Genomic DNA, 57,671 nt, shown 5'->3' with positions numbered 1-57,671 from the left:
ATGTGATCTAATGCTTGTTGGCGTATAGCACGTTCCGTTTTTGCCGTAATGGCTAATCTCCCCTTTCCGTCACCAGTGCCATCACCTTCTCCGTTTATGTCTAATTCTTCTCTTATATAACCTTTGTTCTTTAGGTCTTCAATAAAATCGTCTATGGTATACTCTGGTGTGGTAAGTTTATATTCTTTATCTAACTGTTTTAACCAATCTATAGCTTCATCAAAATCTCCTGAAGTGTAGGTGATCAATTCCTTGAAGATCTCAAAGAGCTTATCAAAAGGTGATTGATTGGGAGCTTCATAGGTTTTAAAGATAAAACCAGACTTTTTTAACTTTTCTTTCATTGCAGCATAAAAATAAGGCTTTTTAACCTGTCAACAATACAGCACTTTTATATTCTAACATTTTATTAACTTTACTTAAAACAAACCAAAAATGTCAGAAGAAATAGATGAAAGTTTAGATAAACCAAGAAGAAAGATCAACTGGACAACTGATAAGATAATGAGCACTTCAGCATTATTTATCAGTGTTATTTCATTGACAGCACTAATTTATCAATCTTACCTAGCTAGAGAAGAAAATAAGCTCATTCAAACTCAACAAAGTGCTTCAGTTTTACCACATTTAAACCAATGGGTGAGTAACTATAACAATTCATTTAAGTTTGTTATCGGAAATAAAGGTGTTGGTCCTGCATTTATTGATGATGTAGAGATCTTGTTGGACTCAACCCATAAATTCAATAATACAAAGGATTTGTTTCAACATATATTTAAAAATACAAAAGGTCTTGATACCATACCTTATACCCAAAGCACCCTAATAAAAGGATTTGTTTTACCAGCAAATGACCAAATCAATCTTTTAGAGATTAACGCTTCAGAAAATATTGGAATTGTCAGGAAGGCTCTAAACCAAAAACAAATTCTCTATAAAATAAAGTATAAAGATGTTTATGGAGCTAAGTGGCTACTATCCAACTACAATCAAAATGACAATAGCGCAACAATCCCCATTCTATTAGCAGAATAATTTTTTACATTAACATCTCTTTTAGAAATCGCGTTTATCTTTTCATTAACTTTAAGGCTTTAGTTAACTAACCTTAAACAAATGAAGAAATTATCGACGCTTGTTATGCTCTTCTGCATAGCACTACTCTCTGCACAAGAATTTTCAATGGACATGGTCAAGAATATGGCACCACGCAATATTGGGCCTGGTGGCATGTCTGGTCGTGTTACAGCAATTGATGTTGTACTCAACAATCCTGATGTAATGTACGTTGGCACAGCCTCAGGTGGCCTTTGGAAATCAACTTCTGGAGGCATTAAATGGGAACCCATTTTTGATGAAGAATTGACAGCTTCCATAGGTGCTGTAGAAATTCAACAATCCAATCCAAGTGTTATTTGGGTCGGTACAGGAGAAGGGAATCCTCGTAACTCACTTAATGGTGGTTTTGGTGTTTACAAATCGCTCGATGGTGGAAAAAGTTGGATGGCAATGGGTCTTGAAAACACAAGACACATTCATAGAATTATAGTAGATCCTACCAATCCAGATGTGGTTTATGTTGGTGCCATTGGTTCACCTTGGGGAGAACACCCAGAGCGTGGAGTGTTTAAAACTACTGATGGAGGAAAAACCTGGAACAAAATCCTTTTTGCCAATAACAAAACAGGAGTTGCGGATTTAGTGATGGATCCTACAAATCCGAATAAGCTCATTGCTGCTATGTGGGAACATAAGCGCGACCCTTGGTTTTTTAATTCAGGTGGTAAAGGCTCAGGACTGCACATCACGCACGATGGTGGTGAAACTTGGAAAAAAATCACAGAAGATGATGGGTTTCCAAAAGGAGAGTTGGGTAGAATTGGAGTGGCTATTGCTCCAAACAAGCCGAATATCATTTATGCATTAGTGGAGGCCAAAAAGAATGCACTTTATAAAAGTGAAGATGGTGGTTTTAAGTGGAAAAAAATCAACGATAAAAATGATATTGGAAACCGTCCGTTTTATTATTCGGAAATTTATGTAGATCCTCAAAATGAAAATAGAGTCTATTCGGTGTTTACTTATGTAAATGTTTCTGAAGATGGCGGCAAGAATTTTGAACAACTTATGCCTGCTTACGGAGTGAGTAATGGTATTCATCCAGACCATCACGCGTGGTGGATTCACCCAGATGACGGCAGTTTTATGATTGACGGGAATGATGGTGGTATGAACATAACCAAAGATGGTGGAAAAACATGGCGTTTTATTGGTAACCTACCTGTAGCCCAGTTCTACCATATTAATGTAGACAATGAATTTCCGTATAATGTTTATGGAGGTATGCAAGATAACGGTTCCTGGAGAGGACCAGCTTATGTTTGGCGCGCACAAGGTATAAGAAATAGCTATTGGCAAGAAATTAGTTTTGGAGATGGTTTTGACGTGGTACCAGATAGAGACGATAGTCGTTATGGTTGGTCTATGAGTCAGCAAGGTTTTGTAAGTCGTTACGATTGGAAAACCGGTAATAATTATGGTGTACGACCAACACATCCAGATCCGGATGTGCAATTGCGTTTTAATTGGAATTCAGCTATAAATATTGATCCTTTTGACAATAGTACTATTTACTTCGGAAGTCAGTTTGTACACAAATCCACGGATAAAGGTGAAACTTGGGAAGTGATTTCCCCAGATTTAACTACCAACGATCCTGAAAAACAAAAACAATCAGAAAGTGGTGGCCTCACAATGGATGCTACTGGTGCAGAAAACCATACTACAATTTTAGTGATAGAACCTTCACCTGTTGAAAAAGATATGCTTTGGGTTGGCACAGACGATGGTCGTGTGCATTACACCCAAGATGGAGGTGACAACTGGACAGACGTTTCAAACATTAAGGGACTACCCGAAGGCAGTTGGATTGCACAAATAAAAGCTTCTAATAAAAATAAAGGTGAGGCCCTTTTAATCGCGAATGATTATAGACGATTCAACTACACACCTTATGCGTACAGAACTAAAAACTACGGTAAAACTTGGGAGCGCATCGTTGATGAAAATGATGTTGAAAGTTACACTTTAGCCATAGTTGAAGACTTAGAAGAACCCAACTTAATGTTCTTAGGTACTGATGATGGTTTATATGTCTCCTTAACTGCTGGAGAAAAATGGACGAAGTGGACAGAAGGTTTCCCAACAACTTCGGTTAAGGATTTGGTGATTCACCCAAGAGAACATGATTTGGTTATTGGAACTTTTGGACGTGCTGCTTGGGTTTTGGATGATATTAGACCGTTAAGGGAAATGGCGAAGAATTCATCTATAATGAATTCAAACATTGAGCTATTTGATCCACCAACAGCTTACCAGGCTGCATACCAACAACCAACAGGAAGTCGTTTTGGTGCTGATGCCATGTATCATGGTGAAAATCGTGGTGGTGGAGCACGTTTCTCGTATTTATTCAACAAAAAAGAGCAACCAAAGAAAACTGATGATGACAAAGAAAAAGATGATGACATGGAAGAGGAAGAAGATGACATGGATTCAACTTCAGACAAGGAAAAAACCGTAAAATGGGACTCACTTCAACTTAAAATTTATGATGGAGATCGATTAATCAGAACGTTAAAACAAAAAGCACCAAAGGAAAACGGTATCCATAAATGGACATGGTATATGGATGAAGCTGGTGTAAGCAGACCATCTAGACGTATCAGAAAACAGACCAGAGAATCTGGAGGTGTCAGTGTAAAACCAGGGACATATAGAGCTGTATTGCATTATGGAGATCAAACTTCTGAAACTAGTATCAAAGTAGAATCAGACCCGAGGTTAAATGTGTCTCAAAAGAACATTGATGAAGTCTATGCTACGGCTAAACAACTTGAGCAAGTACAAGAAACAGTTGCAAATGCCGTTGAGCAGTTAGTAGAAAGTAAAGACATTGCTGAAAAGTATAAAAAAGAACTATCTCAATTAGATAAGGAGACGTATAAAGAACAGATAGAAGCTTCAAAAAATACTGTAAAAGCCATAGACAGTCTAATTGATAAATATTTAGGTAAAATAGATAAGCGCCAAGGGATAACCAGAAATCCTGAAGTAACACCTTTACAGCGATTGAGAACAGCTCAAAGTTATGTGTACAATAGTCAAAATGGTATAACCTCTACTGAGACGACCTTAATAAAACATGCTAAAGACGCTATAGATGAGCTATTAGGTGAAACCAACAGTTTCTTTAATAAAGAATGGAAAGAATACCAAAACCAAATGAAACAAATTCAAATGGATCCATTTAAAGAGACCAAGGTGTTTAGTATCGACTAACAATCAAAAAACAATAAATTATGAAAACAAAATTCTTAACATTATGTATTGTGCTTTCCATGTTTTCTTGCAAAAAAGACAAAAAAGAACAACAGACAGCGCAGCGTGACATTCAAAATTATACCATAAATCAATTTATGGATAACGAAGCTGTGGGAGGTGGAAGCTTTTCACCAGATAATAGTAACCTATTAATTTCCAGTAACCGTTCTGGCATCTATAACGTTTATACCATACCTACAAAAGGGGTTGAGATGACTCCGATTACACAATCAGATAGTACATCTTACTTCGCCAATGCCTATTTTCCTGATGATAATAGAATGTTATTAAGTGCTGATGGTAATGGTGATGAAATTGACCATTTGTATGTTAGAGAAACCGATGGTAGCATTAAGAACATTACACCTATAGAAGGTGCAAAAGCCAATTTTTACGGTTGGTCTAAAGACGACAAGTATCTGTACTATGGCTCTAATAAAAGAGACCCTAAGTATTTTGATGTTTACAAAATGTCTATTGATGACTATTCATCAGAAATGCTATACCAAAACAACGATGGGATGGATTTTAGTGGTATGTCTGAAGATGAAAACTATTTCGCTTTGTCAAAAACCGTAAATACCAACGATAGTGATTTATTTATTTACAATGCTAAAACCAAGGAAACTACCAAGATAAATGATAACATGAGCGGTAATTCGGCTCAAGATTTTTCGAAGGATAACAGCAAATTCTATTACACCACTGATGATGGTTCTGAGTTTTCATACTTAATGTCTTATGACTTAAACACCAAGGAAAAGAAAAAAGAAATTGAGAAATCTTGGGATATTATGGGCAGTGGTTTTACTTCAGAAGGAACTTATATGGTCGTTTACGTTAACGAAGATGGTAAAAATGCTATTGAAGTATTGGATACCAAAACCATGGAACCAATAGACTTACCAGATTTTGAAGGAAAAAGTATTACAAGCGTAAGCTTTAGTGACGACGAAAAATGGATGCGTATGTATGTTGGTGGATCAAATGCGCCTTCTGATTTATACACCTATAATCTCGATACTCAAGAACAATATAAACTCACGAATGTACTTAACGAAGAGATCAATCCAGAAGATTTGGTAACAGCAAAAGTGATTCGCTACAAATCTTTTGATGGTGTTGAGATTCCAGCGATTTATTACTTACCACATCAGGCCTCTGAGGATAATAAAGTACCTGCTATGGTATGGGTACATGGTGGTCCTGGTGGACAAACACGCCAAAACTTTAGTTCATTAATTCAGTACATGGTCAACCAAGGTTATGCGGTTCTTGCCGTTAATAATCGTGGTAGTAGTGGCTATGGAAAAACGTTCTATCAAATGGATGACAAAAACCATGGTGAGAAGGATTTACAAGACTGTGTTGAAGGTAAAAACTGGTTAGCGACGCAGCCAGAAATAGATGGTGATAAAATTGGTATTATTGGCGGCTCTTATGGTGGTTATATGACCATGGCAGCATTAACCTATACACCAGAAGAATTTGATGTGGGTGTCAACCTTTTTGGAGTAACTAATTGGATGCGAACTTTAAAAAGTATTCCACCATATTGGGAATCTTTTAGAGAAGCGCTTTATGATGAATTGGGTGACCCGTTTTCAGCAGATTCTGTACGACTCAAAAAGATTTCACCATTATTCCATACTGATAAAGTTACCAAACCACTAATTGTGCTTCAAGGTTCAAAGGATCCAAGAGTATTACAAGTTGAGTCTGATGAAATTGTAGCTGGCGTTAGAAAAAACGGTGTTCCTGTTGAGTATGTATTGTTTGAAGATGAAGGTCATGGGTTTATAAAAAAGGAAAATCAAATTGAAGCCTATAGTAAAATTATAGAGTTTTTAGATGTACATCTTAAAAAGGAAAATGAACCTATTGATGGTGAAACCTCATCTAAAAAAATTGAATCTGAGACGGAATAGCAGCTACAGAATAATTTTAGTAATTAAAACCGAATGCTAAAAAGCGAAGTTTTTGAGGTGACTCTGGCAAATAAATACAGTGTTATTCTGCCAGAGGAACCTATTATAGACTTTATAGAGAATAATCATAACCGTGTAAAGGTTATAGCATCTTTCGAAAATCATCAAATTGAATTTTATGCCGCATTGAAGAAAGAGAAAACCGAGTTGTTTCGTATTTATTTCAGTAAGGCAAAACAGAAAGAACTTGGGGTTTTTCCGAATGATTATTTTAAGCTTCAAATACTTGAAGACACTTCAAAATATGGAGTTGAAATGTCCGAAGAATTAGAAGCTGTACTCTTAAGTGACTATGACGCATTTCAAATTTTTGAACATCTGACACCAGGTAAGCAGCGTACTATTATCTATGCCATTTCTAGATATAAAGCATCACAAACGCGTATTGATAAATCCATTCTGCTCACTGAAAACCTTAAAAGAGGCATAAAAGACCCCAAATTGTGGCTAAAAATCAATTAGCTCTTAATCTCGTTGCCTCTTATGTTAAATCGTACAGATTTTAATTATATTAGTGAAAATTTTAACTCAATTCAGTTTGAATTTGCAATACCATTGATATATATTTAACTTTATGGACATAAATAACAAACCAATGAAACATATAAAATTATTAGCACTAGCCTTATCAATTGTATTTGCTACGGCTTGTAAAGACAACAAAAAGGAAACTGAAACAGAAATGGAAACTGAGGTTGAAGAAACCATGGAGAATGAAAAGGTAATGAGTAAAGAGCTCTCCTTTAAGCTAACTCCAAAGAGCGATAGCAATGTTTCTGGTAAGGTTGAATTTAAACAAAAAGGAAATAAAGTTACTATGTCTGCTAAAATGAGTGGATTAACACCAGGAACTCACGCCATACATATCCATGCTGAGGCTGATTGTTCTTCACCAGATGGAACATCGACTGGAGGTCACTGGAACCCGACTGCCCAACCTCATGGAAAATGGGGAGATGAAGCTGGGTACCACAAAGGAGATATTGGAAATTTTGAAGTGGGAGAAGATGGGATAGGTAATGTTCTATTTTCAACAGACCAATGGTGTATTGGCTGTGGAGACGAGACAAAAGATATTTTAGGTAAAGCCATTATTGTGCATCAAGGTACAGACGACTTTACATCTCAACCTTCTGGTGCTGCTGGTAGCAGAGTTAGTTGTGGTGGAATTATTGAATAATCAACATTAACAAATACATTTTTATAACTAGAGCTATTGCATCACTATCCTTCCCCTAGTCTGCAAAAATTCTAAAATAACCCCTTATGAAGGATTTAGAAACACTAGTACAACAATTTCAAAACAAGGATCAGGTGGCGTTTAAAGAACTCTATGGTATGTATAGCAATAGCATACATGGTGTAGTTTACAATATCGTAAAAGATTCTAGTATTGCTGATGAGCTTATGCAAGATGTCTTTATAAAGGCATGGCATAAAGCAGATACTTACTCATCAAAAAAGGGAAGATTTTTTACTTGGATTTTAAATATAGCACGCAACGCAGCTATTGACAAAACAAGATCTAAAGCATTTAAGCAATCCAAACAAAACCTCAACTCGGATTATTTCGTAGATATAATAACAAGCAATGACAATTTAGATAGGAGCACTGATGCTATCGGAATTAAAAAGTTTGTGACCAACCTCGGCCAAAAATGTAAAGAAGTTATTGAGCTCCTCTATTTTAAAGGATTCACTCAAAAAGAAGCTTCTGAAGAATTGCAAATGCCTATTGGCACGGTAAAAACAAGAAATAGAAACTGTATACAGCAGTTACGAGACATGGTATTATAAATTATGGATATAAACGCATACATAGAATCAGGTATTTTAGAGCTATACGTAGCTGGTCAACTTTCTGAAAAAGAAAATCAGGAGGTCTATGAGTTGATGCAACAACATCCTGAAATATTGCAAGAAGTTTTAGAGATTGAAGCTGCTGTTGTAAAATTAACTGCTGCAGTATCACCTCATGCTATAGATTTTGAATCTTTCAAAGGAAAGTTAGGCAATACAGAAACGAAAGTCGTTGATCTTAAACCTCAAAAACCTAATTGGATTTCCTACACAGGTTGGGCTGCCTCAATTTTATTGGCTGGAGGCTTATTGTGGACATTGAATAATAAATCTGAACTAGAAGAACAGTTACAAACTGCTGAAACCGAAAGGAATTATCTCGAAATACAAATAGAAGATGCCAGAGAGAACCTGGCAGCAACTAAGAATCTATTAGATGCTATTAGAGATAAGGATATAATTTCAGTACCACTTGGTGGACAAGGAGACTTTGCAAATTCTTATGCTAAAGTCTATTGGAATAAAGCGGATAATACCATTTACTTAGATGCCGAAGGTTTACCTAACGCACCAGAAGGTAAAGTATGGCAAGTCTGGTCTTTAACACTTAATCCTTTAACACCAACAAGCTTAGGTACTATCGATGACTTCAATACCGATGATAATAAAATCTTTGCTATAGCTAATGCTAACGAAAGTCAGGCATTTGGTATTACCCTAGAGCCAGAAGGAGGTAGCGAAAGCCCTACGATGGAACAATTATACACGCTTGGTGTTGTAGCTTCTACCCCATAATATGTAACTTTAATTGTTCTTTTTAGCTTTGTAAGCTTTCAAATAGCGTTCTGCACGTGGGTTGTGCGGATCCATTTCAAGTGCTTTTTTATAATTGTTATAAGCCTGTAAGCTATCACCACTGCGCAAATAAGCGTCTGCAAGGCTATCGTACACATTAGAACTATTTGGGTGTATAACAGTGTTTAGCTTAAAAACCGCAATAGCTTCGTCATATCTGTTTTTTCTTAAATGGTTGTAACCAATGCTATTAAAGTCGCGCTCTCTTATATAGGAACTGGTAGAGTCTTGTTTTTTTATTTCTAAGTAACCAGCCAATGCTTTATCATAGTTTCCATCTACTAAATGCTGACTTGGTGTTTTATAGTCTTCCGCAACCTTTAAATAGTCATACGTGACTTTGTCTTCATTATCTTCTGGTATCACGGACAGATAACGTTCTTTAGTTTTAGGATGCTGTACAAATCGAAATTTCTTATACATATCTGGTACAAAAAATTCATTCTCGCTTAATGTTACGGGTTTTATTTCACCGCCTTTCCAATTGAGAAGAAGTTTGTCACCTTCATAATACACTAAGATTAATTCATCAGGATTGTAAAGATATTTACCTGAAGTTTGCTTTTTGAATTCCTCTGAATATTCTACTGATTTTGAACAACTAACAGTAATTATTGTAAGTAATAGAATAAAGATTATGCTTTTAGTTTTCATTTTGATTAGATGATTGGTTTGTTGAAAATAAAAAAGTCTCACTAAAAGTGAGACGATTTTAATTACATTTTGTTACGAAAAAAGTAAGTACTTAGCTCTTCACATCCATAAGCTCAACATCAAAAACCAAAGTAGCGTCTGGTGGAATTACACCTCCTGCACCTGCTGAGCCATAACCTAAATCACTTGGAATAACCAAACGTGCCTTATCACCTACATTTAGTAAACAGATACCTTCGTCCCAACCTGGAATCACTTGCCCTACTCCAACCTGAAAATCTAACGGTGAGTTTCTTTTGTATGAGGAATCAAAAACAGTTCCGTCTGCCAACTGACCTTTGTAGTGTACAGATACCATATCTCCTTTATTGGCTTTTTTACCATCCCCTTTTTGGATGACTTTATAACGTAAACCCGAATCCGTTTCGTCAAAACCAGCAGCTAATTTATCGAGTTCAGCTCTTGCAGCTTCGCGCTCGGCAGCTACGCGCTTTTCACGAGCACCTTCAAACGTTCTAAATGCTTCAACAGCATTAAAATCTTCAGCAGCTTTGCCTTCTCTAATAATTTCCAAGCTTTCAATGGTATCGCCTTGCGCTATTGCATCAACCACATCCTGTCCTTCTATAACATTTCCAAAAACGGTATGTTTACCATCTAACCAAGGTGTTTCTACGTGTGTAATGAAGAATTGACTTCCGTTAGTGCCAGGACCAGCATTTGCCATGGATAATTTCCCTGGTGCATCGTGTTTTAAATCTGGATGGATCTCATCGTCAAACTTATAACCTGGATTTCCTGTACCAGTACCTTGAGGACATCCTCCTTGAATCATAAAATCTGGTATCACTCTATGGAATTTTAAACCATCATAATAAGGTGTGCCTTGAGGCTTAGCCGAATTTTCTAAATTTCCTTCTGCCAGTGCCACAAAGTTACCTACTGTACCTGGTGTTTTTTCAAACTCTAAATTAACCAATATCTCACCTTTTGAGGTGTTGAATTTTGCGTATAAACCGTCTTGCATTGTGTTTTCTTTTGTTTAAGGGTGCAAAGATACAAAGTAAAGTTGGAAGCTCGAAGCTCGAAACAGTAAGTTGAAAAACCAGCAATATAAAATTTAAGTGTCATTGCGAGCGAGGTACGAGCGCGGCAATCTTTTAAATTAGACGATTAAATTTCTTAGTTTTGGCAAAATTTAATTTATGGGCTTTTCTTTTTCTAAACTATTTAATAAAACAGAGTCAACACAAAACACCGATGATACTATTGAGGCTATTATTGCGTCTATAGAGTATCAACCTTATGCGGTGTCTGATAACAATGTGCTTTTTGCTGGTCTTAATGAATTGGGTGGCTACTTCTTTTTTCAAACCATCATTGTTGGCCAGTTAAAGGTGAAGGTTAAAAATGGTGCTCAGCTGATCTTTAGTGGCGAGAATTTTGAATTACGATTAGACTCTGACTCCATTGAATTTGAATCTGACCCAACCGACGTAAAAGGACGATATATTACCAAAATAGACTTTCAGATTGAGGAAGCTGATATTAAGACTTTAGAAAAAGCTAAATTGAAGAACATCTTATTAAAGGTTAAAAATAAGGAGATTACTTTTGGTAAGTATGAAGGTTTTGATGAGGAGGAATGAGGTTTTACTTGGTTTTTACTATGGTACTTTGTTGGCAGCTGGTTTTATTTCGTTCATTAATTTATAAAATTCTGTTCCGCTAAATTCAGTCCATTTTTTTGAGTACAATCGTTTCTCATTTCGAATTAACCTAATTTCTGGTTCAGAGCTTTTAAAGTATAATGCAATATCATATAATTTTATCACCCAACTTTTGAAATGGTCATCTGGTTGTTCTAATTTCAAGTTATTATTAAAAATGAGTCCGTTCGATTTAAAAATTTCCGCAAACACCTTATTCCAATATGAATAAGTTCTATTTTGAGTTAATTCAAAGTCTACGATGTCAGATATAATTCTTTCAAGTCCACTATATTCATCAGTTCCATTAATTCCGATTAGGTTTCCTGTAGTGCGAGTTGCATTTAGATTATACCAACCCATTCGAGTTTCTTCATAATCAAAAGTCCAATCTGGAAAAGTCGTTACTCTCATTCTTTTAAAGTTCGGGGTTTTGTTAATTTGCTGCCAACGGTTTTGGGTATGGTTTAGTTAAGAAATGGTTCGTGAATATCATTCCTCCATAACCATAAATTTAGCAAAAAGGCTTGAAATTCCGATTAGGAATTTCAGCCGTAATGAACTATAGCTGTCGTTAGGAGTATTTTCTTTTTAGTTTTTCAACAATTTGCGACCTTGAATTACTAGAAGGGGCAATTTTTCTAAAATTATTATTAAAAGCTTCAAGACCGTAAGTCAGTATGTTCGCTCGTGGTGTTGTCCTAATTATATCTCCATTAAACATATTCTCTTTAATGAATTCAACCGCTTTTACTGATTTTTCAGCAGTTGAAACTAAATCTTTCATCGACAATTCGGACTTTTCAATTTCTTGTAATAATCTTGATTCCATTTCAGAGTGTGGTTCTTCATTAGGGAAATAGTAGGTTAATAAAGCTTGAAGTGAATTTAGGTTTAAATCATTGCCCACAAATTTGCCAGCTTTTTCAGATTCAGATATGGTTTTGTATTTATATTCGTCTGCTTCATTCTTAATATCTTGAAATTGATGGTCGGCATCTTCGAGTTTGGCGCTCATTAAGAATAATTTTCTCTGTAGCTTTCCTGGTATTTGATTTTTACTTTTATATCCCAGTTTGTGTTCTATTTCTGCCCAAGCGTGCATTAAAACTGTTCTAATTTGAACCTCAATTTTTATATTATTAAGATTTTTATAATTAGGCGTCACACACCAAGAATTTCTTATTTTGATTATTAAATGCTTTGAACGATATCCAAATTGGTTTAATTCCAAGGAATCAGTTTTATCCTCTAAATTTTGGACATCGTAATGTTCTTTTAAAATATCTCTTACTTTATCTATATCTTCTAAATGATAGACAATTATTCTTACACCACAAAAGTCTTCATTTTCTTCAAAAGGATTTTCATATTTTTTTCTACTTATTTTCTCGAAAAAAGAAGAGAAATCTTTAACTCTGGTGCTAATAACTAAATACGGTATTTCTTTTTCTGCTAAAAACTGCTGTAACGCATCTTTTGTATTGCTTAAAGCTCTCTTAAATAAAGGTTGTTTTTTTTCGTAAGTTCTGTATATAGCGTTTTTATCTAATTCCATATTTTTTCAAATTATACCTAACACGTTATATAGTAATACATATTTGAGCTATCCCTCACTAATTTCAGGATAACAAAACATTATTAATTATAAATCTTTTCTAATTCGCCACCTCACTCATAAACTTAATACGGTATAAGCGCAGTTCCTCATCTTCGTAGTCGCCATCAAATTCTTCAATGGCATCAGAGATTTTATCACTTTCAGATTCCATAAAGTAGTCATGGATTTCTTCCTGTTGGTCTTCGTCTAGGATTTCATCAATCCAGTAGTTAATGTTGAGTTTGGTACCAGAATAGACAATCGCTTCCATTTCCTTAATAAAATCTGGCATTTCCATACCTTTTGAGGACGCAATATCATCTAATCGCAGTTTTCTATCCACATTCTGGATAATATAGAGTTTTAGCGCAGAGTTAGACCCTGTAGATTTCACCACCATATCATCTGGTCGCATTATGTCGTTGTCTTCAACATAATCGGCAATCAGTGCTACAAAATCTTTTCCGTATTTTTTGGCTTTACTTTCGCCTACTCCATGCACGTTAGACAATTCGTCTATAGTTATCGGATACTTTAGAGCCATATCCTCTAAGGAAGGATCTTGGAAAATTACAAATGGTGGCACACCTAATTTTTTGGCATTGCGCTTTCGTAAATCCTTAAGCATCTTCATGAGCTTTTCATCAGCTACAGCTCCTCCTCCCTTGGTGTTTGTAACAATGCCATCATTAGAACCTTCGTCATAGACGTGGTCCTCTGCCATCAAAAATGATTCTGGATTCTCAATAAATGATTTACCAGATTCGCTCAATCGCAACACACCATAAGTTTCGATATCCTTTTTAAGGTAGCCTGCCACAATCACCTGACGAATTAAGGCCATCCAATATCTAGCATCTTTATGCTTTCCGATACCAAAAAATGGTTGTGTATCTGTTTTATGCGAACCTATAAGCGCATTGGATTGACCAATAATCACCTGTACTAAATCCTTGGCTTTATACTTTTCATTGGTTTTCTGTACCGTATCCAAAAGAATCTTAACATCATCTTGAGCCTCAACTTGCTTTTTAGGATTACGGACGTTATCATCCATATCGCCTCCTTCACCAGTTTCATTATCGAATTCCTCACCAAAATAGTGTAAGATAAATTTTCGTCTAGACATAGAAGTTTCGGCAAATGCCACGACTTCCTGTAACAATGCATGACCGATTTCTTGTTCTGCCACAGGTTTACCGGACATAAATTTTTCGAGCTTCTCAATATCTTTATATGCATAGTATGCCAAACAGTGCCCTTCTCCTCCATCGCGACCAGCGCGACCTGTTTCTTGGTAATAACTTTCTATACTTTTAGGAATATCGTGATGGATCACAAAACGCACATCGGGCTTATCGATTCCCATTCCGAATGCTATGGTTGCTACAACGACATCAGTATCTTCCATCAAAAACATGTCTTGATGCTTCACTCTAGTTTTGGCATCGAGTCCTGCATGATAAGGCACGGCTTTAATTCCGTTGACCTGTAACACCTGTGCCAATTCTTCAACACGTTTTCTACTCAAACAATATACAATACCAGATTTGCCTTCATTTTGTTTAATGAATCGGATAATATCCGCATCAACATTTTTGGTTTTCGGACGTACTTCATAAAATAGGTTGGGTCTGTTAAACGATGCCTTAAAGGTTACGGCATCTGGCATCCCTAAACTCTTTAGAATGTCTTCCTGAACTTTTGGAGTGGCCGTAGCGGTTAATCCAACAATAGGAATATCATCACCTATTCGCTTAATGATAGTTTTCAAATTTCTATACTCTGGTCTAAAATCGTGTCCCCATTCACTAATACAATGGGCTTCATCCACGGCCATAAAAGAAATTTTCTGTGTTTTTAAGAAGTCCACATATTCTTCCTTGGTCAACGACTCTGGTGCCACATACAACAATTTTGTAATGCCGTTGGTGATATCATCCTTAACACGTTTTACTTCGGTTTTGTTCAAAGATGAATTTAAAACGTGCGCAACACCTTCGTGTTCTGACACCGCTCTAATAGCATCCACTTGGTTTTTCATCAACGCGATAAGCGGAGACACAACAATTGCGGTACCTTCCTTTATTAAAGCCGGTAATTGGTAGCATAACGATTTGCCTCCACCAGTGGGCATAATAACAAAAGTATTGTTCCCGTTTACAACATTTTTTATAACCTCTTCTTGAAGACCTTTAAACCCAGAAAAACCAAAGTATTTTTTTAGTGCGGAGTGTAAGTCAATTTCTGCAATACTCATTAATCCCTATAACTATTTTATATACATTTGCAATAACTTTAAAGATAGTAATTTCTTTAAATTTAAAAAACCCAATACAAAATTAGTTTTGAACACTGCATCATCCATTTTAAGCATTGCTAAAAGCACAATAGATACTGAAAGCAAAGCGATTGCAAACTTGTCGGATTTACTTACAGAAGATTTCGCCCATGCGGTTGAATTGATATATAACTCAAAGGGTCGTGTTATCATTACTGGTATTGGCAAAAGCGCCATAATTGCCAATAAGATTGTAGCCACTTTAAATTCCACTGGAACACCTGCCATTTTTATGCATGCAGCGGATGCCATTCATGGTGATTTAGGGTTGATACTTAAAGATGATGTGGTTATTTGCATATCTAAAAGTGGCAACACTCCCGAAATTAAAGTCTTGGTACCACTTATTAAGAATGCCAAAAACAAAATGATTGCTATTACAGGCAATAAAGATTCTTTTCTGGGTCAACAAGCCGATTTTGTTTTGAATGTGTATGTGGAGCAAGAAGCTTGTCCAAATAATTTAGCACCAACCACAAGTACCACAGCACAACTGGTTATGGGAGATGCGTTGGCAGTAAGTTTGTTGGATTTGAGAGGCTTCTCTAGCAAGGATTTTGCTAAATACCATCCTGGTGGTGCGCTTGGCAAACGTCTCTATTTAAGAGTTAATGACTTGTCGTCCCAAAACATGAAACCTCAAGTTGGGCTCGAAGCCAGTTTAAAAGAGGTGATTGTTGAAATCACAGAAAAGATGCTTGGTGTTACGGCTGTTATAGATAATGACGACATTGTTGGTATTATCACTGATGGAGATTTAAGACGAATGCTTAGCAAAAGTGACGATATTGCTGGTCTAAAAGCAAAGGATATAATGAGCAATAGCCCAAGACGTATCAACGAAGATGCTATGGCTGTTGATGCTAAGGAGGTTATGGAAGAATTTGGTATTTCTCAATTACTTGTGGAGAGTAATGGCAGATATGCTGGTGTTGTTCATCTTCATGATTTAATAAAAGAAGGCATTATATAATGGCGAAGAAGAATATTGACGAAATGTCTTTTCTAGATCATCTTGAAGATTTAAGATGGCATTTAATAAGAGCGACGCTTGGTATAGTAATCGCAGCGACTTTAGCATTTATCTGCAAGAAATTTATTTTTGATGTCATTATTTTTGGACCAACAAGAATGGATTTCCTCACCTATAATGGACTTTGCCAAGTCTCAAAGTTTTTCGGAATGACAGACACCACGTTTTGTGCTGATAAATTTCCTTTTATTATTCAGAATAGAACGGTTGCAGGACAGTTTTCTGCGCATATCTGGACATCCATTTACGCAGGATTTATTGTAGCTTTTCCTTATGTACTATATCAACTATGGAGCTTTATAAGTCCTGGTTTAAAGGATAACGAACGTAAGAGTTCGAGAGGGTTTCTGGTAGTGGCTTCGCTACTATTCTTTACAGGAGTTTTATTTGGCTATTATATAGTGACTCCGTTATCCATTAACTTTTTGGCCAACTACCAGATTAGTGAACAAATTTCCAACGAGTTTGATGTTAGCTCTGTTATTGCTATAGTACGCTCTTCGGCATTAGCTTCAGGATTTGTATTTGAGTTACCTATTATCATATACTTTTTAACCAAAATAGGTTTGGTGACTCCGCAATTCTTAAAAAAATACAGAAAATATGCCCTTGTTATTGTTTTAATATTATCGGCAATTATTACACCTCCAGATATTGCGAGTCAGGTAATTGTAGCCATACCAATTTTAGTATTATATCAAGTGAGTATATATATTTCGGCAGTCGTGGTTAGAAACCAAAATAGAAAACAATCAAAAGTTAAGACCAAATAAATATGTCTGATATCGTTAAAGAATTCAATGATTACCGTTCTAGAATGAACGATAAAATCTTAGCGGACAACAATAAAATTGTAAAACGCATTTTTAATCTCGACACCAATGCATTTGCAGAAGGTGCTCTCGATAAAAAAACCAAAGAGCTTTTAGGCTTGGTAGCATCAACTGTTTTGCGATGTGATGATTGCGTAAAATATCATCTAGAATCTTCGCACAAAGAAGGCTTAACCAAAGCTGAAATAAGCGAAGCGCTGGGTATTGCCACATTGATTGGTGGTACAATCGTTATTCCGCATTTAAGACGTGCGCATGAGTATTGGGAAGCATTGGAAGAACATCACTCACAAGGTTAAACTTTTAATAAAACTGGGACAACACTTATCTGAGTCTATATCATTTTATTATTTTTAGCGTTATAAGCAAGTATTTATGAAGTTACGTGCAGAACATTTAATGAAGTCCTACAGCGGACGAAAAGTAGTAAAAGATGTTTCCCTTGAAGTCAACCAAGGAGAGATTGTCGGTTTACTTGGTCCTAATGGCGCTGGTAAAACAACCTCGTTTTACATGATTGTGGGCATTATTAAACCCAATGGCGGAAATATCTACTTGGATAACACCAATATCACCAAATACCCAATGTACAAACGTGCCCAAAACGGTATTGGATATTTAGCACAAGAGGCTTCTGTTTTTAGAAAACTCAGTATTGAAGATAATATTCTAAGTGTACTTCAGTTGACCAAATTAAGTAAGAAAGAACAGCACGCAAAAATGGAATCCCTAATCGAGGAGTTTGGTTTGGGCATATTAGAACCAATAGAGGTGACTTGCTTTCTGGTGGCGAACGACGACGTACCGAAATTGCTCGTGCTCTAGCGACCGACCCAAATTTTATTCTGTTGGATGAGCCTTTTGCAGGTGTAGACCCTGTAGCAGTAGAGGATATTCAACGTATTATCGCAAAACTGACCAAGAAGAATATAGGTATTCTTATTACCGACCATAACGTACAGGAGACCTTGGCTATTACCGACAGAACGTATCTAATGTTTGAAGGTGGTATCCTAAAAGCTGGTGAGCCAGAAGAATTGGCAAATGATGAAATGGTTCGTAAGGTTTATTTAGGTCAGAACTTTGAGCTTCGTAAGAAGAAGTTGGAGTTTTAAATGCTAAGTCTTTTTTGGCAACATCAATTTAATAGCTTTTACAACCAACAAACAAACTATTCCTACTCCGAGACCTATAATAAAATCCCTCAAAATTCCTGGAATACCTTCTAAAACATGATGTAAAAATTCCACATTGTGAACAAAAATTCCTCCCGAAACTAACAACAAGGCTAAAGTACCGATTACGGATAAAGATTTTACCACCCATGGCAATGCCTTTATCAATCCTGTACCAAGATTAAATACAAAGCCAGATTTGGATTTGCTCTTTTTAATCAGTTTGAGGCCCATATCGTCCATTCTGACAATGAAGGCAACGATACCATAAACACCTACCGTAGCAATAAGCGCAACAATTGTAACTACAATAATCTGAGTCGTTAATACTTCTTCTACCACTGTACCTAAAGCTATAATTACAATTTCAACAGAAAGTATAAAGTCAGTAATAATAGCAGATTTTATTTTTGATTTTTCAAGCTTTATAAGTTCCTCTGGAGATACGTCCTTTGTAGCCGCTATTACTTTATCTTCATTTTTGTGAAAAAAGAATTCGTAAATTTTTTCAGCACCTTCATAAGCAAGATATAGGCCTCCTAATAATAAAACAACAACGACCAACTTAGGAACAAAAGCACTCATTAAAAATGCCAGTGGCAAAATGATAATTTTATTTATTAATGATCCTTTTGAAATAGCCAAAAGCACAGGTAATTCTCTAGATGGGCTAAAGCCTGAAGCCTTTTCGGCATTCACCGCTAAATCATCACCTAAAATACCTGCGGTTTTACGAGTTGACACTTTGGTCATAGTAGCAACATCGTCCATAAGTGTCGCAATATCATCTAGTAAAGCAAAGAAGCCTGATGCCATGTCTATAAAATTTTATTAGTGAATGTTCTTTTTGTCTATAATAGACAGAACAATATAAAGTGCAACTACAACTGGTATTGCTGCAAATTGCAAAATGATAAGCGCCACGATGCTTATAATTAAAAAGATATAGCGTGTGGCATTGTTCTTAAAACTCCAATCCTTAAATTTTAGTGCGAATAATTTGATGCTAGAGTTAAGCAAGTAACAGCTTAAAAGCGTTAGACCTATCAAAAACCATTTATTGATGATAATACTATTCATTACATCACTATTCTGGTATTCTAAAATCAAGGGTAAGGATAAAATCAAGAGCGTATTGGCAGGTACAGGTAAGCCTTTAAAGTAAGTCTGCTGGTCTTCATCAAGATTAAATCTTGCTAATCGATATGCTGATGCTAATGGAATCAACAAACCAATAAGCGGTAAAACCGATAGTTTAAAACCTTGCCAATGGAAAATAGAATTCCAGCTATCACTATAAGCAGCGTAGTCTGGCGCATCAACTGTTATAGAAATTAATTTAAACATTATAATTCCTGGCACTACGCCACTGGTAACCAAGTCTGCCAAGGAATCGAGCTGAATTCCAAGAGGACTCTGTACATTGAGCTTACGCGCTAAAAGACCATCAAAAAAATCGAAAAATATACCTAAAAACACAAATATTGCAGCAGCAACAAAATTGCCATAAACGGCAAAAATAACGGCTATACATCCGGAAAATAAATTAAGAAGTGTAACAATATTAGGAATGTGTCTCTTAAAACTCATATATGGTTAGTTTATGTAAAAATAAAAAAGTATTTGGGCATAGCTCACTTTTTTTTCAAATAGCCAGTACATAAAACAATAAGTGCGCTTATTATAAGTTAAATAGATAGAAAAATTGTGCATATTTGTAAAAAATTTTGCTGTTGAAAAATTACGCTGTAATTCTCTTAACACTTGCTACACTTTTTGCTTCGGCCCAAACCACCAGAAAGTATTCGAATGAATTTATGAATATTGGTGTAGATGCTGCTGCATTGGGTATGAGCAATGCTGTGGTTTCCCAAACTGCGGATGTAAATTCGGGATATTGGAATCCCGCAGGATTGGTACATCTCGAAGACAACCAACTTGCTCTAATGCACTCTAGTTATTTTGCCAATATTGCCAACTACAACTACATTGGTTACGGTATGCCCTTGGATGATAGAAGTGCCGTTGGTATTTCACTCATTAGATTTGGTGTTGATGATATTTTAGACACAACACAGTTGATAGATGACCAAGGCAATATCAATTACGATAGAATCAGCACGTTTTCCACAGCAGATTATGGACTCACCTTTTCTTACGCCAGAAAATTACCTTTGGACGGACTAAATTTTGGCGTTAATGCTAAAATAATACGACGAATTATTGGTGATTTTGCATCATCTTGGGGATTTGGCCTTGATGCTGGTATTCAGTTTGAGAATAAATCTGGTTGGAAGTTTGGACTAATGGCAAGAGATATTTCCACTACCTATAATGCCTGGTCTATAGACGAAGAAAAATTTGAGCAAATAAGCGGAGCGGTAGAAGGGCAAAATCAAGAATTACCTGAAACTACAGAGGTTACTATACCTAAACTACAGTTGGGCATGTCTAAAAAATGGATTTTCAACTATGACTATTCGTTATTGGGTGCTGCAAATCTTAATGTGCGTTTTGAAGAGAACAATGATGTATTTTCCACCTCTGTAGCGAGTATAAATCCTGCATTAGGTTTTGAGTTCGGTTACACGGATTTGGTATTTCTTAGAGGCGGTGTTGGTAATTTTCAGAATGAAAGACAGATTGATAATTCTGAAGATTTAACGTTTCAGCCTAACTTCGGTGTTGGATTTAAATACAAAGGCATTCAGATCGATTATGCCTTTACTGACATTGGTGATCAAAGTGCTGCATTATATTCCAACGTATTCTCGTTAAAAATTGATTTTAGTGTTTTTAGATAGTATATTTCAAAAATGAAACTAAAACTATCCTTTTTCCTTTTTCTTTTTGTTTACGTTTCCTCTTTGGGCCAACAGATTCAATTAACCGAGGACGCAGAAGTCTCTGTGCTTACTTTTGGGCCAGGCGAATCGCTTAATGATGCTTTTGGGCATAATGCTTTTAGAATAAAAGACAAGTCCAAAGGAATAGATTTAGTATATGGTTATGGCGAATATGATTTTGATGCGCCCAACTTCTACTTAAAATTTGCAAGAGGCAAATTGAATTACCTCATCAGTAGACATAATTTTTCAAATATATATTATCACTATACGAGTTACAATCGTTCTATTGACCAACAGGTTTTAAATTTTAACCTTAAAGAAAAACAAAGTCTCTTTGATTTTTTAGAGAATAACTATAAGCCAGAAAACCGCAGGTATCTTTACGATTTTTTTTATGACAATTGTGCTACAAAAATTAGGGATGTTTCTGAAACTGTTACCAATAGTCCTATAAATTTTAGTTTACCTGAAGATTTTCAGCAAAAAACATTTAGAGAACTTATTCATGAACATGTTGACCGAAATTCTTGGGGAAGTTTGGGTATTGATGTGGCTTTAGGTTCTGTAATAGATAGAAATGCAAGTGCAAATGAATATATGTTTTTACCAAAGTATATCCATTCCTTTTTTGAAGTTGCTAAAATTGGGAATCGAGATTTTGTAAAAACTTCTTCTACGCTCTACGAAAGAAAAGAAAGAAAAGCTTCTTTTGATTTTCTATTAAGTCCTTTAGTGATACTTGGTCTTATTGCTTTATTGATACTTTACATCACCTATAAAGATTATAAAAACAAAAAAAGAAGCCATTGGTTGGATGTGACATTATTTAGCATTACTGGAATAATAGGTGTTTTATTATTGTTATTATGGTTTGCCACGGATCATACAGCCACTGCTCATAATTATAATCTTTTATGGGCTGTACCTTTGAACATTGTTGTAATTGGTCAATTATTTAAGAAACAACCAAAAAACTGGTTTAGAAGCTATCTTAAATTTTTAATTATAATGCTTTGTCTAATGACATTGCACTGGATAATTGGCGTGCAAGTATTTGCTATTGGACTAATACCTTTGCTTATTGCATTGGCAGCACGTTACATTTACCTTCTTAAGTGCTTTAAATAATATTATTGACCTCTATAATATAAGATGGTGCTGAGTGTTTTTATGGAGATATTAAAATCTAAAAAAATGCTTCTGTGTTTAATATAATACAAATCGTATTGAAGTTTTGTTAGACTATCCTCAACGGAGGAACCATATCTTGTTTTTACCTGTGCCCAACCTGTTAAGCCAGGTTTTATAATATGTCTTGTTTCGTAGAAGGGAATTATACGGGCAAGTTCGTTTACAAAAAACGGACGCTCTGGTCTTGGACCAATAACACTCATATCTCCCTTAAGTACATTATAGAATTGAGGGATTTCATCGAGTCGAGACCGTCTTAAAAACTTACCAAACTTAGTGACACGCGTATCATTCTTTTTTGCCCATTTTGCACCATCCATTTCAGCATTAATAACCATTGTTCTCAACTTAATTATACGAAATGGTTTGCCATTTCTACCCACACGTTCTTGCGTATAAAAAAGCGGCCCTTTATTTCCTAAAAGATTACCGATGAAAATGAATGGTAAAATTGCCAAACAAATTAACAATCCTATAATCGCACAAATGATATCGAAGGCTCTTTGAAAAAAGATATATAGTTTGTTCTCATTACTTCTACTAAACGGGAAATATTTATAAAAGTCTTTACCCACAAACTGTATTGGCACACGATACAATAACTCTTCATACACTTGCGTGTACTCTCTTATTTTAAATCCGCGCTCCAATAAAAGCATTAAATCATGATAAACCTCTGCTATAATCGATTCTGAATTAAAACTTGCAACCAATACTTCTGAGATGCGTTCTCTTTCAATAACATCTAGAAAAGAATTAGCATCAAATTCTTTGAGACCTTTATACTTTACAGACTCCGGAGTAGATACTTCACTATTTATAAACCCAACAATTTTATAATTAGGATCTGATGTATTCAAAGAACTTACTAAACCTTCAATATTTGAAACTTCTCCCACTAAAAGAACCCTTTTGTAGAACCTTGGAGATTCTATAAGGTTAATATAAAGAAATCTCCATACCAAAATAGATATGATAATTGCGAGATAAAAATATACGATTTGAATACGCTCTTCTGGCAGATATGGTGATAAGACTGGTGTTAATAGATAAAATAACACCACTGTTGATGTGGTAATTACTATATTTCTAAATGTTGTATCTAGTTTACTTGCCTTTTGAAGGTCGTAAAGCTCAAAAATAGTTCCGAAAATTGTAATATAAATCCCTAGCAATATCAGTGCTACAATATTCTCTGAATTGAATTCTATATACTCAAATTCAGGATAAAGATTTAACAAATAAATAGCCAAATAAACCATGGCTAAATCCATGAGCCTAAGAAGAATCTTACGTTCTGAAACTTCAAAGTGTATGCCTTTTTTATTTGCCATTATTTAAGTTGGTTGTATTGTAAATATAAGAAGTGCAAATCATTTTCTATACTAATTACGATAAAAGGCTTTTCCATTTCGGTTTAACAGCTTCCCAGTTAAATTGTTCAACCTTTTTTCGGGCATTGTTGACTATGTTTTCCTTTAAATTTTTATCTTTCATTAATCTTATGACTGCTTCAGACATAGCATAAGCATCATTTGGAGGCACCAATAACCCTTCTTTTTTATGAGCAATTAAATACGGCAATCCACCAACATTTGTGGAAACAACAGGTAACCCTAAAGCCATTGCTTCAATGACGCTCACTGGCATGTTATCGAAATTTGTAGTGTTTATAAAAACATTGCAGTCTTTGGCCAGATTAGTCCACTGTTTCCTATCAAGCTTGCCAGTAAAATTAACATTTAGATTTTTGGTTTCTGCTAAAATTCTTGACGCTTCCATAGATCCATCTATTTCTGGACCAACCATAGTAAGTTCTGCCTGATATCCTCTACTTACTAATTCTTCTAAAACTAAAACAGCGAGTTTGGGATTATATATTTCTGAAAATGATCTTAACCATAGTAATTTTATGGTTTTTATGTCTCTATTCTGAAATTCAAAGTTTTCTAATTCAATTGCATTTGGAATATACAGGACATTATTAAATCCATAATCCTCAAAAACGTTCTTTAAAAAATTTGAAGGTGATACTAACCTGTAGGCATTGTTAAAAATAACATCACTTATTTTCTTACTGTTTTTTAAACGGTTTTCTAGGTTTCCTCCATGTAATACTGGTATATATTTAATATTAAACCATCTAGCCAATTGACTAATTATTAAAGCGTAGTAGAAATTAGTTGTACTGTAGGTATCTATTAATATATAATCTGCCCATGACCTATTTTTAACAACCACTTTGATCATGTCCAATAGACGCAAGATTTTATTTGATTTATTCGACGCTATCTTTAGGGTGTGCAACTCACCTAATTTAGCTCCTAAACTTTCAACGGATGTAGTGGTTTTACCTTTGCTCGATAACGCGTTTCCTATGTATAGGACGTTTTTCATATCTAATGTTTAAAAGTGCAAGGGCATATATAAAACCTGGCGCTGCTATTCGCATTGCGGAATGGTTGATCGTTGCAAACCAAAATATTAAAAAAGCATAAAAAAAGTAGTTATATCTATTTGTCGACCTCATATCTAAGGGTTTAAAGATCAATATCAACAACATAAATATCCCTAAAATGCCATGTTCTGATAATAATCTACTAAGCTCATTGTGAGTTGCTATAACCCTGCCCAAGGTAATTAGTCGGCGCTCTTTCATACCGCTCGCTCCAACTCCTAAAAAAGGTTTATCAATAAAACCCTGAAGCTCGTTAACAAACAAATCTATTCTACCTGCGCTAACATCATTTTTTTCGCGACCAATCTTATCTTGATTTGTGTAACGCTTCTCAATTAAACCATTTGTTTGATTAGAACTTACAACCCATATAACTGAGGAGATGACAATAAAAGAGATAAAAGAGGTGATTATTAAATTTTTCTGTCGCCGCTTTGATTTTGAATACACAATAACCAAAAAAGCAAAAATCATTAAAATTGCAGTAATAACACCACCTCTACTAAATGTTATAATACCTCTAAATGCTATTAAAGAAAAGAGTATTATATTAACTATCTTCAATAAATTGGATTTGGAGTTGAGAAAGTAATTAACACAGAAAACGAACATACCTAAACCTAAAACAGTAGAAACCTGATTTGGCCCAAATCCCCCAGAAGCTGCAAAATTAGATTCGGTATCTGTTATGATATCCTTAATGCTAGGTGTATAGAGAAATAGATAAGTGGTTAGTGTTACTATTGGTAATGCCATATAAAATAAGATATCCAAAATCTGTTTCATAGTTATCTTCTTGTCATAGCAATATAATGCTGAAATGCCTAAACAAACTGGGCCGCTTAAAACGAAAGCTACATTTTTTCTTAGACTGGCATCTATCCCTATATTGGTTGAAGCCACTATTATCGATGGCACCAAACAAATTAGAAATATAAAATAAGGGTAGCCCTTGTTAGACACACCATTGTAGAACATGCCAAAAATTATATAGAAGATGATAAAATATTTTGAAGACTCATAAAACAATCCTGCATCTGTCATTCTAAAAATAACTTCAGCTCCAGTAAGATAAGCACAACCCTGTAAAACTGCTTTTGACTTTTCTTTGGGTGCAGCTATTATAATCTTAAATAAAAAAAAACTTATAACCCCAAAGAAGAATAATTGAGGAAAAAAAAGACACAAAATATAACAAGATGCCAAAACCTATGTGCAATATAATTTTTGAGATGTATTTAGATTCCACTTTATGATTTATTATGAGTAGTGATCTTATGATATATTTTCACAACCTCTTTTATGACTCTTTCTTTAGAGTAATTTTCAGAGGTCATTAGGTTAAAATTTTTGGCACTGGTAGTTCTATAATTTTCATCTTCAATAAATTTATTTATTGCTGCAGCTATTAAAGTGGCATTATCGTTTTTGATTAAAATACCATATGAGCCATTAGGTATTAGGTTTCCACAATTCCCAACATCTGTGCAGACCACTGGTAAACCAGCTAGCCCATATTCTAATAAGGCGAGTGGTAAACCTTCAGATTTAGATACCAATACACCAATTGTACCTTGTTGCAATATATTGAGAATATCTGATTTAGCATTATAAAAGAACACATGGTTTTGTAACCCATACTCATTCAATTTTGAAAAAAACAATTTAGAGTAATCATCCTCAAAGTCTTTGCCTATGCAATGCAATGTCCAATCAGGATGGCTTCTAATAATTAACTTAAAAGCCTCTAATAATCTGATATGGTTTTTTTGTTCACGTAAATTTGCCAAACACAATATACGTTTACCGTCCTTACCTTTTAGTTCAGTAAGATGTGTGTGTGGTATTTTTAAAACAGGAAAATTCTTAATGTATCTAACATTTTTACACAATAACTTATTTTTGGCCCACGACTCTAATTTTGGGTTAACGCTAAAAATTTGGGAAAATTGATAAGAACACAGGCGAAGAGTCTTTACTGGACGCTTTTCAAGAAATTCACTATTTCCATAATGATCATGCCAAACAATTTTCACTCTCGGTATAAGTAATTTTACTACGGTTGAAATAAAATATGAAGATGCATGAGCGTGAATTATATTAATTTTGTGATTAGATATGTAAGATCGTAAACGAAAAATAGCTGCTATATCTAAAGTCGATTTTCTATTTAGAAATATGTAGCCAACGTTAACATCTAAGGACTCTAAAAGTGGGCCTTCTGAGCGTGTAGCGCATAAATGGGAATCTATTTGATTTTCATTGAGCTCATTTGCATAATTTACAGCTAACCTTTCTGCACCGCCAGCATGTAAACTATCTATAATCTGTAAAACCTTAACCATCTTTTACAACTTTTTCAATTTCAGATTCCAAGCGATCCAGGGTGTATTGCTGTGCCCAATTTAAAGCTTTCTCTGACATTGTGTTTAAGTAATCATTGCCTTTATTAAGTTCTTCTTCAATGGTTCTTGTGGCTTCATCAAACGCTTCATCAATCAAGATTCCTCTATTACCATTATCTAGTATCCACGGTAAGCATGAAATTTTTGTTGATATAGGTATAGCTCCAAAAAACATACCTTCAGCGATAGCTTTTGGCCATCCCTCGCTTTTTGAAGGAAGAATACTAAAGTGAGCATCTAATAAACAGTTTTTAATAGTTTCCTTATCTCTGTTGCCATAAATATATATCGCGTCAGTTAATTCATTATCAATAACATATTGTTCTACCTCATTAATTAGTACACCATCCCCAAACATATGTAGTTCCGCGTTGAAACCTCTTTTTATTAAGGATTCAACAATTTTCACAGTTAGTTTAGGTCTCTTACCCACTACCATTGCACCTATAAAAACAAATTTGAGTTTGTGCTCATAATTTCTTAGGTTATGATATATTTTCTCATTTTCTTGATACGTAGCAGACATAAAAGGAGTAATATTTTTTGTTTCGTTATCCCATTCCCCATAGACTAAAACTTTTATATTTTTTGATAAAAAAGTACTTCTAAATATCGCTCGTTGAATTCTATAGCTTATAGGTTGATTACTATTGGGATCCCAGTTTCCTGCGTACTTTACTGATTTTTTCTTAAACGGGAATAGAATTTGGACTATACTCCCAATAAGAGTTACGTTGCCAGGGCTTCTAAAGTGAATATGATTAGCCCATAACATTGCTCTTATCATTTGAAATAAAATATAAGGCAATACTAAAACACTTTTTAAGGCCATTAAAAAAGAATTAAATGCTATAAATGGTATGTGATAAGACCGAATATCTTTAGATTTAAAAGGCTTAGACAGAAAACGTGTAGGATATGAATTGGGTGAAAGTATACGATATTCATCTGCAAACGAAAACCAAACGTCCATTTCATCTACATATGGAGAGTAGGAGTGGTACTCACCATTTTTTTTAATCAAAGGGGTATATGTAATAACTAAAAATTTTATTTTATTTTCTTTCATTTTATATATACCCAGAAGAAGAATTATCACTTATTTTTTTTGCAGGGACGCCAAGCACAGTAACATTAGATTCTACATTTTTATTTACTAATGAATTTGCACCAATAACAACATTATCACCGACTACAATTCTACCAGCCAATACTGCATTAGCCCCTATATAGACATTATTACCTAATATTGGTACACCTCGTTTTTCTTCTTTACCGCTTATACCTATAGTAACACCTTGTGAAATATTACAATTATCGCCAATTATTGCCTTAGAGTTGATAATTATGTTACCAAAATGCCCTATATAAAAACTATGCCCTATGGAAACAGAATAAGGTATAGAGATACCAGCAACAATCTCAATCCATTTTTGCCATAAAACAGCTAAACGCAATAAGGGTTTCTTAAAAAAAGAAGGGAGGGCTGAACGATATATCTTATTAGAATACCTATAAACAAAAAGTGCCCAAAGCCCTTGTGTTGTTAACATCAACACTAATGTAGATTTATTGCCACTATAAGCTTTGTATTTATGTAAATCGGTTTTAAATAACAACATCTATAATTATTGACTTATAACGAAATTATAAAATTCTATATTCTTCTTTATCAAAGCATCCATATTAAAGTTTGAAATCACATGATTTCTTGCGTTTTTGGCAATTTCAATAGCTTCAGGCTTATGTTTCAGCGCCCAGATTATTTTATCCGCAATATCCTGATCGTCATAAGGATCACACAGTAAACCCGTTTTATTATGCTCTACAGTTTCTGGTCCAGGCCCACACTTAGAAAATATCACTAACTTTTCCATAGCCATAGCCTCTGGAGCTACCAACCCTTGGGTTTCCATTAAAGAAGGAAAAACACAAATTTCTGCAGAAGCATATTTTCTAGCCAACTCGTGCATTGAGACTGAGCCCATAAACTGAATATGAATTTTCTTTATAGCCAACTTCGAAATATAATCCTTTAAATAAGTAATATAGGAACTTCCATCTTTAAAAAACCAATCTCTTCCATACATATGCAACTGCACATCTGGAAAAACCTCTAGAACTTTCGGCATTGCTTTTATCAACTCATGTGCACCTTTTTTTTCACAAACAGTTCCTGCAAACAAAATAGTATTTGGTCGTATTTCAATCTCAGGTATAGGTTTAAAAATATCTAAGTTAATAGGAGACATTATTACTTTTACAGGCTTGTTGTGATAGCTTAAATACATGGCTGTATGTGACTTTACAAATTTAGAAACCGCTATAAATCCATCGGCCTTTTTAAATGAACGCTTTTCTTGCAACCCTTTCCACCATGAGACTTTTCTTTTTTCGGCTTCAGCAAAAAAATGATGTCCGCCATGAAGACGAATTACATAATTAATAGATTTAATTTTATCCACAAAAGCAAGTCCCAATTCTGCTGTTTCAACAATGTCTATTGAGTTTTGCTGATGGATTGCTCTAAGTTTTGCACTTATAGCTCTATTGTTTAACCACCATGTAAGCCCCTTAAGTTTTTTTGGCTTCAATCTATATACGCATACGTCTTCATCTACTTCGTATTCATCAACATTGGTGTAGGAGTTAATTCCAATTACGGAAACTCTATGACCTCTCTGTACCAACCCACGACTTATAGTACTAATAAAGCTTCCGATACCGCCATGTGGATAGCCTTGTTTGGGGTACTCTGATGTGATAAAACAAATATGCATTATAACAACTCTTTTGCAATATTATGTGAGTTTTGATCTAAAGGATGGAGCACAAGTTTTTTCAACCAAATTCTTTTATCTGGCCCAACTTCATTTGGTTGGTTAAGTGCTTTTAGCGTTAGAGGTGCTATTTCATTTTTATTGTTTATCCATCCAACAGGGTTTAAGCCCTTCATGCTTCTAAAATGCTGATAGTTATAAACTATTTCGCTACTCCAGTTACCTTCTATAGAAGGATTATAATTGAGATACAAGCAGGGTTTATTATGTGTTGCGAAGTCCAAAGCCATAGTCGATCCTAAATTTACAACTAATTCACAGTGATATGCCAAATTAACTTGCATATTTATGTCTTCGTACTTTGGGAAATAACCTATCCAACCTGTTTTGGATTGGATATTCCATAAGGGATCTATAGGCACAATTAAATTTCTGTAAGTATTTAATACCTCGCCATAACGGTTAGAAAAATCAACTGGGCACCGTCTAAAGATTATCTGAATCTCATTGCGCATATCTACCAACGCCTCGGCCATATCTCTTAAAAAAAGTTGATCATGAGGTGATGTTTTAAGATCATCCCCACTAAAGCAAATCCACTTTTTATTTGAATCTAGGCCATGAGCTTTAGCAAAATCAACCCTTTCATCTTTTCGGTTATGGTCTAAGTAAAATTCAAACTGTGGAGTGCCAACTAGTTTTACATTTTCCTTTGGAATCTCTGGGTAATAATCTTTCATTTCGTCTTTCATCCATTTGGACCAGACGAGATAGGTATTTGTTTTTACGGACAATCTAGCTTTTGGCAGGTTATCCCATGAAAAAATTGCAGTTGCAGTTTCTATACCCAATTGCTCTGCTGCAAGACAAATGGGCATTAAACCTGGTACACGTTGATGCGTAATAAATAAGGCACTAGGGTTAATAGCTTCTAATTTTTCTTTATAAGCATCTATTATTTGTTGAGAAATACATTCTCTAGATTTTTTTTCGAAACTTAATATACGCTCATAGCTTTTTGTACAATAATTACCCAAAATCTCGGCTAATCTATATAGTAGCTTAACCTTTATACTATAGCTAGCTCGATTCCAATTGGTTAGGATGTTTGGGTTGTTTTTTATTTTTGCGTTACGTTTTAATCTTGCAAAAGTTGTGGCCTCCCTAAATAATCTTGTTTTGCTGTTCTCAGGTTGTAAAACAATCTGTTGATAATTAAAGTCTGTCTTATGTAATCTCTCTACGTCTTTAAATGCTTCTATTGGCAAAGTAGACCAAATACTAATATCAGTTTCAGTCTTTAAGTGTTTTATAATATCAGAATAGAGGAAATTTCTTATACCGACTCCATCTGGAACTAAAAAAAGAATATGCTTTTTAGTAAGCATCTTTAAATTGCTTTTGGTGATTTATAGACCAAACTCTTGAAGACTCGAGGCTATCTAGAAATAACTTAGCGCTATCTCCTTTTCCAAAAGTTTTAATCGGTCCATCGTTATTGCTTATCAGGTTGTTAAACGCTTCCAATATGGCCGACTTTTTACATGGAACATTAATAATTTGAGAAGAATTTGCTCTGTTAAGTTGTCTATTCCCAATATTGATCGTAGGTACCCCATAGTAAGGGGCCTCCCTTACACCAGCACTACTATTGCCTATTATAAATTCAGCCTTTTTCAACAAGGTTAGAAAATATTCAAAACGGATAGAAGGGAATATTTTAAAATGTTCATTGTCATTTAACTTTTTATAAGCATTTAAAATATGCTTGCTGCCCAAATCGTTGTTAGGGTATATAACAACATAGTCCTTGGAACTTTCAATTAGTGCGTCCACAAATTGGTATGCTTTCTTCTCAATGCTTTCAATCTCAGTTGTAACAGGGTGAAACATTGCCACTGCATACGTGTCATAATCTATTTGGTAATAATGCTTTACCTCATCTATCGAAGGTAAATTATTAGAGAACATAATATCAACATCTGGGGAACCAATAGTAAAGATAGAGTGTTCTAATTCACCCATTTGTATTAATCGTTTCCTCGCTTCGTCATTAGATGTATAGTGTATATGACTGAGTTTTGAAACAGAGTGTCTTATTAATTCGTCAATTGTGCCAGAAAGTTCACCTCCTTCTATGTGCGCTACTAAAATATTGTTTAAACTACCAACTATGGCACCAGCTAGAGCCTCTACTCTATCGCCATGAACTACAATTAAATCTGGTTGAATACCTTTTATATATTTTGAAAAACCATTTATGGTTTTAGCCAAGGTTAAATCCATTGTAGCCTCATCGGTATGGTTATGAAACTTAGAGATATTTTTAAAACCACAACGCTCCACCTCTATCACTGTATATCCATATTCTTCTAACAGATGCATTCCTGTGACAAATATATAAGGCTTAAAACCAGAATGATTTTCAACACTTTTAATTAGTGCTTTTATTTTACCAAAATCGGCACGAGTGCCTGTTAAAAAAACTATTTTTCGCATGTTTAATGATTAGATTTTTAAATTTCGATTTCATTCAAAATCTTTATAATCTAAATGTTCACCTTCCTCAAGGTCTCTAAGAGCTATTTTTCCCAAAACTCTGTTATAATCTTCAGCTAAAATTTTACCCGTTCCTGGCCGTTTTACCCAAATATTATTTTCTGAAAGTTGGTCGCCTTTTTTAACTTTTTTAATAGTACAAACCGTGGCAAAGGCAAAATCAATGGTCACTTTTTCTTCTTTTGCAGGTTCTTTTGTCCCTCCTCTCATCGACCAAATTTCTTTGCTACCTTTGATAAGGTCTGCACATTCTTGCTCATCCATACTACAAATTATATCTGGACCTTGCCTTTGCATATGATCTGTAAAATGGCGCTCTAAAATAGACGCTCCCAATGCTACAGCTCCTAAACAAGCATTATTGTTTAAGGTATGGTCACTCAGACCAAAGACCTGCTCTGGAAATGCATTGTGCAACTGCATCATTGCACCATAACGAACCAAATTTGAAGGTGTGGGATATAAGTTTGTGGTATGCAATAATGCCAAGGGAGTATCGTGTGCCCAAAAAATCTTCACTGCTTTTGCAACACTCTCTATAGTATTCATTCCGGTGCTTAAGATTACAGGTTTGCCAAATTTTGCAATATGTTCTAACAATGGGTAGTTATTACACTCTCCTGAACCGATTTTGTAAGCAGACACATTAAAACTTTTTAAACGCTCTGCTGCTGCTCTGGAAAAAGGAGTGGAGATAAAAATCATTCCTTTATTTTCTACATAATTTTTCAATTCTAGTTCGTCTGCTTCATTCAGCGCACAGCGTTCCATAATTTCATAGATGGACACATCTGCATTACCAGGAATGACCTTCTTTGCCGCTTTGCTCATTTCATCTTCAACAATGTGTGTTTGATGCTTTACCACCTCAACTCCTGCTTTATGTGCTGCGTCTACCATCTCTTTTGCTACCTCTAAAGAACCTTCGTGATTAATACCTATTTCGGCTATTACCAATGGTGGAAAATCACATCCTACTTTTCTACCTTCTATTTCAATAAACGGATTAGTTTTCATTGTAATGTTTTAAAATATACTCTGCATAATCAAAATCGTCTTGTGTATCGATATCGATTGCTGCAAATTTATGATTGACGATAAATGGAATAGAGGACTCGTTGAATATTATATTTTCTTTAATTAATTCTGCCTGTGTAATATATAACAATCCATTTTCAAAATACAAGGGATCTAAATCCTGACTCCTCTGACCTATTTTATAATTGAAAGGTTGGTATTTACCATCAATAATTTTTCCTAGTTTTCTAATATCACTACTCACTGTGAACAAACTCTTTCTAGTATCTGTTTTAAATACATTAAATGCATCTTTGAGTAAAGATTTAGGTCGTAATGGATTTGTTGGCTGCAGCAATATGACCGTCTCAATATCTTCTATATTCTCTAAAACATGTTTAAGTGCTGTCACTGTAGGTTCGGAATCACCACTTAAACTTTCTGGTCTGTGAGTGATTTTTGCACCATACTGCTGGGCAATAATTTTAATATTTTCACTATCTGAGGACACATAAACTTCATCAACAATATGAGAATTTGATAAAGCATACTTTATGGAGTAAGCCAATAAGGGTATACCACAAATAGGCTTTACATTTTTATTCGGTAATCTTTTTGAGCCACCTCTTGCTGGTATTATAGCTATAGTCTTACCCATCCTATCTTTTCTTATGCAACAAGTTAAACAATTTATGCACTACTCTTTTTTTAAATTTATACCATAACCTGTTAGGTTGTTTTGGAGTGAAGTTAGGCAATGAGAACTTTTCTAGGTTATCAGACGTACCTTGCTCCATAAGATTTTTCTTTTGGATATCTCGCATCCAATCTTCTACGGTATTACCCATATGGTAAGCCCAATTATTGTACGTTGCCAATCTCATACCACCAGAAACGTTAATAGGTTGATCGCAATACAGATATTCAGAATTATTGCCTACCAAAATCAATGAAGGCGCGTTGGGAACTGTTGTAAAAAACAATTCTCTACGCATACTTAGTATCTGATGGCCGCTACCGACAATAGCCTCAACATTATTAGATTCTATTACTGGCCATTTTAGATTCTTGTCCGTTTCTAAGTTCCATCGAAAACTTTCTAAATATTTGTTATGCGCATCGTGATTTTCTGAAATTGATTTATACTCAAACTTTACCTTACCTCGCAAAATTTTACTAAGAGTAGAAGAGGTTTCATAATTCTGAAAGTTTCTACACGGTATTGGTGAAACTGAAGCTACATTTTTAATATTGGAAAAAACATTTTCAATTTCTGTTTGCCAACCATGTTGAAAAAGTATATCTACGTCTGAAAGGGATATAATAGGCTCTCTACTTCCTCTAGCTGCACCTATGAGCGCATCTATCTTACCCATATTTTCTTTATGGTGAATTATGGTATCGATTTTTTCTTCACCCAACTGTTCCTTTAAATATTGCGTAACTTCATCGCAAGATGCATTATTGACCACAGTTATTGCACAATTAGAGTTTGTAGTTGCAATAGCCGATTCTAAGCATAATTTAAAAACCTCAAGAACATTTTTATAATAACCATCTAATGAAGGAATGAAAACTACAATTATTAGTCTATGCTGACATTTTAACTGAATTTTCCTCGCCTGTTTTTGAGGGTTCATTCCTAATCTCATACACTTTCTTTTCTCGGGTGGTTTAGAAGGTTAAAAATAGCACTTTTATATTGACTTTTTATAGTTTCCATTTTATACTTTTCGAGGTAACGTTTTCTGTTACCTATTGCTATCCTTTCTATATCCTCTGGATAAAAAGCACTTATTCTATCAATCAAAGATTTAAGCGTATCGAGGTTATTAACGTTAAACCAAAATTGATTTTCACAATCCTTTAATCTCTCCTCCATAGCGCCAACTTTGGTTGAAAGCACCAAGCGTGCAGAGGCCATAGCCTCTAAGCCAACTAGTGGCCCTGATTCCTCAAAAGATGGGATTATGACCGCATCAGCTTTTTTGAGCTGATCCAATATTTCATTTTGCTTTAAAAACCCTAAAAGCTCAACGTTCTTTAATTTGCTTGAAACACCTTTTATTTCATCAAATAGTTGACCATCTCCAATAACCTTTAAATCTAATTCTATTTTATAATCCTGAAATAAATTAACAAGCTCTAATATGCCTTTTTCATAAGAAAGCCTACCAACAAAAAGAATAGTCTTAAACTTTTTAGTTGGTGGGATCATAAGCATTTCATTTTCCCTAAAAGTACATTGATCTATTAATAAATACTTATAATTGTTCAAAAAGGTTAACCTGTTTGCGTTTGACATGGAGTGATGTATAAACAAATCTATATTGGCAATCCACTCATTTTGCTTTTCATCTAATTTCCTAATAGTATTAGATGTTCTTAAAACTATAGGCTTATCGTTTGATTTTGAATATTCTACAACTTCCTTAATGTAGTTGCTACTTAATTGGGCACACATAAAAACTGCATCTTTTTTGTCGATTTCTCTTTTAATCAAATCAATAGCTAATGTTCTGTAGCCTGTTTTTTTTGATAAGTTATTACTTACACATTGCAGAACAGATTCTTTCTTTAGTGATTTTAAATAACTGATAAGCGCTAAAAACCTGAACCATAAATTCTGTTTGTAAATTAATGCATCGAGGTTTTTAACTCGTTGTCTTGAAATTAAATCGAATATTTGAGATTTTGAGGTATAATAAGCCGTAGATAATACTGTAATGTCATAGTTTTCTTCTAGTGTACTCGCTATAAAACCCGTTTCTAGTTCCCGACCTCCAATATCGGCAATAGGCCCAATTATCAATAAACTCTGCTTCATTTGGCTTTTTTATAAAATAATTTTATCAACCAGGCCATAGCTCCAAGTTTTAATGTAGCAATTTTCCTAAAAAAAGGATAATTATCTATAATCTGTAAATATCTAAACCGTTTGTTAGTTTCAATAAACTTATTAAAAATATAAGTATCGTTTTCATTATTAAAAACGCGAGGAAAATAAGATGCCAAAACCTTTTCTCTCTCTTTATAAACCTTATCGAGATTATCTATGTTAGATGATACTCCCTTTGTGTCGAAAACTGAAATTATTAACGGTATCTTCAAGTAAGATTCATTATGAATGCCTAATACTTTTAAGAAAAATGCCCAGTCTGAAACTACCTTAAATTCTTCATCGTAAAAACCATATTTTACAAAAAGTTCTCTTTTTATAAATGTAGAAGGATGTGAAATTGCATTGCCTACGAGGTAAGAAAACGTCATTTTATTTGGGTGCTCTCTTAATCGTTTCCCCGAATCTTCGTTAAAAATCATATGACCTGAAAGCACAGAGAAGTTATCGCTTAAGTACTTCAGTACATTAGTCAAAACCTTTTCATTTTCGAGGTAATCACCGCTATTTAGAAACAACACATACTTCCCAGACGCTCTATTTATTCCTTTATTCATGGCATTATAAATACCAGAATCTGATTCACTTACCCAAATGAGGTTTTTGTAATCAAAGGATTTTATAATAGCTACACTGTTGTCGGTAGAATTACCATCAACGACAATATGCTCAAAATCGCCCCAAGTTTGGGCAGCAACACTTTCCATCGTCTGCTTTAGACCCTCGGCATTGTTATAGGTAATAGTTATTATGGACAGTTTCTTAGTCACTATTATAAATTAATTTGAACTTAGGATTTTAGTTTTTTTAACCATAAATTTCCTCCTGTATTTTTATATGCCAACGGCATTTTCTTATATAATTCTTTATGATGCATATGTAAATAATGTGCAAATAATTGAATTTTGTAAGACATATTATGCATTAAAAAAGCATGTAGAATGTAATTCTCATTCCAATTGTAGCCTTTAAAAACCCATGCCTTAGGATACTCAAATGGATAAAAAACATCATGAAAATGAATATATACACCTTCATTCAACACAGGAAAAACCTCAAATAGCAGAAAATTTAAATCGCTTCCGCATTTAGCAACATGTGTACTGTCTATAAATAAGACGTCATTCTCCTTCAATGTCTTAAAGTAGTCTAGATCTACATCTTGTACTCTACTTTTTAAAATTGAAACTGACGCTCTATCTTTTTCGTTAATTAATTTTTCTAAACGTTCGGTGTAAGGCTCTATAAAATTAAAGTTAATCTTACCATTAAAAAATTTATCATTGACATCTAGCATTAGTGCAGAAGAGTAACCCGAACCCACTTCAATCACTGTTTTTGGTTCTAGGTACCTTAACATGCCATACAAAACAATGCCATCAGTATGCAGATAATATGGGTTTTTAAAATTATACCGTAAACCTTCTGAAGCATTTTCAGTGAAGGGTATTTCAGAATAATAAATGCTTATTTTTTCTAAAATTTCTTTTTGTTTATTTACATTGAGATCAACACCTTTAACCCCATCAATATTTTCACCACTCCATATCCTATCTTGATCTTTTTTAATCTCACCAACATCTGTTATTACTGAATAAAAATGACCAGGAGGAAAATATGCATTTTTATTATACAAGTAGGATTGCTTATATAAACCTCTTATGTAAGGTAGTTTATTTACTATTCTCTTTAGAAAGCTCATTACAAGTTGTTATGATTTATAAATTTTAGCTTTTACTTATTCTGTTTTATTAATTCTGTGTTCTTTTTAAACTTAAAAACATCAAAATCTGAAAAAGGATCGTAATTATAGATTTGGAGTCCCAATCTATCTGATTCTGCTTTTAAGCTTTCATATTGTTGGTACAATTCGTACTCTTTGTATAAGCGCTCTTTAGGAAACGGTTGTTTTTGTTTCTCATAGCTGATTTCAATACCAGCTTTAGTTAGATAATATTCTAATGAAGGTTTATTATGGTCATAAAAATGAGTATAAGGTTTTATACACTGCCAATCGTGATTTACTCCAATTATACCTATTGTTTTAATTCTGCAGTATATGGCCAATTGAAGTGCCACAATGGTAACGCTCCATGGAGACATTATAGGCTTTGTAAAATCTACCGGCAGACTACCATTATATGAATAGTAAAATACATTTCTGTTTTTAAAGACATTATCCGCTACTTCTTTATCACGTTTCTCAATGAGTATAGGAGTATCTCTTGGCAAAACACTATCGCATCTTTTCCACCATTCTGTTAACACTTCTTTAGTTATTGGCGGATGGGAGGCTGCAAAAACATGAATCTTCGGGTTGATTTTCTTAATTTGAGGATGCTCATAAAAATTCCCAACAGAAATTACAAAGTCGTCACTAAACTGTGTTAGATCTAACTTATTAATAGACTTTGAAGATCCAAAAATGACGGCATTATTAAAACTTGAAAATAATTTTTTCAATTCTAAATTCCTCTTATATAATTGATAAGGATTATTTATCAATTTAAGTAAGCGCCATCTTATTCGTTCAATCATTAAAACTTAACTTAAGAATATTCATTTTTAAATTTACCATTTAACAATGCAACATTTGTAGCTCTATTAATTTTACCTGCTTTCCAATAATCACCGGGAAATATCTTAAAATTAAAAACCCTGTGCATTACATCTAATTGTTGTACAACTCTAATATTGGTCTGTACTGCGATTGACACATAATAACTTCCTCCTCTTAGCATTAACTCGGGTATTTCCAAATCTACATAGTATCCAATATTACTGAATTTTATTCCCATTTCGTCCGAGTAGAAGTCAGCAATTTTATTTTCACTGTGATCGTAAATGACCACACCAAAAACCAAATCATTATGGTTAACCTTTTTATTAAAAATAAAGTGGAGTCTAAATTTAGCATATTCACCAGAGATTAACTCAATTACAGAGTTATCCTCACTATTTAACATTTCAACTTTAGAAAACATGATTTCTCCAGTACCTTTTCTATCCTTTCTTTCTAAAAGATTGAGCACATTTAAACTGTTTTGTCGATTGAGATAATATTTAACAGCATCCTCAGATCTGCCATCAAAAATAGATTTACCACTCTCCAAAACAATGCCTCTTGTACAAAGGTTCTTTACAGCTGCCATATTATGACTTACAAACAGTACTGTTCTACCGTCGCTATTTGAAATATCTTGCATTTTTCCAATGGCCTTTTTCTGAAATTCTGCATCACCAACAGCTAAGACCTCGTCCACTACAAGGATATCTGGCTCTAAAAATGCCGCAACTGCAAACGCTAATCGCACACGCATTCCAGAACTATAACGTTTTACTGGAGTATCAATGTATTTTAAACATCCTGAAAAGTCAATAATCTCATCGATTTTTTTATTTATTTCAGATTTACTCATTCCCAATATGGCTCCATTAAGATAAATATTTTCCCTACCTGTCATTTCTGGGTGAAATCCTGTACCAACTTCTAGCAGGGATGCTATTCTTCCTTTAGTTTTTATTAAGCCCGTAGTTGGTGAGGTAACTCTAGATAAAATTTTGAGCAGTGTTGACTTACCAGCACCATTTTTCCCTATAATCCCTAATACTTCACCTTTATTAACTTTAAAAGACACATCCTTTAAAGCCCACACATATTCTGATTTTCCTTTTTCACTCCTGTTGTTAGAGTCCCCAACTTTTAGATACGGGTCTTCCTTACCTCTAATCCTATTCCAAAATCGGTTTAAATCGTGACTAATAGTACCTGTACCAACCAAACCTAATCGGTACTGCTTACCTATATTTTCAACTTTTAGGATAGTATTAGAACTCATTATATAGTGTCGATAAAGCTTTTTTCTGTTTTATTGAATATTATTAGCCCAAATAAGCAAATCACAATAGTGATAATTAATGTATATGTAATCTTGTGGACATCTAAATGACCCTCCCCAAATACAATAGTCCTGAAAGACTCCACAATTATTGCAATTGGATTCCATTCTATAAGCCAATAATAGTTTGGCAACTTATTTTTAAAATAAGACAATGGGTACATTACCGCCGAACCATACATAAGTAATTGTACGCCAAATTGAATTAAAAATGTAAGGTCTCTGTATTTGGTGGTCATAGAGGATACTATCATTCCAAAACCCAATCCGAGCAATGCCATTAGTACTACTAATAAAGGCAAAATTAATATGTAGATATTGGGAGTTATATTATATATCTGTGAACTAAAATAAATGTAATAGATATAAAAGCCTATAAAAACAAGTAGTTGAATACCAAATTTAAGCAAGTTAGAGACCACAACGGACATTGGCATAATTACCCTCGGAAAGTAAACTTTCCCAAAGATATTTTCATTCTTTTTAAAGGTGTCACTAGTGCCCACCAAACATTCTTTAAAATAGTTCCAAGAAGTTATACCTGCTAAGTTGAACAAAAAATTAGGAATATTTTCCCCAGTAGGTATTTCTGCAAGATTGTTAAATATTAAAGTAAATATTAATGAGGTAAATAGAGGTTGAATTAAATACCAAAGTGGCCCTAGAATAGTCTGTTTGTAAAGCGTAATTATATCACGTTTTACAAATAGCAAAAGTAAATCTCTATAGCGCCAAATCTCTTTGAAATTAAAGTCAATTAATTTCTTTTTGGAAGAAATAGTATAAAGCCAGCGCTCTTCAGCGGTTTTCAATAGAAAATTATTTTATTAGGCTAATATAATAAATGAAATACAGGAAAGTAACTATAATTTCAGGCTTTTTCTGTAGAATATGCATTGCAGTATGCTTTCATTTTATATAACCCTTCCTCCAGAGAAATAAGCTCCCTTCCTAATAATCCCTTTATCTTAGCAATATCAGGACATCTCCTATTCATATCACCTTCTTTTAATGATGGCAGAAAAATAATCTCAGATTTAGATTCCGTTACTTCTATGATTTTATTCGCCAAACTTAAAATACTTATCTCTAAATCATTGCCAACATTAAGGACATCGTTGATGCAAGAATTATTATAAAGTGCATTAATACAAGTATCTACATTATCATCTATGTAACAAAAAGAACGCGTCTGATCTCCTTTACCATAAATAGGAATTGGTTGATTATTGAGCGCCAATCTCATAAACCTAGGCATAACAAAATCATTACTTTGCATCGGCCCATAAGTATTGAAAAAACGGAATATAGTATAGTTTAGACCATATTCTCTTTGATAAGCCTTAAAAAATGCTTCGCCTACATTCTTTACAATAGCGTAAGGCAATCTTGAGTTTAAGGGAGTGGTTTTTTCATTTTGAGGAATTTCAAAAGGCTCTCCATACACTTCTGAAGAACTAGAATAAAATACTCGCTTTACACCAGAGTTTTTTGACAAGGATAATATATTCTTAATGCCTTCGATATCATTAAGTACGTTTATAGGGTTGCTAAGTGTACGCTCTACACCTACTACAGCTGCATAATGAAAAACATATTCGAACTTAAACGTGGCAAAGATTGAGATGATGTCATTATAGTCATTGACATCTGCTCTAATGAATTTAACATTATCCTTTTTAGGAACTTTAGATTTCTTCCCAGTGGATAAGTTATCGATTATTACAACATTGACATCTGTATTTAGTGCCAATTTTGCTGCTAAAGAGCTCCCAAGTTGCCCAGCTCCACCTGTAATCAGAATATTTATCATCTTTTATAAATATCAGAGGCTAAAAATACTTAGGGAGATAATTTAGCTATTTTAATGAAGTAAATTTATCAATTGTTTTTAAAGCACCAAAGAAAATAGCTACAAATTACTCTATATCAACGGAATAATTTTAATAAAGCCATAAATCATTAATAAAAATGTTGCAGCAACATTAAGTTTTGATATCCACTTACTTATTTTATCAGTTTGCTCTAAATAAGTATAAAAAGCAATTGTAGCAATAAAAATTGCTACGAACCAACGTAACTCAATAAACGAAATTATAACCAAAGAAAACACCAATATGGTTATGAGCAGTGCTAACGGAATTGAATTCTCAAAATTGAATATCTTCTTTTTGTAAAAATTATGCGACAAAAAGAGCAAAACAATAATTAAAATAAGACCAAGTTGTCGTGTTCCATATTTAAAAATGTCTAGTGCATCTTTAAAAAATTCTACCACGGTTAATTTTGGATTAAATAAAATGCCTTCAAATAAAGTTCTAGGTAAAGAGTCTTCTCCGTTTTCATCAACGTATTCTTGAGTGGCTTTAAAAGATGGGTGTTGGTGGCTAGACAATTTCCCTTCATTAACGAGCAATTGTGCTAAATATTGGCGTTGTGCCCAATTGACATCAACATTTTCAGGAGGGTTTTTTTTATCATATGACAATCTTCCGTTGGATTGAATTGCAGGAACATTTATTACCATAAACAGGATAAATATTATAATAGGCAACAAATACCCTTTTTTAGAAAAACCTTTTATTTTATAAAGGAATAAAAAACAAATGATTAAAGCTGGCAGATACATAACTACAAGTGCTCTTGTAAAAAAACAAACAATCAAGACAGAAAGTGCAAATGGTTGCTTCCATGGCTTACCAAGATTAAATTGATGAATCTCATTAAAAAATATAGCCAAACACAAAATAAAGAGTGAGTCATTTGTACCAATAAAAAAGACCTTACAAGTCCCTATAAAAAAGGTGAGGTAAAAGAAAAAAGTTATTGAAGCCTTATTTCTATATAAAAAATAGCAGTATAATACTATCAATAAGATTATGTTTAATAATCTAAGTGCAAAATAGGGTTCAAAAACCAAACTCAATGGATAAACCAAAATAGCATGAGGTACTGAAATTCCTTTTTTAATAGCTTCTATCCAACCATATTGATTTATATAATTTAAATCTGAAATAAAAACACCTTCATCTCCTGCGCCTATCGGTAAGCCATACATAAAGTACATACCCAATATTGCATATAAAATTGCTATAGCTAAAAGGATTTTTTGCAAATTGATTTTCATATAGAAAATGTTTTTAATGCTCTAGTAACTTCAGCGGGATTCAATTCAAAAAACATAGGGAGCCTTAAAAGCCTCTCTGTAAATTTATCGCTGTTTTCTAATATTCTCCCATCATGCTTATCTTTATAGTATTGGCTTGAATGCAAGCTGATATAGTGAAATACCGCCAAAATATCATTATCCCGTAGATGATTTATGATCTCTTGTCGTTGATTCTGAGACTGGCACAAAATGTAAAACATATGACCATTGTTTGTCTCTTCATTGGGCTTGGGCATTAATTTTATCTCTTTGGATCTTGCCCATTCGGTTAACTCTGAATGATAAAAATGCCAATGCTCCAATCGCTTCTTTTGAATGGTGTCAATATTTTCTAATTGTGCCCACAAAAAAGCTGCTATGATATCAGAAGGCAAAAATGAAGAGCCTGTATCTACCCATCCATACTTATTTATATTACCTCTAAAAAATTCTGCTCTATTGGTTCCCTTTTCCCATAAAATTTCGGCCCTATCTACAAACCGATCGTCATTAATAACCAATAAACCACCTTCTCCAGAAATAATGTTTTTAGTTTCATGGAACGAAAATGTAGATAGGTGACCAATACTTCCTAAAGGCTTACCTTTATAATTAGAGCAAATAGCCTGTGCGGCATCCTCTATAACAATGAGATTGTACCTATTAGCTAAGGCCATTATTGAATCCATGTTACATGCCACACCAGCATAGTGAACTACAACTATGGCTTTCGTTCTTTGGGTAATAAGTTCTTCTATTTTATTGGCATCAATGTTAGGGTTATCCCCACAAGAATCAGCAAATTTAATTACCGCTCCTTGTCTTACAAATGCCAAAGCGGTTGACACAAAAGTAAAACTTGGCACGATGACTTCTTCACCCTGTTCAATATTGGCAAGCATGGCGCACATTTCTAAAGCATCGGTACAAGATGTAGTGAGTAAAGCCTTTTTAAAATTAAAACGGTCTTCAAAAAAGTGTTGGCATTTTTGAGTATAGTAACCATTGCCCGAAATTTTCCCACGACTTACAGCGTCTTCAATATAAGTCGTTTCGTTCCCTGTTAAATATGGTTTATTGAATGGTATCACATTTTCAAATTTTAATTAGGCTCCAAACGAGAAATCTCCATATTTATATTTTCGAGAGATGAACTATAATCAGCCGGCAAATCCGTTTGATCATGAACTTCGACATCCTTGAAATTCTTAATTATTTTGATACGGTCTTCTTGGCTAATGTTTTTCTCATAATTAAAATATTCCATTTCCTCAAAACATATAGCCTCCGCGTAGGATATCTCACTTTCAGATAGTTTGTCTTTGTACTTACCAATACTCTGGCTAGATATATTTACAGAGTCAACATTGTTTGAACTATTGGCTTTCCAAATCATACCAATTTGATCTAAAACACCTTCATTAAAAGTGTTCTGCGCAAAACTTTCCACCTCTAAAAACTTTGTAATAGCCAATAAGGTTTTATTGGTCTTTAAAACTAAATCTTCATATCTGAGAAATAATAAATTGTCATTGTGCTTATATGCTTTTATATAATCGATACTCTTTTTCCAGGACCTTAAAACAAAAAGGCTTGGCTTTTTTTGACCAAGAAATTTAATCGAATTTGGATAATTGGCAGATGCCAAAACATCTCTTGGATCTCTTACAATAATTATAATCTTAATATTGTTTTCCATGAAATATGGTGAAAACTCCTCACAAAGTATCTCTTTAGAGCCAAAACACTTAGCTTTATCATTGTGCGTATACATCTTATTCACTTGCAAAAAAAGATCTAAGAACTTAGAGTTTTCTAACTTCAATGCTGGAACACCCACCTTAGTTAACTGCCCAGAAAAGGCGGTCATCTTTTCAAAGATTGCTTCTACTTCTTCTCTATTGTATTCAAAATCTCTAATGAATGTGTTGAATTCTTCAATGTTATAATTTTCATTATTTATGGAATCATTCAACACATAATATTTATCTATCCCTATACTATTTAAAAATCGCTTTTTTATATCTACAAACAGTAAAGGCATTGGCTGAGATAAAACAGATAACTCATGATGATTGCATAGTAATTTTTCAAGCAATGTTGTACCTGAACGACCCATTCCTGTTATAAAAAAATTAGTCTTCACCTCTACTTATTTGTCTAACAAAATAAACGGGTCTGCTTTCTGCTGTGCCCACAATTCTAATTAAATATTCGCCGATAACACCCAAGGCAAAAAGCGTTAGCCCGCCGAAAAATAAAACACTTAATATTAGCGATGTCCATCCTTGTAGAACATACTCTTGCGTAAATCTTTTTATAAGTATAACGATGGCAAACACAACACTGATAAAAGCTGATGAAAAACCCAGATAACCAATAACCCTTAATAATATTGAGGAATTATTTATAATGAGGTTACTGAAAAGTTTCAGTAATTTAAAAAAGGTGTAGCTACTTCGCCCTTCGTCTCTTGAGTGGTGGCTAACTTCTACGTTTACGATATCATCCGTAACCGAAAAAAGCAGGGCTGGAATAAAAGGGTAAGGTGTTTTTATACTCAATATCTTTTCAGCAATTGAGCGACTCATCAACCTGTAAGAAGATAGCTTAATATGTTTAGGCTTACCAAGTATCCAATGATCAAAAAGACCCTTTATTTTACTCCCTATGTTTTTAAATATGTTATGTTTTTTCTTTGGAAACTTAGCTATAACGACGTCATGTGTTTTTAAGGCCAAAAGCTTCTCTATATCCTCAGGGTGATGTTGTAAATCATCATCCATAGTTAAGATATAATCGCCTTTAGCGTGGTTTAAACCGCATAATGTTGCTGGTTGTTGTCCAAAGTTTTTGGTTAATCTTATGTGTACGACATTTTTATGCTCTTTGACCAGTCTATTTAGAGCATCATTAGTTGCAGTATGATAAGGGCTGTCATTAATAAAAATGACTTCATAGTTGTAGGGTAATGTTGAGCAAACATCTTCTAGCTTTTCAACGAGTTTAGATAAACTCTTGGAAGACTTGTAAACTGGTATTACAATAGATAAGGTTTCTGTCATTCTATCTTACAAACTAGAATTTTAAATAATTTCTTGCATTTGGGCCTTCGTTGAATAATAAATCTAAAACACTTACCTGATGCTCAAAATCACCATTAATTTGATGATACGGTTTATAGCCTGAATAATCCATCCATAAAATATCTAAATTATTCTCTTTAAAAAGTGTCTCGTCGATATATTCTTTAGCAGCGGGTCCCGAAATATAAGTAGAAGCGTTAAGTTTTTGACACGCTTCAATAAGTTTCTCCTGCCTATCACCTTTTAGCTCCAATGTTCTTGAGTCTATGATATCAGTAGTAATATCCAAAAATTTATTAATTAATACAATAAACTTTCTGTTTATCTCACTTAGATAGATATCAGAACCATCATAGATTTCCTTAATTTCATCTTTATATTGATTAAAATAAGGACTCTTTCCATAATTGGCCTGTAAGGAATTAAAGTGCTTTCTGCTCCAGTTATTATTAATGACTTTGGTTTCGTGAATCTTTTGTGAAGTGGATTTATGGCTTACAGGTATGGTCAACCATTGTAATCCGTTCTTGGTCTTTATAAGGTTTCTATTTCTCCAGTCGTTCTTTGTATACTGTACTTCGTCATATATAACAAAAACATCTGCCCGAGCAATAATATCAAAGTAGCCTTTCCAGGGAATATAATTAGATTGTAAAATAGCTACCTTTTTAGAATGCATTACTTTTTGTCTCCTACTTATAAAGCAGAAAAATAGTAAATTCTAAAGTAAAAAATGGTTATCTTAATTAAAATAATCCCAAGTAATTTTAAGACCTTCCCTAACTGTATATTTTGGCTTATAACCTAAAAGTTTTTGTGCCTTAGAAATATCCGCCAAAGAATCTCTTACATCACCTTGTCTTGGTGGTCCGTAAATAGCTTTTAATTCTGAATTTGCTGCCATACGTAACGAGTCCCAAAGGTAATTTATCGTTATTCTTTCGCCACAAGCTATATTAAACACTTCGTTCTTTGCGTCTTTTGAAGCAAAAAAGCCTTTGATGTTAGCTTGTACAACGTTATCTATAAAGGTAAAATCTCTTGTTTGCTCTCCATCACCATTGATTTTTGATGGCTCATTATCCTTTAATGCTTGCATAAACAAAGGAATTACTGCTGCATAAGCACCATCAGGACTTTGTTTTGGGCCAAAGACATTAAAGTATCTTAAACCTATAACATCAGTATCGTACGTGGTGCCAAATACGTTTGCATACAATTCGTTTACGTACTTGGTTACAGCATAAGGAGATAAAGGTTTTCCTATGGTATCTTCTACTTTTGGTAAAGATTTACTATCACCATAAGTTGAACTCGATGCTGCATACACCATACGTTTTACCGTTGGGCTGTCTTTAAGTGCAATCATCATATTTAAAAATCCAGAAATATTAACTTCGTTAGTTGTTGCCGGATCGTTAATAGAACGTGGCACAGAACCTAAAGCTGCTTGATGGGAGACGTAGTCCATCCCGTCCATAGCCTTCTTACAGGTGTCTAAATCTCGAATATCTCCTTCTATTAATTCAAAAGCAGCGTTATCATGAAATTCAGTTAAATTCTTACGATGACCATTAGAAAAATTATCTAACACTCTAACTTTCTTAGCATTGTATTTTAACAGGTATTCTACAAGGTTAGAGCCTATAAAGCCTCCACCTCCTGTGATTAAAAAACTTAACTCAGAAAGATCTTCTGTATGGTGTGGATTTGAGTACATAATAGTAGGTGATTTGGTTTATAAACGTGCGTCAACGGTATCTCGTGGTAATAAAGATTTAACATCGAAAGTCACACATTTATCAGATTTTAAAGGATCTAAAGAAATTTCTAAAAACTCATTATGAGACACTGCTAAAATTATGGCGTCATAGCCAGACTTCAATTCAGACATTGAAGATTTCAAATCTAAACTATACTCATGTTTTACCTCCTCCTTAGAAGCCCAAGGATCATAAACATCTACATTGACGTGGTAAGACTGCAATTCTTCAATGATGTCTATGACTCTAGAATTTCTAATATCTGGACAGTTTTCTTTAAACGTAATACCTAAAACCAAAGCATTTGAGCCTTTGATTGTGGCGCCTTTCTTAATCATCATTTTAACAGTTTCGGTAGCTACATAGCTTCCCATACTGTCATTCATCTTACGACCAGCCAATATGATTTCTGGATTGTAACCAGATTCTATAGCTTTTTGCGCTAAATAATAAGGGTCAACTCCTATACAGTGACCACCAACCAAACCTGGTGAGAACTTTAAAAAGTTCCATTTAGTACCAGCAGCTTCTAAAACCGCTTTAGTGTCTATATCTAAAAGTCTAAAGATTTTTGATAATTCATTGACGAAAGCAATGTTAATATCGCGTTGCGAATTTTCAATCACTTTTGCCGCTTCAGCTACTTTAATAGATGGTGCTAAGTGCGTACCAGCTGTGATTACAGTTTTGTATAAATCATCTATTTTCTTAGCAATTTCTGGAGTAGAACCAGAAGTTACTTTTAAAATTTTGGTAACTGTATGATGCTTGTCTCCCGGATTGATACGTTCTGGAGAATAACCTGCATAAAAATCTTTATTAAAGACTAGACCAGATGTACTTTCCACTACTGGGATACAAATGTCTTCAGTGGCTCCTGGATACACAGTAGATTCATATATTACAATATCGCCTTTATCCATAGCTTTACCTACGGTTTCACTTGCTTTTATAAGCGGAGTAAATACAGGTTTGTTAAGAGCATCTGTTGGTGTTGGTACCGTAATGATATATACGTTGGCAACAGATAATGCCTCTATATCATCTGTGATGTAAAGTCCTTTATTTGCATTTAGATCTGTAGTTAAAACAGATTTAAGGTTGTCATCCTCAACTTCAAGTGTCTTGTCAACACCAGAATTTAACTCACTGATTCGCTGTTTGTTGATATCAAAACCAACGACGAAGAATTGTTTTGCAAATTCTACGGCAAGGGGCAAACCGACATAACCTAATCCTATGATTGCAATTTTGTCTTCAGAATGTGTCATTTGTTTAAAGTAGATTTTAAAATGAGCCTCAAATCTAAATAAAAACTGTAATTCTTAACGTAGTTTTTGTTGATTTTCACTTTATCTACCCAAATAATCGTTCTATTGTAGTGTACTGGGTCTTTTTGTCGTTCTAATACACGCTCTTCGTCCTTGTATTTAATTGTAGCTTCGCCAGTTATACCAGGTTTTACCTTTAAAATTATCCGATCTTCACCTTCTAATTCATCTGCAAAACCTTGAACGTCTGGTCTTGGGCCGACGAAACTCATATCACCTTTAAGTACATTAAAAAGTTGTGGAAGCTCATCTAGTTTTGTTCTCCTAAGGTATTTTCCCAGAGCTGTAGCGCTCTTCTCCAAATGACCCAATTTATGTTCCTCTTCTCTTAGTGTTCTAATCTTATAAATTTTAAACAACTTACCATGTTGTCCAACCCGCAATTGTGAGAATATACCATGCCTTTTGGTATCAATTGTTGCGGCAATGGTAATAACCAAAATAGGAATAATTAAAAATGGCAATAGTATTATTACTAAAACAACGTCGAAAATGCGTTTTACTCTGAGCTGTGCTTTAGTAATCAAAATTTAATATTTAATGAAAATTATAATCGCCTCAAGAAATTTTTAACTCTTCCGAATATAGATTGGTTATCTTTTTCATGATAGGCATTGCCGTAAGTTCCATAACCATATCCGTATCCGTAACCGTAACCATATCCATAACCGTAACCATAATTATGATTACTCTTGTGCTTATAAAAGTTTAATACAAAGCTTATGTTTTTTAACTCACCCGTCCTATGTTTTGCGTTGACCAATTGCAACATTCCTTTTTTGGTATAATCTAACCTTACCATAAAAATTGTAGCGTCTGCATACTGAGTTAACTCGAGCGCATCTGTTACCAAGCCTAATGGTGGAGTGTCTAAGATAATTATATCATAGGTCTCTTTTAATGAGCTAATAAGCTCTTTGAGTTTTTCACCCATCAATAATTCTGAAGGATTTGGTGGAATTGGGCCAGATGTTATTAAATCTAGATTTTCCACATGAGTATTGGTTATGATCTCATCCAAGACGCTATCTCCAATTAAATAATTAACGATTCCCTTTTCATTGGTAATATTAAAATCATCAAAAATTTTAGGTTTACGTAAATCTAGACCAAGTAAAATTGTCTTTTTTCCCGATATAGCATATACAGTGGCGATATTAATCGAGGTAAATGTTTTACCCTCACCACTTACAGATGATGTAATCATTAAAGTGTCCGCTCTTGTTTCTGAAGGATTATTCTTGAAAATAAATTGTAAGCTAGACCTAATTGCTCTAAACGATTCGGCTACAGCAGACTTTGGCTTTTCATATGCCACTAAATTATTTTTATAACGATATTTACCTATGAGCCCTAAAATAGGAATTTTGGACATCTTTATTATTTCATCCGAACCATGTATCGTACTATCTAACAAATAGATAACAAATATTAAAAACATTGGCGTAAAGAAACCAATCATCAACGCCATCATATAATTTAGCGACTTCTTTGGTCCTATAGGAGCATTACCTATATCCTTAGCCTCATCTATAACCGTTATATCAGATACATTGGCAGCTTTTACAATTGCAGCTTCACCACGTTTTGCCTGATAAATATTGTAAGCCTCACTGCTTAAATCTAACTTACGTTGAATCTTTAAATATTCTTGCTGATCTGCAGGGAGGTCTAATAGTTCTGATTCAATATTAGCTATTTTGCGGTTTATTGCATTTAACTGAACACCTATGGTTTGCTTGGTAACATCAATTGCCTCAAGCAATACACTTTTCTCAGTTTCTATACGCCTATCCAGTTCATCAAACAAAATAGATTCCTCCTTTGTGGAGTATTCTAAATTTCTACGCTCCACTGATAAACCTATTATATTACTAACGCCAGATAATATATTTTGCTCTTCTATACCAACGGAAGAAGGTGCAGAAATTTCAGTGTAGTCGTTTTGTGTTCTAAGATAATTTTCTAAGCTATTTAGATAATTTAGTTTAGACTGTACTTCAATTTTTTCCTTATCAAATTCTTTTAATAAATCAGATTTCTGAACTATTTCCTCTGCTACATCAAAGACTTTATTAGATTTTCTAAACTCATTCATTTCGTCAGTAATAGCTTTTAAATCAGAATTCACAGCACCTAGACTACTGTCAATGAATTTAATAGTATTAGTGGCATATAAATTTTTTCGTTGCAATTCTGTTTTACTTAATATGGCTGATGTGGCATTAAGAAAATCCACAATTTTTGATTTATTTTTACCAACAAGTGACAATTTTAATACCGATGAAGCGTCTCGTGAAGTAGGCTCAATGTTAATACTGTTCTTATAATTGTTTACTACGGAATCAAAATTCAAGTATTTAACGAAAAAGGTATCATCGCTAGAAAAGTTTGCCGTTGCCTTTAACTCTACTGTTCCGCTAAAAAAAGGAAGTATTACAGTGTCTCCAAATTTGAACTGCTGTGAAAATTTCCCTTTACTAATTGTAACATTCAACTTTTCCTTTGTATCATATATTTGACACAATACTCTTTCATTTTCAAATTCATAGATTAACTCAAAGGTTGAATTATCAATAATTTTCACTTCGATAGGTTTATCTAACATTTGAGGTCTAGATTTATCCGTTTTAATCTCAAAAGGCGCAGCTTTGTAGACATCCTCCAAGTGATATTTACCTTCTTTTAAATATTGTTTATAATATTCTAAGGAATCCACAACAATTTCGTTGTGAGATCTGGTTTTAATCTCAGTAATAATACTACCTACCTTACCTGAAACCCCTCCCCAATTAAACGATATACTGGTATTGGCTGTAAAAAAAGGATTTTGATCATTATTAACGGTAATCAAGGAATCTAACCTATAAATATTCTGCTTTCTCACATTAATAAAATAGGCTATTACCAATGCAACACCTATGCACAATAATACTAATTTCCACAGGTTTAGAGCCTTAAACAAAAACCCCTTAAAATCAAAACCAACACGTTGAGATTCTAGCGCATCAATATCTTCATAGTCTTTATAATCCATACTACAGTCTTGAGAATAATAAAATTGAAGAAGTTATCAGAGATACAATTGTTGCAATTGTAGTTAAACCAGAAACAGCAGTTTCTCCCGTTCCGATTGACTTTTGCTTTAGAGGCTTTACATAAATCATATCATTAGGCTGAATATAATAGTATGGTGACTTCATTACATTAATATCGGTTAAATCTAGGTGATGTATTTGCTGTCCTTGTGGGTACTGACGTATAACTAAAACATCCTTTTTATTACCCGTTAATGGTATTTCACCCGCATTTGCAATAGCTTCGAAAATATTTACACGCTCTTTGAACAGGGTGATTGTGCCTGGGCTTCCTATCTCTCCATTAACAGTATATCTCAATCCTGCCAATTTTACAGTTATAAAAATATTAGCCGTTTCTTTGAACTGCTCGTCCAATAACTTCTTTTCTATCATTTGCTCAATTTCTTCAGCTGTATAACCTAAAACATTAAAACGCCCTAATGTAGGTATTCTTATATTTCCATGTATATCAACCGTAAATCCATCGAAATATGCACGTTCTGCACTACTCGCATTAAGATTTCCTTCTTGACTTATGGGATTAAATATTTGAACATTATCCTGATCCAGAACTTTAATTCTAATATTTAAGATATCATCGATTTGTATTCTATATGGTTTTTGTACCTCAGATAAATTATTAGGAATAGTATCGTTGATTGCACTTTCCTTATTTTGTAAGTAAACAGTGTCTTTGTGCGGAATACAAGATGAGACAATTATACAAGCAAGAACAATAATCAAAAGCTTAATGCTTCTCATAGGTAATTAAGATGTTTACAGACAAATATAATGTATCAACACCAATAACAAAACTATTAGGTTTCTTTTTGGTTTATTTCGTTCTTTGTAAAAAATTTAGCGTGAATTACCTCAACGTAGAAAATATATCCAAGTCATACGGAGAGCTTGTGCTCTTTAAAAATCTGTCTTTCAGCATCCATAAAGATCAGAAGATTGCTTTTGTGGCAAAAAACGGTAGTGGAAAAACTTCAATATTAAATATTTTATCTGGAAAAGACACGCCAGATGAAGGTCAAGTCGTTGTTAGGAAAGGATTGCGTTTAGCCTTCTTAGATCAAGAACCAGATTTAGATACAAAACTCACAATAGAGGAAACCATATTTGCTTCAGATATTCCTGTTTTAAAAATTATTGAAGCTTACGAAAATGCTCTAAAAGATCCTGAAGACACAGAAGCTTACCAATTGGCTTTTGAAGCTATGGACCGAAACAACGCTTGGGAGTTTGAAACGCAATACCAACAAACCTTATCGCAATTAAAGTTAGACGATTTATCTATAAAAGTGAGCACGCTTTCAGGTGGTCAAAAAAAACGATTAGCATTAGCACAATCGTTATTGAGCAAACCAGATATTCTAATTTTAGATGAGCCTACCAACCATCTTGATTTAGAAATGATCGAATGGTTAGAAGATTACTTTGCCAAAACACAACAAACCCTTTTTATGGTCACGCACGACCGTTATTTCCTAGAGCGTGTTTGTAATGAAATTATTGAATTAGACCAAGGTCAACTCTACACCTACAAAGGTAATTACTCTTACTATCTCGAAAAGAAAGAAGCTCGAATCGAAAATGAAGCTACCGAAGTTGGTAAAGCTAAACAACTCTTTAAAAAGGAACTTGATTGGATGCGTCGCCAGCCCAAAGCGCGAACCACAAAATCCAAAAGCAGAATTGATGATTTCTTCGAAATAAAATCTAAAGCCCATAAAAGGCGAAAAGACCATCAAGTGCAATTAGAAATTAACATGGAACGCCTTGGCAGCAAGATCATTGAATTCCATAATGTTTCAAAAGCCTTTAAAGACAAAAAAATACTCGATGGATTTGACTACACCTTCAAAAAAGGGGAGCGCATTGGAATTATTGGTAAAAATGGTACCGGAAAATCCACGTTTTTAAATCTTCTCACGGGAAGTGTTCAAGCAGATGGTGGTAAGATTGTTCTCGGTGAAACCGTAAAAATTGGCTACTACACGCAAGGCGGAATAACCGTTAGACCAGAGCAAAAAGTTATTGATGTCATTAGAGCCTACGGAGATTATATTCCACTGGCTAAAGGTCGTCAAATTAGTGCACAACAACTTTTGGAACGTTTCTTATTCGACAGAAAAAAACAATATGACTTTGTAGAAAAACTAAGTGGTGGCGAACAAAAACGATTGTACTTATGTACGGTTTTAATTCAAAATCCCAATGTTTTAATTCTAGATGAGCCGACCAACGATTTAGATATTGTTACCTTAAATGTACTTGAAGATTTTCTAATGGACTTTCCAGGTGTACTACTTGTTGTCTCGCATGATCGTTATTTTATGGATAAAATTGTAGATCATCTTTTTGTGTTTAGAGGTGATGGTGTGGTCGATGATTTTCCAGGAAACTATTCCGATTTCAGAGCTTACGACAGCAGTCAACCAAAGCAAGCTGAAACTATTGAAACTACAGACAACACTAAAGCGATAAAACAAAACGAAGCTGCTAAATTATCTTATAACGAACAGAAAGAATACAAAAATTTAGAATCTAAAATACGTTCGTTGGAATTAGATAAAAAAGCGCTCGAAGCTAAGTTCAATAATCCTGAATTGTCTCAAGATGAGATCAACAAACTGTCAGAAGAACTTCAGGTGATCATTGACACTATTGAAGAAAAAGAACTACGTTGGTTTGAGCTTTCGGAAAAACTTGAAAATTAAAATCTCTCTAAGTCGCAAAGACGCGAAGAAAAAGACAAATGTCATTGCGAGGAACGAAGCAATCTCATAACGAAAATGACTAATTATTTAGTAATTAAACAGTTCAAAATACAGATATTAACTTTGCGTCTCTGCGCCTTTGCGAGATAAACCTATGTACCAAATAATAGTATACATAAAATTCCTTTTGAGCTCTACCAATCAACATGGAGTCCACTCCCCTTTTGTCTATAATTTCGTCACCAAATGTTTATACGGCAGAGAAAGATACACTGCATATTCGGATTTGGACAATTATAGAAATACCTTAAAACGTTCAAAAATCGAACTAGAGATAACCGATTTAGGCGAAGGCTCAAAAACTCTTGATTCTAAGAAACGAAAAGTAAGCGAAATGGTAAGAGCCTCGAGTAGCTCAAAAAAAGAAAGTAAATTACTGTTCAGAGTAGCGCAATATTTCAAGTTTAAATCAATTTTAGAATTAGGCACATCCTTGGGCATGGGAACTTATGCTTTTGCATTGGCAAATCCATCTTCAAAAATTACGACTATTGAAGGTTGTCCTAATAAATTAGATTATACAAAATCACAACTGGCAGAAAACATAACTTTCATCAATGGAGATTTTAAAACAATAATCCCTTCTTTGAAACAACAAAACTTTGATTGCATATTCTTTGATGGTCACCATAACAAAGAAGCAACCATTCAATATTTTGAATCCCTTTTACCAAAGGCACATAACGAATCAGTCTTTATTTTTGATGACATCTACTGGTCAAAAGAAATGACAGAAGCCTGGGAATATATCAAATCTCATAAAGCAGTGACAGTCACTGTGGACTGTTTTCATTTAGGTTTTGTTTTTTTCAGAAAAGAACAAGCCAAAGAACATTTTAAAATTAGAGTGTAACAACCTCCCAACTTTAGCGTCTTATTATCTGTAAAATCCTGTATCTTGCAGGACAATTATTCAACCAACTGTTAGTTTACCATGAGCGACAACGTCATTGAGATAAGAGGTATTATTAGAGATTTTAAACTAGGACAAGAGATTGTTCATGTCTTAAAAGGCATAGATTTAGATATAAAACGTGGCGAATATGTTGCCATTATGGGACCTTCTGGTTCTGGTAAGTCAACACTTATGAATTTATTAGGTTGCTTAGACACACCAACAGCTGGTATGTACAACCTCAACGGCAAAGATGTGAGCCAAATGACTGATGATGAATTGGCAGATATTAGAAATACAGAAATCGGCTTCGTTTTTCAAACCTTCAATTTATTACCTAGAACCACAGCATTAGACAATGTAGCCTTACCTATGGTATATGCTGGTGCTTCTAAAAAAGCAAGAGAAGAACGCGCTACAGAAGTGCTTAACGACGTAGGTCTTTCAGACCGTATGGATCACAAACCGAATCAATTGTCTGGTGGACAAAGACAACGTGTTGCCGTAGGCAGAGCATTGGTCAACAAACCTTCTATTATCCTTGCGGATGAGCCAACAGGAAACCTCGATTCTAAAACTGGTACTGAGATTATGGCACTTTTCGACCAAATCCACGCTGCTGGTAATACCGTGATTATGGTAACCCATGAGGAAGAAATCGCCGCACACGCGAAACGTGTTATTCGTTTACGAGATGGTATCATTGAAAGTGATACGTTTAATGATTAGTGAAACTAATAAACGTATCAACACATAAACAGTTAAACGCTTAAATAATTCAACCAACTTTTTACTTTTCAACTTTGCCTTTTTGCGCCTTTGCGAGAAAAACTTCAAACTTCAAACTTCCACCTTCAAGCCATATTCCTTAACTTTGAAATATGAAAGTATACACTAAAACAGGAGACAAAGGCACAACCGCACTTTTCGGTGGAACACGTGTACCCAAGCATCATATCAGAATAGAAAGCTACGGCACTATTGATGAATTAAATTCCCATATCGGACTCATAAGAGATCAAGAAATTGACCAACTATATAAAAACACGTTGATGCACATTCAAGATCGCTTATTTACCGTTGGAGCAATCTTGGCAACAGATCCTAAAAAAGCAACCTTAAAAAGTGGCAAGGATAGACTAAATATTCCTAAG

At 34.2% G+C, this 57,671-nt stretch carries 54 protein-coding genes and 1 pseudogene (2 of these 55 only partly in view); 18 read left to right on the top strand and 37 right to left on the bottom strand.

The features are described 5' to 3' along the window. A protein-coding gene (locus SIB89_RS14675; RefSeq protein WP_412560367.1) for a vWA domain-containing protein crosses the window boundary here: on the bottom strand, positions 1 to 344 show its 5' portion. 805 nt of this gene lie to the left of the window's left edge; 344 of the gene's 1,149 nt are visible here — the first part of the coding sequence; the start codon lies at positions 342 to 344; the stop codon falls past the left edge of the window. A 91-nt stretch (positions 345 to 435) separates the two neighbouring features. Between SIB89_RS14675 and SIB89_RS14670 the strand changes: the two genes are divergently transcribed. The 7 genes from SIB89_RS14670 (at position 436) to SIB89_RS14640 (ending at position 8,966) form a co-directional block, all read left to right on the top strand. Further along, positions 436 to 1,035: a hypothetical protein gene (locus SIB89_RS14670; protein WP_273289326.1), complete on the top strand. Its 600-nt coding sequence runs from the start codon at positions 436 to 438 to the stop codon at positions 1,033 to 1,035. 81 nt (positions 1,036 to 1,116) lie between these two features. Beyond that, on the top strand, positions 1,117 to 4,341 hold the full coding sequence (locus SIB89_RS14665; RefSeq protein ID WP_412560366.1) for a VPS10 domain-containing protein: 3,225 nt from the start codon (positions 1,117 to 1,119) through the stop codon (positions 4,339 to 4,341). Positions 4,342 to 4,361: 20 nt separating this feature from the next. Further along, positions 4,362 to 6,311 carry a S9 family peptidase gene (locus tag SIB89_RS14660; RefSeq protein ID WP_412560365.1) on the top strand — a complete coding sequence of 650 codons (1,950 nt, stop codon included), beginning with the start codon at positions 4,362 to 4,364 and terminating at the stop codon, positions 6,309 to 6,311. Positions 6,312 to 6,344: 33 nt separating this feature from the next. Next, positions 6,345 to 6,833, top strand: a complete 489-nt coding sequence (locus SIB89_RS14655; protein WP_412560364.1) for a YdeI/OmpD-associated family protein — start codon at positions 6,345 to 6,347, stop codon at positions 6,831 to 6,833. 133 nt (positions 6,834 to 6,966) lie between these two features. Continuing rightward, a complete protein-coding gene (locus SIB89_RS14650; RefSeq protein WP_273292175.1) occupies positions 6,967 to 7,551 on the top strand; it encodes a superoxide dismutase family protein in 585 nt (194 codons plus the stop codon). Positions 7,552 to 7,637: 86 nt separating this feature from the next. Beyond that, complete coding sequence (locus SIB89_RS14645; RefSeq protein WP_155089439.1) at positions 7,638 to 8,168, top strand: RNA polymerase sigma factor; 531 nt, start codon at positions 7,638 to 7,640, stop codon at positions 8,166 to 8,168. Between the two features lie 3 nt (positions 8,169 to 8,171). Then, positions 8,172 to 8,966 carry an anti-sigma factor domain-containing protein gene (locus SIB89_RS14640; protein ID WP_412560363.1) on the top strand — a complete coding sequence of 265 codons (795 nt, stop codon included), beginning with the start codon at positions 8,172 to 8,174 and terminating at the stop codon, positions 8,964 to 8,966. 9 nt (positions 8,967 to 8,975) lie between these two features. On the opposite strand, the gene SIB89_RS14635 is transcribed toward SIB89_RS14640, so the two are convergent. Together SIB89_RS14635 and SIB89_RS14630 are read right to left on the bottom strand one after the other, a co-directional pair. Further along, complete coding sequence (locus tag SIB89_RS14635; protein WP_412560362.1) at positions 8,976 to 9,680, bottom strand: tetratricopeptide repeat protein; 705 nt, start codon at positions 9,678 to 9,680, stop codon at positions 8,976 to 8,978. Between the two features lie 91 nt (positions 9,681 to 9,771). Then, positions 9,772 to 10,707, bottom strand: a complete 936-nt coding sequence (locus SIB89_RS14630; RefSeq protein ID WP_273292166.1) for a peptidylprolyl isomerase — start codon at positions 10,705 to 10,707, stop codon at positions 9,772 to 9,774. 178 nt (positions 10,708 to 10,885) lie between these two features. Here SIB89_RS14630 and SIB89_RS14625 point away from each other — a divergent pair, with 178 nt between their 5' ends. Further along, positions 10,886 to 11,329 carry a hypothetical protein gene (locus tag SIB89_RS14625; RefSeq protein WP_412560361.1) on the top strand — a complete coding sequence of 148 codons (444 nt, stop codon included), beginning with the start codon at positions 10,886 to 10,888 and terminating at the stop codon, positions 11,327 to 11,329. 18 nt (positions 11,330 to 11,347) lie between these two features. Here SIB89_RS14625 and SIB89_RS14620 read toward each other — a convergent pair whose 3' ends face one another. The 3 genes from SIB89_RS14620 to recQ form a co-directional block, all read right to left on the bottom strand. Beyond that, complete coding sequence (locus tag SIB89_RS14620) at positions 11,348 to 11,803, bottom strand: hypothetical protein (RefSeq protein ID WP_412560360.1); 456 nt, start codon at positions 11,801 to 11,803, stop codon at positions 11,348 to 11,350. Between the two features lie 160 nt (positions 11,804 to 11,963). Further along, positions 11,964 to 12,947, bottom strand: a complete 984-nt coding sequence (locus SIB89_RS14615) for a GTP pyrophosphokinase family protein (protein WP_412560359.1) — start codon at positions 12,945 to 12,947, stop codon at positions 11,964 to 11,966. A 100-nt stretch (positions 12,948 to 13,047) separates the two neighbouring features. Further along, complete coding sequence (gene recQ / locus SIB89_RS14610; protein ID WP_412560358.1) at positions 13,048 to 15,249, bottom strand: DNA helicase RecQ; 2,202 nt, start codon at positions 15,247 to 15,249, stop codon at positions 13,048 to 13,050. 88 nt (positions 15,250 to 15,337) lie between these two features. On the opposite strand from recQ, the gene SIB89_RS14605 reads away from it, so the two are divergent. From SIB89_RS14605 to lptB, 4 genes and pseudogenes are all read left to right on the top strand, one after another. Further along, complete coding sequence (locus SIB89_RS14605) at positions 15,338 to 16,303, top strand: KpsF/GutQ family sugar-phosphate isomerase (protein ID WP_273292156.1); 966 nt, start codon at positions 15,338 to 15,340, stop codon at positions 16,301 to 16,303. Then, positions 16,303 to 17,136: a twin-arginine translocase subunit TatC gene (gene tatC, locus SIB89_RS14600; RefSeq protein ID WP_412560357.1), complete on the top strand. Its 834-nt coding sequence runs from the start codon at positions 16,303 to 16,305 to the stop codon at positions 17,134 to 17,136. The genes SIB89_RS14605 and tatC overlap by 1 nt, the downstream gene beginning before the upstream one ends. A gap of 2 nt (positions 17,137 to 17,138) precedes the next feature. After that, positions 17,139 to 17,495, top strand: a complete 357-nt coding sequence (locus SIB89_RS14595; protein ID WP_155089430.1) for a carboxymuconolactone decarboxylase family protein — start codon at positions 17,139 to 17,141, stop codon at positions 17,493 to 17,495. Positions 17,496 to 17,571: 76 nt separating this feature from the next. Continuing rightward, positions 17,572 to 18,311, top strand: a pseudogene (gene lptB, locus SIB89_RS14590) (LPS export ABC transporter ATP-binding protein). A gap of 3 nt (positions 18,312 to 18,314) precedes the next feature. Here the strand turns inward: lptB and SIB89_RS14585 are convergent. Both SIB89_RS14585 and SIB89_RS14580 read right to left on the bottom strand, forming a co-directional pair. Next, a complete protein-coding gene (locus tag SIB89_RS14585; protein ID WP_412560356.1) occupies positions 18,315 to 19,187 on the bottom strand; it encodes a DUF808 domain-containing protein in 873 nt (290 codons plus the stop codon). A gap of 15 nt (positions 19,188 to 19,202) precedes the next feature. Continuing rightward, a complete protein-coding gene (locus tag SIB89_RS14580) occupies positions 19,203 to 19,961 on the bottom strand; it encodes a CDP-alcohol phosphatidyltransferase family protein (RefSeq protein WP_412560355.1) in 759 nt (252 codons plus the stop codon). 143 nt (positions 19,962 to 20,104) lie between these two features. Between SIB89_RS14580 and SIB89_RS14575 the strand changes: the two genes are divergently transcribed. Beyond that, complete coding sequence (locus SIB89_RS14575; RefSeq protein WP_412560354.1) at positions 20,105 to 21,175, top strand: PorV/PorQ family protein; 1,071 nt, start codon at positions 20,105 to 20,107, stop codon at positions 21,173 to 21,175. Between the two features lie 12 nt (positions 21,176 to 21,187). Then, complete coding sequence (locus SIB89_RS14570; RefSeq protein ID WP_412560353.1) at positions 21,188 to 22,348, top strand: DUF4105 domain-containing protein; 1,161 nt, start codon at positions 21,188 to 21,190, stop codon at positions 22,346 to 22,348. Between the two features lie 2 nt (positions 22,349 to 22,350). Here the strand turns inward: SIB89_RS14570 and SIB89_RS14565 are convergent, their stop codons facing one another. From SIB89_RS14565 to SIB89_RS14425, 29 genes are all read right to left on the bottom strand, one after another. Then, positions 22,351 to 23,745 (bottom strand): sugar transferase, encoded by a 1,395-nt coding sequence (locus SIB89_RS14565; RefSeq protein WP_412560352.1) that lies wholly within the window; start codon positions 23,743 to 23,745, stop codon positions 22,351 to 22,353. 55 nt (positions 23,746 to 23,800) lie between these two features. Further along, positions 23,801 to 24,808 (bottom strand): glycosyltransferase family 4 protein, encoded by a 1,008-nt coding sequence (locus SIB89_RS14560; RefSeq protein WP_412560351.1) that lies wholly within the window; start codon positions 24,806 to 24,808, stop codon positions 23,801 to 23,803. Next, entirely contained in the window at positions 24,762 to 26,075 is a 1,314-nt protein-coding gene (locus tag SIB89_RS14555) for an O-antigen ligase family protein (protein ID WP_412560350.1), read from the bottom strand. Before SIB89_RS14555 ends, SIB89_RS14560 begins: the two co-directional genes overlap by 47 nt. Positions 26,076 to 26,119: 44 nt before the next feature. Beyond that, the gene (locus SIB89_RS14550; protein WP_412560349.1) at positions 26,120 to 27,214 is read right to left on the bottom strand and encodes a glycosyltransferase; all 1,095 of its coding nucleotides are present in this window, start codon (positions 27,212 to 27,214) and stop codon (positions 26,120 to 26,122) included. Beyond that, complete coding sequence (locus tag SIB89_RS14545; RefSeq protein WP_412560348.1) at positions 27,207 to 28,343, bottom strand: glycosyltransferase family 4 protein; 1,137 nt, start codon at positions 28,341 to 28,343, stop codon at positions 27,207 to 27,209. Before SIB89_RS14545 ends, SIB89_RS14550 begins: the two co-directional genes overlap by 8 nt. 1 nt (position 28,344) lies before the next feature. Next, positions 28,345 to 28,896, bottom strand: coding sequence for a serine O-acetyltransferase (locus tag SIB89_RS14540; RefSeq protein WP_412560347.1), 552 nt, complete (start codon positions 28,894 to 28,896; stop codon positions 28,345 to 28,347). Between the two features lie 6 nt (positions 28,897 to 28,902). Beyond that, entirely contained in the window at positions 28,903 to 30,054 is a 1,152-nt protein-coding gene (locus SIB89_RS14535) for a glycosyltransferase family 4 protein (protein WP_412560346.1), read from the bottom strand. Beyond that, entirely contained in the window at positions 30,054 to 31,442 is a 1,389-nt protein-coding gene (locus tag SIB89_RS14530) for a hypothetical protein (protein WP_412560345.1), read from the bottom strand. The genes SIB89_RS14535 and SIB89_RS14530 overlap by 1 nt, the downstream gene beginning before the upstream one ends. Beyond that, positions 31,432 to 32,553: a UDP-N-acetylglucosamine 2-epimerase gene (gene neuC / locus SIB89_RS14525; protein ID WP_412560344.1), complete on the bottom strand. Its 1,122-nt coding sequence runs from the start codon at positions 32,551 to 32,553 to the stop codon at positions 31,432 to 31,434. The genes SIB89_RS14530 and neuC overlap by 11 nt, the downstream gene beginning before the upstream one ends. 30 nt (positions 32,554 to 32,583) lie before the next feature. Continuing rightward, positions 32,584 to 33,630, bottom strand: a complete 1,047-nt coding sequence (locus SIB89_RS14520; protein WP_412560343.1) for an N-acetylneuraminate synthase family protein — start codon at positions 33,628 to 33,630, stop codon at positions 32,584 to 32,586. After that, on the bottom strand, positions 33,620 to 34,288 hold the full coding sequence (locus SIB89_RS14515; protein WP_412560342.1) for a cytidylyltransferase domain-containing protein: 669 nt from the start codon (positions 34,286 to 34,288) through the stop codon (positions 33,620 to 33,622). The genes SIB89_RS14520 and SIB89_RS14515 overlap by 11 nt, the downstream gene beginning before the upstream one ends. 1 nt (position 34,289) lies before the next feature. Then, positions 34,290 to 35,282 carry a glycosyltransferase gene (locus SIB89_RS14510; protein ID WP_412560341.1) on the bottom strand — a complete coding sequence of 331 codons (993 nt, stop codon included), beginning with the start codon at positions 35,280 to 35,282 and terminating at the stop codon, positions 34,290 to 34,292. Next, on the bottom strand, positions 35,279 to 36,457 hold the full coding sequence (locus tag SIB89_RS14505; protein ID WP_412560340.1) for a glycosyltransferase family 4 protein: 1,179 nt from the start codon (positions 36,455 to 36,457) through the stop codon (positions 35,279 to 35,281). The genes SIB89_RS14510 and SIB89_RS14505 overlap by 4 nt, the downstream gene beginning before the upstream one ends. Then, a complete protein-coding gene (locus SIB89_RS14500) occupies positions 36,454 to 37,299 on the bottom strand; it encodes a glycosyltransferase family 2 protein (RefSeq protein ID WP_412560339.1) in 846 nt (281 codons plus the stop codon). The genes SIB89_RS14505 and SIB89_RS14500 overlap by 4 nt, the downstream gene beginning before the upstream one ends. 20 nt (positions 37,300 to 37,319) lie before the next feature. Continuing rightward, positions 37,320 to 38,231, bottom strand: coding sequence for a class I SAM-dependent methyltransferase (locus SIB89_RS14495; protein WP_412560338.1), 912 nt, complete (start codon positions 38,229 to 38,231; stop codon positions 37,320 to 37,322). Positions 38,232 to 38,263: 32 nt separating this feature from the next. Beyond that, positions 38,264 to 38,992, bottom strand: a complete 729-nt coding sequence (locus SIB89_RS14490; protein WP_412560337.1) for a hypothetical protein — start codon at positions 38,990 to 38,992, stop codon at positions 38,264 to 38,266. Between the two features lie 86 nt (positions 38,993 to 39,078). Further along, positions 39,079 to 40,368 (bottom strand): ABC transporter ATP-binding protein, encoded by a 1,290-nt coding sequence (locus SIB89_RS14485; protein ID WP_412560336.1) that lies wholly within the window; start codon positions 40,366 to 40,368, stop codon positions 39,079 to 39,081. Continuing rightward, positions 40,368 to 41,240 (bottom strand): ABC transporter permease, encoded by an 873-nt coding sequence (locus SIB89_RS14480; protein WP_412560335.1) that lies wholly within the window; start codon positions 41,238 to 41,240, stop codon positions 40,368 to 40,370. The genes SIB89_RS14485 and SIB89_RS14480 overlap by 1 nt, the downstream gene beginning before the upstream one ends. A 59-nt stretch (positions 41,241 to 41,299) precedes the next feature. Further along, positions 41,300 to 42,241 (bottom strand): NAD-dependent epimerase/dehydratase family protein, encoded by a 942-nt coding sequence (locus SIB89_RS14475; protein ID WP_412560334.1) that lies wholly within the window; start codon positions 42,239 to 42,241, stop codon positions 41,300 to 41,302. 111 nt (positions 42,242 to 42,352) lie between these two features. Beyond that, the gene (locus SIB89_RS14470; protein WP_412560333.1) at positions 42,353 to 43,555 is read right to left on the bottom strand and encodes a hypothetical protein; all 1,203 of its coding nucleotides are present in this window, start codon (positions 43,553 to 43,555) and stop codon (positions 42,353 to 42,355) included. After that, positions 43,552 to 44,667 carry a dTDP-4-amino-4,6-dideoxygalactose transaminase gene (rffA, locus tag SIB89_RS14465; protein WP_412560332.1) on the bottom strand — a complete coding sequence of 372 codons (1,116 nt, stop codon included), beginning with the start codon at positions 44,665 to 44,667 and terminating at the stop codon, positions 43,552 to 43,554. The genes SIB89_RS14470 and rffA overlap by 4 nt, the downstream gene beginning before the upstream one ends. An 11-nt stretch (positions 44,668 to 44,678) precedes the next feature. Beyond that, positions 44,679 to 45,722: a sulfotransferase domain-containing protein gene (locus SIB89_RS14460; RefSeq protein WP_412560331.1), complete on the bottom strand. Its 1,044-nt coding sequence runs from the start codon at positions 45,720 to 45,722 to the stop codon at positions 44,679 to 44,681. Next, the gene (locus SIB89_RS14455; protein ID WP_412560330.1) at positions 45,712 to 46,641 is read right to left on the bottom strand and encodes a glycosyltransferase family 2 protein; all 930 of its coding nucleotides are present in this window, start codon (positions 46,639 to 46,641) and stop codon (positions 45,712 to 45,714) included. The genes SIB89_RS14460 and SIB89_RS14455 overlap by 11 nt, the downstream gene beginning before the upstream one ends. 13 nt (positions 46,642 to 46,654) lie before the next feature. Continuing rightward, entirely contained in the window at positions 46,655 to 47,341 is a 687-nt protein-coding gene (locus SIB89_RS14450; protein WP_412560329.1) for a WbqC family protein, read from the bottom strand. Positions 47,342 to 47,404: 63 nt separating this feature from the next. After that, complete coding sequence (locus SIB89_RS14445; RefSeq protein ID WP_412560328.1) at positions 47,405 to 48,382, bottom strand: SDR family oxidoreductase; 978 nt, start codon at positions 48,380 to 48,382, stop codon at positions 47,405 to 47,407. An 18-nt stretch (positions 48,383 to 48,400) separates the two neighbouring features. After that, a complete protein-coding gene (locus SIB89_RS14440; RefSeq protein ID WP_412560327.1) occupies positions 48,401 to 49,696 on the bottom strand; it encodes a nucleotide sugar dehydrogenase in 1,296 nt (431 codons plus the stop codon). Then, the gene (locus tag SIB89_RS14435; RefSeq protein ID WP_412560326.1) at positions 49,693 to 50,283 is read right to left on the bottom strand and encodes a sugar transferase; all 591 of its coding nucleotides are present in this window, start codon (positions 50,281 to 50,283) and stop codon (positions 49,693 to 49,695) included. Before SIB89_RS14435 ends, SIB89_RS14440 begins: the two co-directional genes overlap by 4 nt. A 20-nt stretch (positions 50,284 to 50,303) precedes the next feature. Beyond that, positions 50,304 to 52,793, bottom strand: a complete 2,490-nt coding sequence (locus tag SIB89_RS14430) for a polysaccharide biosynthesis tyrosine autokinase (RefSeq protein ID WP_412560325.1) — start codon at positions 52,791 to 52,793, stop codon at positions 50,304 to 50,306. A gap of 1 nt (position 52,794) precedes the next feature. Next, positions 52,795 to 53,598 carry a polysaccharide biosynthesis/export family protein gene (locus SIB89_RS14425; protein WP_412560324.1) on the bottom strand — a complete coding sequence of 268 codons (804 nt, stop codon included), beginning with the start codon at positions 53,596 to 53,598 and terminating at the stop codon, positions 52,795 to 52,797. 101 nt (positions 53,599 to 53,699) lie between these two features. On the opposite strand from SIB89_RS14425, the gene SIB89_RS14420 reads away from it, so the two are divergent. The 4 genes from SIB89_RS14420 to SIB89_RS14405 form a co-directional block, all read left to right on the top strand. Further along, positions 53,700 to 55,562: an ABC-F family ATP-binding cassette domain-containing protein gene (locus SIB89_RS14420; protein ID WP_412560323.1), complete on the top strand. Its 1,863-nt coding sequence runs from the start codon at positions 53,700 to 53,702 to the stop codon at positions 55,560 to 55,562. A 154-nt stretch (positions 55,563 to 55,716) separates the two neighbouring features. Next, positions 55,717 to 56,475: an O-methyltransferase gene (locus tag SIB89_RS14415; RefSeq protein ID WP_412560322.1), complete on the top strand. Its 759-nt coding sequence runs from the start codon at positions 55,717 to 55,719 to the stop codon at positions 56,473 to 56,475. 81 nt (positions 56,476 to 56,556) lie between these two features. Next, positions 56,557 to 57,246, top strand: a complete 690-nt coding sequence (locus SIB89_RS14410) for an ABC transporter ATP-binding protein (RefSeq protein WP_155089392.1) — start codon at positions 56,557 to 56,559, stop codon at positions 57,244 to 57,246. A gap of 152 nt (positions 57,247 to 57,398) precedes the next feature. After that, positions 57,399 to 57,671, top strand: the beginning of a protein-coding gene (locus tag SIB89_RS14405) for a cob(I)yrinic acid a,c-diamide adenosyltransferase (protein WP_412560321.1). It continues 303 nt past the right edge of the window; 273 of the gene's 576 nt are visible here — the first part of the coding sequence; it begins with the start codon at positions 57,399 to 57,401; the stop codon falls past the right edge of the window.

The organism is Winogradskyella sp. MIT101101 (genome assembly GCF_047126865.1).
Taxonomy (GTDB): domain Bacteria; phylum Bacteroidota; class Bacteroidia; order Flavobacteriales; family Flavobacteriaceae; genus Winogradskyella; species Winogradskyella ouciana.
This window is presented reverse-complemented; position numbering and strand designations above follow the sequence as displayed.

What these genes read in the sequence shown, in the direction of transcription:
- SIB89_RS14670 (WP_273289326.1), top strand. Translation starts at nt 436, where the DNA reads ATGTCAGAAGAAATAGATGAAAGTTTAGATAAACCAAGAAGAAAGATC.
- SIB89_RS14665 (WP_412560366.1), top strand. Translation starts at nt 1,117, where the DNA reads ATGAAGAAATTATCGACGCTTGTTATGCTCTTCTGCATAGCACTACTC.
- SIB89_RS14660 (WP_412560365.1), top strand. Translation starts at nt 4,362, where the DNA reads ATGAAAACAAAATTCTTAACATTATGTATTGTGCTTTCCATGTTTTCT.
- SIB89_RS14655 (WP_412560364.1), top strand. Translation starts at nt 6,345, where the DNA reads ATGCTAAAAAGCGAAGTTTTTGAGGTGACTCTGGCAAATAAATACAGT.
- SIB89_RS14650 (WP_273292175.1), top strand. Translation starts at nt 6,967, where the DNA reads ATGAAACATATAAAATTATTAGCACTAGCCTTATCAATTGTATTTGCT.
- SIB89_RS14645 (WP_155089439.1), top strand. Translation starts at nt 7,638, where the DNA reads ATGAAGGATTTAGAAACACTAGTACAACAATTTCAAAACAAGGATCAG.
- SIB89_RS14640 (WP_412560363.1), top strand. Translation starts at nt 8,172, where the DNA reads ATGGATATAAACGCATACATAGAATCAGGTATTTTAGAGCTATACGTA.
- SIB89_RS14635 (WP_412560362.1), bottom strand. Translation starts at nt 9,680, where the DNA reads ATGAAAACTAAAAGCATAATCTTTATTCTATTACTTACAATAATTACT.
- SIB89_RS14630 (WP_273292166.1), bottom strand. Translation starts at nt 10,707, where the DNA reads ATGCAAGACGGTTTATACGCAAAATTCAACACCTCAAAAGGTGAGATA.
- SIB89_RS14625 (WP_412560361.1), top strand. Translation starts at nt 10,886, where the DNA reads ATGGGCTTTTCTTTTTCTAAACTATTTAATAAAACAGAGTCAACACAA.
- SIB89_RS14620 (WP_412560360.1), bottom strand. Translation starts at nt 11,803, where the DNA reads ATGAGAGTAACGACTTTTCCAGATTGGACTTTTGATTATGAAGAAACT.
- SIB89_RS14615 (WP_412560359.1), bottom strand. Translation starts at nt 12,947, where the DNA reads ATGGAATTAGATAAAAACGCTATATACAGAACTTACGAAAAAAAACAA.
- recQ (WP_412560358.1), bottom strand. Translation starts at nt 15,249, where the DNA reads ATGAGTATTGCAGAAATTGACTTACACTCCGCACTAAAAAAATACTTT.
- tatC (WP_412560357.1), top strand. Translation starts at nt 16,303, where the DNA reads ATGGCGAAGAAGAATATTGACGAAATGTCTTTTCTAGATCATCTTGAA.
- SIB89_RS14595 (WP_155089430.1), top strand. Translation starts at nt 17,139, where the DNA reads ATGTCTGATATCGTTAAAGAATTCAATGATTACCGTTCTAGAATGAAC.
- SIB89_RS14585 (WP_412560356.1), bottom strand. Translation starts at nt 19,187, where the DNA reads ATGGCATCAGGCTTCTTTGCTTTACTAGATGATATTGCGACACTTATG.
- SIB89_RS14580 (WP_412560355.1), bottom strand. Translation starts at nt 19,961, where the DNA reads ATGAGTTTTAAGAGACACATTCCTAATATTGTTACACTTCTTAATTTA.
- SIB89_RS14570 (WP_412560353.1), top strand. Translation starts at nt 21,188, where the DNA reads ATGAAACTAAAACTATCCTTTTTCCTTTTTCTTTTTGTTTACGTTTCC.
- SIB89_RS14565 (WP_412560352.1), bottom strand. Translation starts at nt 23,745, where the DNA reads ATGGCAAATAAAAAAGGCATACACTTTGAAGTTTCAGAACGTAAGATT.
- SIB89_RS14560 (WP_412560351.1), bottom strand. Translation starts at nt 24,808, where the DNA reads ATGAAAAACGTCCTATACATAGGAAACGCGTTATCGAGCAAAGGTAAA.
- SIB89_RS14550 (WP_412560349.1), bottom strand. Translation starts at nt 27,214, where the DNA reads ATGGTTAAGGTTTTACAGATTATAGATAGTTTACATGCTGGCGGTGCA.
- SIB89_RS14545 (WP_412560348.1), bottom strand. Translation starts at nt 28,343, where the DNA reads ATGAAAGAAAATAAAATAAAATTTTTAGTTATTACATATACCCCTTTG.
- SIB89_RS14540 (WP_412560347.1), bottom strand. Translation starts at nt 28,896, where the DNA reads ATGTTGTTATTTAAAACCGATTTACATAAATACAAAGCTTATAGTGGC.
- SIB89_RS14535 (WP_412560346.1), bottom strand. Translation starts at nt 30,054, where the DNA reads ATGCATATTTGTTTTATCACATCAGAGTACCCCAAACAAGGCTATCCA.
- SIB89_RS14530 (WP_412560345.1), bottom strand. Translation starts at nt 31,442, where the DNA reads ATGCTTACTAAAAAGCATATTCTTTTTTTAGTTCCAGATGGAGTCGGT.
- neuC (WP_412560344.1), bottom strand. Translation starts at nt 32,553, where the DNA reads ATGCGAAAAATAGTTTTTTTAACAGGCACTCGTGCCGATTTTGGTAAA.
- SIB89_RS14520 (WP_412560343.1), bottom strand. Translation starts at nt 33,630, where the DNA reads ATGAAAACTAATCCGTTTATTGAAATAGAAGGTAGAAAAGTAGGATGT.
- SIB89_RS14515 (WP_412560342.1), bottom strand. Translation starts at nt 34,288, where the DNA reads ATGGGTAAGACTATAGCTATAATACCAGCAAGAGGTGGCTCAAAAAGA.
- SIB89_RS14510 (WP_412560341.1), bottom strand. Translation starts at nt 35,282, where the DNA reads ATGAGATTAGGAATGAACCCTCAAAAACAGGCGAGGAAAATTCAGTTA.
- SIB89_RS14505 (WP_412560340.1), bottom strand. Translation starts at nt 36,457, where the DNA reads ATGAAGCAGAGTTTATTGATAATTGGGCCTATTGCCGATATTGGAGGT.
- SIB89_RS14495 (WP_412560338.1), bottom strand. Translation starts at nt 38,231, where the DNA reads ATGAGCTTTCTAAAGAGAATAGTAAATAAACTACCTTACATAAGAGGT.
- SIB89_RS14485 (WP_412560336.1), bottom strand. Translation starts at nt 40,368, where the DNA reads ATGAGTTCTAATACTATCCTAAAAGTTGAAAATATAGGTAAGCAGTAC.
- SIB89_RS14475 (WP_412560334.1), bottom strand. Translation starts at nt 42,241, where the DNA reads ATGATAAATATTCTGATTACAGGTGGAGCTGGGCAACTTGGGAGCTCT.
- SIB89_RS14470 (WP_412560333.1), bottom strand. Translation starts at nt 43,555, where the DNA reads ATGAAAATCAATTTGCAAAAAATCCTTTTAGCTATAGCAATTTTATAT.
- SIB89_RS14455 (WP_412560330.1), bottom strand. Translation starts at nt 46,641, where the DNA reads ATGACAGAAACCTTATCTATTGTAATACCAGTTTACAAGTCTTCCAAG.
- SIB89_RS14450 (WP_412560329.1), bottom strand. Translation starts at nt 47,341, where the DNA reads ATGCATTCTAAAAAGGTAGCTATTTTACAATCTAATTATATTCCCTGG.
- SIB89_RS14445 (WP_412560328.1), bottom strand. Translation starts at nt 48,382, where the DNA reads ATGTACTCAAATCCACACCATACAGAAGATCTTTCTGAGTTAAGTTTT.
- SIB89_RS14440 (WP_412560327.1), bottom strand. Translation starts at nt 49,696, where the DNA reads ATGACACATTCTGAAGACAAAATTGCAATCATAGGATTAGGTTATGTC.
- SIB89_RS14430 (WP_412560325.1), bottom strand. Translation starts at nt 52,793, where the DNA reads ATGGATTATAAAGACTATGAAGATATTGATGCGCTAGAATCTCAACGT.
- SIB89_RS14425 (WP_412560324.1), bottom strand. Translation starts at nt 53,598, where the DNA reads ATGAGAAGCATTAAGCTTTTGATTATTGTTCTTGCTTGTATAATTGTC.
- SIB89_RS14415 (WP_412560322.1), top strand. Translation starts at nt 55,717, where the DNA reads ATGTACCAAATAATAGTATACATAAAATTCCTTTTGAGCTCTACCAAT.
- SIB89_RS14410 (WP_155089392.1), top strand. Translation starts at nt 56,557, where the DNA reads ATGAGCGACAACGTCATTGAGATAAGAGGTATTATTAGAGATTTTAAA.